Source organism: Deinococcus sp. KSM4-11 (genome assembly GCF_004801415.1).
Lineage (GTDB): Bacteria > Deinococcota > Deinococci > Deinococcales > Deinococcaceae > Deinococcus.
In genome coordinates this window covers 57,672-115,342 of the sequence record NZ_SSNX01000006.1, presented here as the reverse complement: position 1 = coordinate 115,342, position 57,671 = coordinate 57,672, and the positions used below count along the sequence as shown (strand labels likewise).

Annotated in this window: 47 protein-coding genes and 2 pseudogenes (2 of these 49 cut by a window edge); 27 read left to right on the top strand and 22 right to left on the bottom strand. The window is 67.9% G+C overall.

Annotation, left to right across the window (positions count from 1 at the left end; all coding sequences use genetic code 11):
• Positions 1-602, top strand: the 3' portion of a protein-coding gene (locus E7T09_RS16200; RefSeq protein ID WP_168734891.1) for an aminoglycoside adenylyltransferase domain-containing protein. Its footprint begins 163 nt before the window's first position; the window shows 602 of its 765 coding nt (coding positions 164-765); its start codon lies beyond the left edge, outside the window; the stop codon is at positions 600-602.
• 236 nt (positions 603-838) lie between these two features.
• On the opposite strand, the gene E7T09_RS16195 is transcribed toward E7T09_RS16200, so the two are convergent.
• Both E7T09_RS16195 and E7T09_RS22590 read right to left on the bottom strand, forming a co-directional pair.
• Positions 839-1,021, bottom strand: a complete 183-nt coding sequence (locus E7T09_RS16195) for a hypothetical protein (RefSeq protein ID WP_136390233.1) — start codon at positions 1,019-1,021, stop codon at positions 839-841.
• Between the two features lie 155 nt (positions 1,022-1,176).
• Complete coding sequence (locus E7T09_RS22590; RefSeq protein ID WP_370294015.1) at positions 1,177-1,308, bottom strand: hypothetical protein; 132 nt, start codon at positions 1,306-1,308, stop codon at positions 1,177-1,179.
• A 475-nt stretch (positions 1,309-1,783) separates the two neighbouring features.
• On the opposite strand from E7T09_RS22590, the gene E7T09_RS16185 reads away from it, so the two are divergent.
• Positions 1,784-3,019, top strand: coding sequence for an MATE family efflux transporter (locus E7T09_RS16185; protein ID WP_240741838.1), 1,236 nt, complete (start codon positions 1,784-1,786; stop codon positions 3,017-3,019).
• Between the two features lie 482 nt (positions 3,020-3,501).
• Positions 3,502-4,212, top strand: a pseudogene (locus E7T09_RS16175) (IS6 family transposase).
• A 76-nt stretch (positions 4,213-4,288) separates the two neighbouring features.
• Here the strand turns inward: E7T09_RS16175 and E7T09_RS16170 are convergent.
• Positions 4,289-4,654, bottom strand: coding sequence for a hypothetical protein (locus E7T09_RS16170; RefSeq protein WP_136390231.1), 366 nt, complete (start codon positions 4,652-4,654; stop codon positions 4,289-4,291).
• Positions 4,655-4,751: 97 nt separating this feature from the next.
• Between E7T09_RS16170 and E7T09_RS16165 the strand changes: the two genes are divergently transcribed.
• The 5 genes from E7T09_RS16165 to E7T09_RS16145 are packed head-to-tail and all read left to right on the top strand — an operon-like array spanning position 4,752 to position 10,282.
• Positions 4,752-5,378, top strand: a complete 627-nt coding sequence (locus E7T09_RS16165) for a LexA family transcriptional regulator (protein WP_136390230.1) — start codon at positions 4,752-4,754, stop codon at positions 5,376-5,378.
• 2 nt (positions 5,379-5,380) lie between these two features.
• Positions 5,381-6,637 carry a Y-family DNA polymerase gene (locus E7T09_RS16160; RefSeq protein WP_240741848.1) on the top strand — a complete coding sequence of 419 codons (1,257 nt, stop codon included), beginning with the start codon at positions 5,381-5,383 and terminating at the stop codon, positions 6,635-6,637.
• Positions 6,634-6,879: a hypothetical protein gene (locus tag E7T09_RS16155; RefSeq protein ID WP_136390228.1), complete on the top strand. Its 246-nt coding sequence runs from the start codon at positions 6,634-6,636 to the stop codon at positions 6,877-6,879. The genes E7T09_RS16160 and E7T09_RS16155 overlap by 4 nt, the downstream gene beginning before the upstream one ends.
• The gene (dnaE, locus tag E7T09_RS16150) at positions 6,879-10,022 is read left to right on the top strand and encodes a DNA polymerase III subunit alpha (RefSeq protein ID WP_240741837.1); all 3,144 of its coding nucleotides are present in this window, start codon (positions 6,879-6,881) and stop codon (positions 10,020-10,022) included. Before E7T09_RS16155 ends, dnaE begins: the two co-directional genes overlap by 1 nt.
• 53 nt (positions 10,023-10,075) lie before the next feature.
• Complete coding sequence (locus tag E7T09_RS16145; protein WP_136390226.1) at positions 10,076-10,282, top strand: hypothetical protein; 207 nt, start codon at positions 10,076-10,078, stop codon at positions 10,280-10,282.
• A 56-nt stretch (positions 10,283-10,338) separates the two neighbouring features.
• Here E7T09_RS16145 and E7T09_RS16140 read toward each other — a convergent pair whose 3' ends face one another.
• From E7T09_RS16140 to E7T09_RS16110, 7 genes are all read right to left on the bottom strand, one after another.
• Entirely contained in the window at positions 10,339-11,310 is a 972-nt protein-coding gene (locus E7T09_RS16140; RefSeq protein ID WP_136390225.1) for an alpha/beta hydrolase, read from the bottom strand.
• 75 nt (positions 11,311-11,385) lie between these two features.
• Positions 11,386-12,456, bottom strand: coding sequence for an ABC transporter ATP-binding protein (locus tag E7T09_RS16135; protein WP_136390224.1), 1,071 nt, complete (start codon positions 12,454-12,456; stop codon positions 11,386-11,388).
• Positions 12,453-14,426 carry a dipeptide/oligopeptide/nickel ABC transporter permease/ATP-binding protein gene (locus E7T09_RS16130; RefSeq protein ID WP_240741836.1) on the bottom strand — a complete coding sequence of 658 codons (1,974 nt, stop codon included), beginning with the start codon at positions 14,424-14,426 and terminating at the stop codon, positions 12,453-12,455. Before E7T09_RS16130 ends, E7T09_RS16135 begins: the two co-directional genes overlap by 4 nt.
• On the bottom strand, positions 14,426-15,364 hold the full coding sequence (locus E7T09_RS16125; protein WP_136390223.1) for an ABC transporter permease: 939 nt from the start codon (positions 15,362-15,364) through the stop codon (positions 14,426-14,428). The genes E7T09_RS16130 and E7T09_RS16125 overlap by 1 nt, the downstream gene beginning before the upstream one ends.
• Positions 15,365-15,380: 16 nt before the next feature.
• Positions 15,381-16,370 (bottom strand): alpha/beta hydrolase, encoded by a 990-nt coding sequence (locus E7T09_RS16120; protein WP_136390222.1) that lies wholly within the window; start codon positions 16,368-16,370, stop codon positions 15,381-15,383.
• A gap of 60 nt (positions 16,371-16,430) precedes the next feature.
• Positions 16,431-17,978, bottom strand: coding sequence for an ABC transporter substrate-binding protein (locus E7T09_RS16115; protein ID WP_136390221.1), 1,548 nt, complete (start codon positions 17,976-17,978; stop codon positions 16,431-16,433).
• A gap of 110 nt (positions 17,979-18,088) precedes the next feature.
• Complete coding sequence (locus E7T09_RS16110) at positions 18,089-18,895, bottom strand: ChbG/HpnK family deacetylase (RefSeq protein ID WP_136390220.1); 807 nt, start codon at positions 18,893-18,895, stop codon at positions 18,089-18,091.
• Between the two features lie 214 nt (positions 18,896-19,109).
• Here E7T09_RS16110 and E7T09_RS16105 point away from each other — a divergent pair, with 214 nt between their 5' ends.
• Positions 19,110-19,949: a LysR family transcriptional regulator gene (locus E7T09_RS16105; RefSeq protein ID WP_136390219.1), complete on the top strand. Its 840-nt coding sequence runs from the start codon at positions 19,110-19,112 to the stop codon at positions 19,947-19,949.
• A gap of 100 nt (positions 19,950-20,049) precedes the next feature.
• Here the strand turns inward: E7T09_RS16105 and nucS are convergent, their stop codons facing one another.
• Both nucS and E7T09_RS16095 read right to left on the bottom strand, forming a co-directional pair.
• Entirely contained in the window at positions 20,050-20,817 is a 768-nt protein-coding gene (gene nucS, locus E7T09_RS16100) for an endonuclease NucS (RefSeq protein ID WP_136390218.1), read from the bottom strand.
• A 580-nt stretch (positions 20,818-21,397) separates the two neighbouring features.
• A complete protein-coding gene (locus E7T09_RS16095; RefSeq protein WP_136390217.1) occupies positions 21,398-21,940 on the bottom strand; it encodes a TetR/AcrR family transcriptional regulator in 543 nt (180 codons plus the stop codon).
• A gap of 65 nt (positions 21,941-22,005) precedes the next feature.
• Here E7T09_RS16095 and E7T09_RS16090 point away from each other — a divergent pair, with 65 nt between their 5' ends.
• Positions 22,006-22,224, top strand: a complete 219-nt coding sequence (locus tag E7T09_RS16090) for a hypothetical protein (RefSeq protein WP_136390216.1) — start codon at positions 22,006-22,008, stop codon at positions 22,222-22,224.
• A 788-nt stretch (positions 22,225-23,012) separates the two neighbouring features.
• Here the strand turns inward: E7T09_RS16090 and E7T09_RS16085 are convergent.
• From E7T09_RS16085 to E7T09_RS16070, 4 genes are all read right to left on the bottom strand, one after another.
• Positions 23,013-23,816, bottom strand: a complete 804-nt coding sequence (locus tag E7T09_RS16085; protein ID WP_136390215.1) for a histidinol-phosphatase HisJ family protein — start codon at positions 23,814-23,816, stop codon at positions 23,013-23,015.
• Between the two features lie 592 nt (positions 23,817-24,408).
• Entirely contained in the window at positions 24,409-25,179 is a 771-nt protein-coding gene (locus E7T09_RS16080) for a DeoR/GlpR family DNA-binding transcription regulator (RefSeq protein ID WP_205747036.1), read from the bottom strand.
• A gap of 418 nt (positions 25,180-25,597) precedes the next feature.
• Positions 25,598-26,491: a carbohydrate ABC transporter permease gene (locus tag E7T09_RS16075; RefSeq protein WP_136390214.1), complete on the bottom strand. Its 894-nt coding sequence runs from the start codon at positions 26,489-26,491 to the stop codon at positions 25,598-25,600.
• On the bottom strand, positions 26,488-27,390 hold the full coding sequence (locus E7T09_RS16070; protein WP_240741835.1) for a carbohydrate ABC transporter permease: 903 nt from the start codon (positions 27,388-27,390) through the stop codon (positions 26,488-26,490). Before E7T09_RS16070 ends, E7T09_RS16075 begins: the two co-directional genes overlap by 4 nt.
• Positions 27,391-27,629: 239 nt before the next feature.
• Here E7T09_RS16070 and E7T09_RS16065 point away from each other — a divergent pair, with 239 nt between their 5' ends.
• Genes E7T09_RS16065 through E7T09_RS16055 form a run of 3 tightly spaced genes read left to right on the top strand, consistent with a single transcriptional unit; the run spans position 27,630 to position 31,725 of the window.
• Positions 27,630-28,649 (top strand): ROK family protein, encoded by a 1,020-nt coding sequence (locus E7T09_RS16065; RefSeq protein ID WP_168734890.1) that lies wholly within the window; start codon positions 27,630-27,632, stop codon positions 28,647-28,649.
• Positions 28,646-29,251: an SIS domain-containing protein gene (locus E7T09_RS16060; RefSeq protein WP_240741834.1), complete on the top strand. Its 606-nt coding sequence runs from the start codon at positions 28,646-28,648 to the stop codon at positions 29,249-29,251. Before E7T09_RS16065 ends, E7T09_RS16060 begins: the two co-directional genes overlap by 4 nt.
• Positions 29,248-31,725 (top strand): alpha-mannosidase, encoded by a 2,478-nt coding sequence (locus E7T09_RS16055; RefSeq protein WP_136390211.1) that lies wholly within the window; start codon positions 29,248-29,250, stop codon positions 31,723-31,725. Before E7T09_RS16060 ends, E7T09_RS16055 begins: the two co-directional genes overlap by 4 nt.
• Before the next feature lie 112 nt (positions 31,726-31,837).
• Here E7T09_RS16055 and E7T09_RS16050 read toward each other — a convergent pair whose 3' ends face one another.
• Both E7T09_RS16050 and E7T09_RS16045 read right to left on the bottom strand, forming a co-directional pair.
• On the bottom strand, positions 31,838-33,088 hold the full coding sequence (locus E7T09_RS16050; RefSeq protein WP_136390210.1) for an ABC transporter substrate-binding protein: 1,251 nt from the start codon (positions 33,086-33,088) through the stop codon (positions 31,838-31,840).
• Between the two features lie 50 nt (positions 33,089-33,138).
• The gene (locus E7T09_RS16045; protein ID WP_136390209.1) at positions 33,139-34,380 is read right to left on the bottom strand and encodes an ROK family protein; all 1,242 of its coding nucleotides are present in this window, start codon (positions 34,378-34,380) and stop codon (positions 33,139-33,141) included.
• 158 nt (positions 34,381-34,538) lie between these two features.
• On the opposite strand from E7T09_RS16045, the gene E7T09_RS16040 reads away from it, so the two are divergent.
• From E7T09_RS16040 to E7T09_RS16030, 3 genes are read left to right on the top strand one after another with little or no spacing between them, the layout of a single operon-like run.
• Positions 34,539-36,422 (top strand): hypothetical protein, encoded by a 1,884-nt coding sequence (locus E7T09_RS16040; RefSeq protein WP_136390208.1) that lies wholly within the window; start codon positions 34,539-34,541, stop codon positions 36,420-36,422.
• Between the two features lies 1 nt (position 36,423).
• The gene (locus tag E7T09_RS16035; RefSeq protein ID WP_136390207.1) at positions 36,424-37,116 is read left to right on the top strand and encodes a hypothetical protein; all 693 of its coding nucleotides are present in this window, start codon (positions 36,424-36,426) and stop codon (positions 37,114-37,116) included.
• A gap of 8 nt (positions 37,117-37,124) precedes the next feature.
• Entirely contained in the window at positions 37,125-38,015 is an 891-nt protein-coding gene (locus E7T09_RS16030) for a carbohydrate kinase (RefSeq protein WP_255578445.1), read from the top strand.
• Positions 38,016-38,054: 39 nt separating this feature from the next.
• On the opposite strand, the gene E7T09_RS16025 is transcribed toward E7T09_RS16030, so the two are convergent.
• Positions 38,055-39,410: an alpha-glucosidase/alpha-galactosidase gene (locus tag E7T09_RS16025; protein ID WP_136390205.1), complete on the bottom strand. Its 1,356-nt coding sequence runs from the start codon at positions 39,408-39,410 to the stop codon at positions 38,055-38,057.
• Positions 39,407-41,965 (bottom strand): alpha-mannosidase, encoded by a 2,559-nt coding sequence (locus E7T09_RS16020; RefSeq protein WP_136390204.1) that lies wholly within the window; start codon positions 41,963-41,965, stop codon positions 39,407-39,409. The genes E7T09_RS16025 and E7T09_RS16020 overlap by 4 nt, the downstream gene beginning before the upstream one ends.
• A gap of 144 nt (positions 41,966-42,109) precedes the next feature.
• Between E7T09_RS16020 and E7T09_RS16015 the strand changes: the two genes are divergently transcribed.
• From E7T09_RS16015 to E7T09_RS15965, 11 genes are all read left to right on the top strand, one after another.
• Positions 42,110-44,986, top strand: a complete 2,877-nt coding sequence (locus tag E7T09_RS16015; RefSeq protein WP_168734888.1) for a glycoside hydrolase family 38 C-terminal domain-containing protein — start codon at positions 42,110-42,112, stop codon at positions 44,984-44,986.
• Complete coding sequence (locus E7T09_RS16010; protein ID WP_136390202.1) at positions 44,986-45,687, top strand: aspartate/glutamate racemase family protein; 702 nt, start codon at positions 44,986-44,988, stop codon at positions 45,685-45,687. Before E7T09_RS16015 ends, E7T09_RS16010 begins: the two co-directional genes overlap by 1 nt.
• Positions 45,680-46,594, top strand: coding sequence for a class II fructose-bisphosphate aldolase (locus E7T09_RS16005; RefSeq protein WP_240741833.1), 915 nt, complete (start codon positions 45,680-45,682; stop codon positions 46,592-46,594). The genes E7T09_RS16010 and E7T09_RS16005 overlap by 8 nt, the downstream gene beginning before the upstream one ends.
• The gene (locus E7T09_RS16000; protein WP_136390201.1) at positions 46,591-49,098 is read left to right on the top strand and encodes a glycoside hydrolase family 2 protein; all 2,508 of its coding nucleotides are present in this window, start codon (positions 46,591-46,593) and stop codon (positions 49,096-49,098) included. The genes E7T09_RS16005 and E7T09_RS16000 overlap by 4 nt, the downstream gene beginning before the upstream one ends.
• Positions 49,095-50,822, top strand: a complete 1,728-nt coding sequence (locus E7T09_RS15995) for an MBL fold metallo-hydrolase (protein ID WP_136390200.1) — start codon at positions 49,095-49,097, stop codon at positions 50,820-50,822. The genes E7T09_RS16000 and E7T09_RS15995 overlap by 4 nt, the downstream gene beginning before the upstream one ends.
• Positions 50,823-50,838: 16 nt before the next feature.
• On the top strand, positions 50,839-52,215 hold the full coding sequence (locus E7T09_RS15990; RefSeq protein WP_168734887.1) for a beta-N-acetylglucosaminidase domain-containing protein: 1,377 nt from the start codon (positions 50,839-50,841) through the stop codon (positions 52,213-52,215).
• On the top strand, positions 52,212-53,543 hold the full coding sequence (locus E7T09_RS15985) for an amylo-alpha-1,6-glucosidase (protein WP_136390198.1): 1,332 nt from the start codon (positions 52,212-52,214) through the stop codon (positions 53,541-53,543). Before E7T09_RS15990 ends, E7T09_RS15985 begins: the two co-directional genes overlap by 4 nt.
• The gene (locus E7T09_RS15980) at positions 53,540-54,235 is read left to right on the top strand and encodes a class II aldolase/adducin family protein (RefSeq protein WP_136390197.1); all 696 of its coding nucleotides are present in this window, start codon (positions 53,540-53,542) and stop codon (positions 54,233-54,235) included. The genes E7T09_RS15985 and E7T09_RS15980 overlap by 4 nt, the downstream gene beginning before the upstream one ends.
• A complete protein-coding gene (locus E7T09_RS15975) occupies positions 54,232-55,563 on the top strand; it encodes a four-carbon acid sugar kinase family protein (protein ID WP_136390196.1) in 1,332 nt (443 codons plus the stop codon). The genes E7T09_RS15980 and E7T09_RS15975 overlap by 4 nt, the downstream gene beginning before the upstream one ends.
• Positions 55,564-55,740: 177 nt before the next feature.
• On the top strand, positions 55,741-56,322 hold the full coding sequence (locus tag E7T09_RS15970) for a nucleoside deaminase (protein ID WP_136390195.1): 582 nt from the start codon (positions 55,741-55,743) through the stop codon (positions 56,320-56,322).
• Positions 56,323-56,399: 77 nt separating this feature from the next.
• Positions 56,400-57,107 carry an IS6 family transposase gene (locus E7T09_RS15965; protein WP_136390194.1) on the top strand — a complete coding sequence of 236 codons (708 nt, stop codon included), beginning with the start codon at positions 56,400-56,402 and terminating at the stop codon, positions 57,105-57,107.
• A 63-nt stretch (positions 57,108-57,170) separates the two neighbouring features.
• Here E7T09_RS15965 and E7T09_RS22475 read toward each other — a convergent pair.
• Both E7T09_RS22475 and E7T09_RS15955 read right to left on the bottom strand, forming a co-directional pair.
• Positions 57,171-57,323: pseudogene (locus tag E7T09_RS22475) on the bottom strand (aldolase/citrate lyase family protein); the annotation flags it as partial.
• Positions 57,320-57,671, bottom strand: partial view of an FAD-binding oxidoreductase gene (locus E7T09_RS15955; protein ID WP_136390193.1) — the 3' portion only. 779 nt of this gene lie beyond the right edge of the window; 352 of the gene's 1,131 nt are visible here — the last part of the coding sequence; its start codon lies off the right edge, out of view; the stop codon is at positions 57,320-57,322. The pseudogene E7T09_RS22475 and the gene E7T09_RS15955, both read right to left, overlap by 4 nt.

The following is a 57,671-nucleotide window of genomic DNA, read 5'->3' as shown; positions in this document are numbered from 1 at the left end:
TCAGGGTCATGCACCAGCGCCTGGGAACCCTGGATCACCTTCTGGCCCATGACATCGAACTGGCCTACCTGCCTCGGGCCTCCGCGTGGGAATGGCACCCATGGGAGCAGCACCCGACCCTGGCCCGGGGCGAGGCACTGGGATGGAACGAGCACGGCGCGAACTGGCTGCTGGAGCGGTGGGCCGTCCTCCAGGGCAAGCAGGCCCTCTTTGGCCCACCGCCTGACACCTTCTTCGCCCCCATTCAGGCTGCCGCCGTCGGTGCAGCTGTCCGGGCGCGGTTGCGTGACTGGGTCGAGTTCGCCCGGAGGCCGGAGGATCCAGCGTGGCGGGAGCCGCTGCCGCATACGGCGTACGTGATCGAGACGATGTGCCGGATCCTGGCGACGCTGGAGCGCGGTGCGCTGCTCAGCAAGCCGGAGGCGGTTCGCTGGGGGGTGGCTCACTTGCCGGAGCCCTGGGCCGGGTTGGCACGCCGCGTTCCGGCGTGGAAGGCCGACCAGACCGTCGATGCAGATGCCAACGCTCAGGCGCAGGCGTTCATCCTCTGGTGCGCCACCCAGGCCGATCTTGAAGGAGCCTCTGAAACTGAACCTTGCTGAAACCTCTTGTGAAAGCGGGTTCCCGCCGAGCACCGAAATTATCGAAGGGCAACAGCCGAGACCTTTTCGAGGCAGGCAGCGACATGATCGCCCTGGCGAACATCCTGAGCGTGCTCTGACACTCCCTGTCGAACGGCCGACAGCAGGACGTGGCCCGGCACGTTGACGGCCAGCTGGGCCATGTCCGCCCGAGCACGTCCGCAGCCCACACGACGAAAGCGACACGCACGACGACCTCAGGCCATGCCACAGGCCGGGACTGTCAGGCCGCCCACCAGCGGATGCGCGCACGCCACGCCGTCATCGAACAGCGCGGTCGGGTGCTGGGGATCGACGCCTTGCCTGAGCAGGGTGGCCCAGACCTCCGTAGTCACGCCACCGGGATCCAGCAGCGGGGCACGTCCCTGCGTGGAAATCACCCCGACGTCCTGACCGGCCGGGCCGACGCGACCGTGAGGCCGGTCAGGCCAAGAGCAATCAGCAGCACGACGGGGCGCCACCACGGTCGGAGTGAAACGGGGGACGCGTTGAACATGGTCGGTCTCCCTTCACAGCGAGGGGCAGTGGCCAGCGGTCAAGCTGACAGTACCCTCCAGAGCGTGTCGGTGTGCACCGTGAGCGGAACACCATGCTCTCCCACCAGCCGGCTGAAGACGGTCTTGGCCGCCTCTGTGTCACGGTGGCGCCGAAGGAAGACGTCCAGCACCGCGCCATGCTCCAGGGCGGCTCGCCACAACCAGGGGTTGACGCCCCCGACATCCACAAGCCCAAACGTCGAGATGCCACCGGGAACCCCGACGGGGTTCCCGGTGGCGCAGGCCCTGGGCGAACAGGTCACTGCAGGTGATGCACCAGGTGCGGATCGATTCCCGGGTCACGCAGATCCCACGTTCCAGCAGCAGTTCTTCGACATTCCGGTAGCTCAGCGTGAACCGGTGATACAGCCAGACGGCGTAGCCGATGAGCGCGAGGGGGAACCGGTAGCCACGAAGCTTCTGACCGCTCAGCACCGCGTTACCCTACCCCAACAACTTGCCACAACCGCTTGGCTCCACTGATTCCCCACCCATCAAGCGCACCAGGCGTGGCCGGCCCGAGGAACAGAGCGACAAGCGACACAGCGTTGGGGATCAGCAAGATAGCTCATTGCTTCCAGATGCAGCCGCGCCTAGGCTCGCCGTGTGCCTGGTTCTCCTGCCCCCGTCGAAACCGCTCCGTTCGCCACGTTCCCAGCCGAACCCGCACTCCCTCCACCCAGGGCCGCCCAACCGCTGGCCCCGCAAGGCAGTACCCGTGAACTCGCGTCGCTGGCCTGGCCCCTCATCGTGAGCAACCTGGCGTACACCGCCGTAGGCTTTACCGACACCCTGTACATGGGCCGCCTGGGCGTCCTGGAGGTGGGCGCCGTGGGCCTCGCGTCACTGGTGCTGTTCGCGGTGCCCCTGCTGTTTCGCGGCGCCCTCAACACCGCTGCCACTTTCGTGGCGCGCTCGCTGGGGGCGGGCGATCCAGCAGGCATCCGGCGCTGGGCAAGCGTCTTCCTGAGCCTCTCACTGGTCGGCCTGCCGCTCCTCCTCATCGGGCCCTGGCTGCTCGGCGGCGCGCTGCGGCTGCTGAATCCTGGCTCTGAGATTCTGCAGGTGGCGCAGACCTACGTCGGCATTCGCATCCTGGAACTGCCGCTGATGCTGCTCGGCACCGCCAGCCTGTCGGTGATGCTGGGCCTGGGCAACACCCGCACGCCGATGCTGCTGTCCTGGATGCTGGTGGGTGTCAATGCGGCGCTGGCGGGCCTCTTCGTGTTCGGCTTTCACTGGGGCGTCTCGGGGGCAGCCTGGGGCAGCGTGGTCGCGGTCTGCCTTCAGGGCGGGCTGGCGTTCTGGCTGCTCTTGCGGAGGTATTCCCCGCAGTACGGGCGGCTGTGGTTCGTGCGGCCCACCCGGACGGAATTGGGCTCGGTGGCCCGGATCTCGCTGCCGGCTGGACTCACCGATCTGGCGGACGTGGGGGCCTTCACCACCTTTCTGGGCATCATCGCCCGGCTTGGCCCCACCGAACTGGCCGCGTCACAGATCGCCAACCAGTTCGCCTCGTTCGGCTTCCTGCCCGCGTTCGCCCTGAGTGCCAGCACCTCCAGCCTGCTGTCCCGGGCGCTGGGGGCGGGACGTCCTGACCTGGCGGCGCGAATTGGCTGGCGTGGGGCCGCGCTGTCGGCGGGCCTGATGCTGGTTCTCACGCTGGCTTTCCTGCTGATGCCGCGCACGTTGATTGGGCTGTTCAGTCGCGATGCCAAGGTGTTGGATCTGGGGGCGTCGGTGCTCGGGGTCATGGCGGGCTATCAACTGATCGACGGCGTGGGCATCGTGCTGGGGGGGCGCTCAGCGGGGCCGGCGATACCCGCTTCCGGCTGCTCGTGACGCTGGGCGGTGCCTGGCTCGTCATGGTGCCGGGGGCGGCCTGGCTGGCTCCCCGGTATGGGGTGACGGGTGCGTGGGTGGCGGCACTGCTGTACATCGCGCTGCTTTCGACCAGCTACGGCTGGAGGTTCTGGTCTGGGCGATGGCGGAAAGCGACGCTCTGATGGGCTGGGGTTCCGGCACCGGTTGTGGCAAGTTGTCGCCTTCAGGGAGGCCAAGAAACGTTAAGGACGCAGGCGGCCTGAAGGTCAGGCCGCCTGCTGCACCACTTCGCGCCAGAGATGGAACGCCTGTTTCTGGTGCTGACGACGGTGATGAGCGGGAACGGTGCAGCGGGCCGGGTGGTGGAGATTCGTGATGCGGGCGTGTAGGTCAAGGAATGCCTGAGCTCGATGTCGTGACCTGAATCCTCGCTGCTGCCGCTCTTGTCGTCGTGTGGGACGATGGGTTGTGGCAAGTTGTTTTGGTAGGTTGGCACGGTGTTGAGCAGGCAGAAGCTTCCCGGCTACCGGTTCCCGCTTGAGGTCATCGGGTACGCCATCTGGCTTGACCACCGATTCACGTTGAGCTATCGGGACGTCGAGGAACTCTTACTGGAGCGCGGCATTGCCGTCACCCGCGAATCCATTCGCACGTGGTGCATCAAGTTCAGTGATCTGTTTGCCCAGGGACTGCGCCACCGCGAACCCCGGCGGGGTTCACGGTGGCATCTCGACGTTTAGGCGTGTGGAGGTCGGTGGGGTCACACACTGGCTATGGCGAGCCGTCGATGCGCACGGCATTGTCCTGGACGTGTTCTTGCAGCGTCACCGGACACGGAGGCGGCCACAGCCTTCTTCAGCAGGCTGCTGGGCCAGCACGGCGTCGCTGTCTCCCTGCACACCGACAAGCTGTGGAGGTATGGTGCGGCCCTGCGCAAACTTCCCGTGCTCCACGGCGTGGAGCACGTCCAGGTCGTGTCGACGGCACGCTGCAATCACCTCGTAGAGCACTCCCATCGGCCCACACGCCGACAAGAGCGGCAGCAGCGCGGTTTCAGATCACGACGACGAGCTCAGGCATTCCTTGACCTACACGCCCGCATCACGAATCTCCACCACCCGGCCCGCTGCACCGTTCCCGCTCATCACCGTCGTCAGCACCAGAAACAGGCGTTCCATCTCTGGCGCGAAGTGGTGCAGCAGGCGGCCTGACCTTCAGGCCGCCTGCGTCCTTAACGTTTCTTGGCCTCCCTGAAGGCGACAACTTGCCACAACCCCTGACCTGAACTCATCCGTCGAGCTCGCTCAGACCCTCAAACGCCAGGTCGACCCAGCCCTGCACCCGCACCTGGACGGCACTCGCCTTCTCCCCAAAGTTCCCGTCCACCCGGATCCCCGGTGCCCGGGAGGCCGTGATCCGCAGTTCGGTTTCCGCGCCGTGGTGTGCGACGTTCTGGCGCTCCAGGAAGGGCCGGATGGCCGTGATGATCCGCTCCATATCGGGCGCGGGGTCACGCACGGCTTTGCCCTTCTCGTAGTGCACCTGCGGCGCCGGAAGCGCCAGGCGCACCTCGATCCGCCGCGTGAAGGTCGGCTCGGGGGTGTCCTCTGTCTCGGGCGTGTCGACCGTTCTGTTACCTACAGATTCATCCATTCGTGATTCACCTCTCAGTCATCTTGACACGAGTCCGAAAAAAACGCACGCTGGAACAGATCTTCGTACCCAGTTCAGACTCCACCCCGAGGACGCCATGCCCCCAGACCTCACCCCCACCCGCAAAACCATCCTCAGCGCCGTCCTCCGCCTCGGCACCGACGCCAGCGCCACCCGCGTTGCCCACACCGCCGGCCTCTCCAAACAGGCCCTCACCTACCAGGCCCAGCGCCTCCGCGAGCTCGGCTACCTCGCCCCCAGCGCCGGACGCTACGGCGTCCTCGTCCCCACCGACCGCACCCGCGCTCTCCTCGGCCCCGGCGGCTACCCCCTGGTCGGCGACATCGCCGCCGGCATCCCCGACCTCGCCGAACAGGAAGACGGCCAGTACGTCACCCGGCTCGACGAGGTCATCGACATGCGCGAGGGCGACTACCTGCTGCGTGTCCGCGGCGAGTCCATGACCGGCATCGGGGTCTTCCCCGGCGACCTCGTGATCGTCCGGCCCTGCGACCGGCTCCAGAACGGCGAGGTGGGCGTGGTGCTCATCCCCGGCGAGGGCGTGGCCACGCTCAAGCGCTTCTTCCTGAACGGCAAGGCGGTCACACTCCGGAGCGAGAACCCAGAGTATCCGGAAATGGTCTTTCCGAGCGCTGACGTGCGCATCCAGGGGCAGCTGGTCGCCCACATCGGTCAGTCGATCGCCCGGCCGCGGAGGAGTTGACCGTGCCGCCCGCCGCCCACGTCGCCTGTGTCCTGCTCGCGCCGTGGAGCCTCACCCTCCTCGAGCGCGGGCATGTGGGGCTGCCCGTGGCGGTGCTGAACGAGGCGGGGCGGGTGCTGCACGTGAACGTGCTGGCCAGACTGGGCGGGGTGGACGTCGGGATGAAGGAGGCGGCGGCCCTGTCGCGGTGCCCGGAGTTGCACGCCGAGGTGGTGAGTGCTCCGACGGCTCAGGCGGCATGGAACGAACTGCTGGAGACGCTCTACGCGCGGTATTCGGATCGGGTCGAGGGTCGGGAGCCCGGGATCGCGTATGTGGCGCTGAGTGTGTCTGGAGCACGGGAGCTTGCGGCAGCCCTGCACGCGCCGGTCGGGTATGCGGCCAGCCTGGAAGTCGCGCACCTCGCTGCCTTACGGGCCAAGCCCGGCGAGGTGCGGGAGATGAGCAGTGCTGCGGGCGGGAAAGCCGAGGACGCCTTCCTGGCCCTGACGCCCTTGGATCACTTGAACATCCTTGGACTCAGCCCAGGGCACCTTGAGCGGCTGCGCTTCCTGGGGCTCAGGGGGCTGGCCGACCTCCTGAAGTGGAGCGCCGCCCAGCGCGAGGCCTTCCTCGGCGTGGACGCGGCGAGAACCCTCCAGCGCTTCCTGAAGGGCCAGCGCACCACGACCGTCGCCAGGTATGTTCCTGGACAGGTCATCGAAACGAGCCTAAGCACCGATCAGCCGCTGGTAGAACCGGGCGAGACCGCAGCTGTTCTGGCGGAACTCATTCCCGTGGTGTGGGCCGAACTGCGTGGCCGCACCTGCGCCTACCTCACCCTGCACGCCGACACCGTGGGTGGGCGGCTGAGCATCAGTCGACGGCTGAAGTGGCCGGTCGATGGCGCCGGCTTGGAGCGGCTGGCCGTACAGGGTCTGGAGACCACCGATGCGCTCGCACTCGGCATCGAGCGCATCACCGTGCAGCTCAGCGGCCTCGCGCTGCCGGCGCGGATGGTGGGCCTGTGGGCTGGAGTGGCAGAACTGCAGGTCACAACGGACGTCCTGAAGCGCTTCCCCGACGCGCTGGTGAAGGTGCACTGGCTCGATCCGTGGGCGTACGTCGCGGATGCCCGGTATGAGTGGGTGGACTGGCTCACGGGAGAGGTACGGCCCACGCCGCTGACGCCGCCGAGACCGGCGCCAATGAGCCTGGCACGCCGTCACGAGAACGCCGTCAACCGCGTGATCGCCTTCTTCGAGGGGGCCTCACCGTGAAGGCGACGCAGCAGGAAGTGCAGGTCACGCTGACCGGGACGGGCCAGCCCCACATGCTCCTACTGGACGGCCGCGCGCTCCCCATCCGGGAGGTCATCGACCGCTGGAGGTACGGCGGCCGCTGGTGGCTGGGTGAGGTTCCCCGCGAGTGCTTCCTGATCCAGGCCGGTTCCCTGACAGCCGAGCTCCATCACGCCGCACCACCGGACGGGCGCTGGTGGCTGGCCCGCGTGCAGGACTGATGGAGGGTCTCGGCCCCCTCCTCGCGTGCCAGTCGTTCTTCAGCGAGGGCCGCGCGACCGTCAGCCCTGGCCGGCTGATCCGGCAGGCCAGGGCCGCCGGTTTCACGGCGGTCGGTCTGGTGGACTGGTGCAGCGTCGCCGGTGCCGTCGAACTCTGCGCGACCGCTCAAGACGCTGGCGTGCGGGCCATCCTCGGCGCGACGCTGCCTGTTGTGTTCCCTGGCCATGGGAACAACAGTCCGGAGGTCTTCCCGCTGGTGATGCTCGCCACGAACCGGGACGGGTATGCGGCGCTGTGCACCCTCATCACCGAGGCCCGGCAGGTCGACCCTGCCGCTGTTCCCCTGGAGCGACTCGAAGCGGTCGCGCTGGCCTATCCCGAAAGTCTCGTGTGCCTGACGGGCGGGCGGATGGGGTTTCCAACCGTGCTGGGTGAGCGCCGGGAACTGGCCTGGGCGGGGGCGCTCCTCCGGCGGTTGCGTCAGACGTTCCGGTTCCGGCTGTACGTGCAGCTGTTCCACGGTCAGGCCCCGCAGGAGCGCCGCCGGCTCGCGTACCTGCGGGGCCTGGCCAGAGACCTGGAGTTGCCCGTGGTGGCCGCGCCCGAGGTCTGCATGGCCGCAGCAGAGGACTACCCGTTGCTGGACGCCCTGACGTGTGCCCGGCTGGGCATTGATGTCGACACGCCGCATGTCGAGCGGCCCCGGAACGAGGCGCGCGCGATCGGGACACCAGGGGGCTGGGTGGAGCTCCTCCCCTTCCCCGACGCACTGGAGAATGCGGGGAAGGTGGCCCAAGAGTGCACCTTCGATCTGCTGCCGGAGAGACTGCAGAGTCCGGCTCCGCTGCTTCGTCCGTTCCGGACTGCCCAGGACGCGCTGGAGGAGCGTGCGTACGCTGCCCTGGAGTCGTACGCACCGGATCGGCGCGTGGACGCCACGGCACGCCTCCGACACGAGCTGGACACTGTGGCCCAATTGGACATGGCGGGCTTCTTCCTGACCGCGGCGGAGGTCACCGACTACTGCCGGCAACACGGCATCCTGGCCGCGGGCCGGGGATCAGCGGCTGGAAGCGTGCTGTGCCACCTGTTGGGTATTACGCTCTCGGATCCCCTGAAGCACAACCTGCTGTTCGAACGCTTCCTGCACACCGGACGCACCTCCATGCCGGACGTGGACATCGACATCGCGAGCTCGCGGCGCGATCAGGTACTGGGCTGGGTGGAGGAGCGCTGGGGGGCCGAAGGCGCCTGGGAGGCGATGGTCGCCAACCGCATCACCTACCGCCTGCCGAGTGCGGTGCAAGATCTGGGCCGCGCCCTGGGACTGCCCCCGGAACTTAGAGACCGACTCAGCCGCGCCCTGGGCCGCGACTTCCGGCACCACCGGCCGCACCGGGCCCGGCTGGCACAGGTGGTCTTCGATGAGGTGCTCGGCGACGCCCCAGTGAAGGAGGCGCTACTCAGGCTGCTGGAGCGCATCGAGGCGGGCTTCGTGCGCCACCTCGCGCCGCATTCGGGCGGGGTCGTGCTGGGCGGAGAGGCGCTGACCCGGTACAGCCCGCTCACTCGCTCGTCGGGCGGTATCCGCATGCTCACCTTCGACAAGGATGACGTCGAGGCACTCGGCCTAATCAAGCTGGATTTGCTGGGCTTGCGTATGCTCGCCGCGCTCGAGCGCGCCCGGGAGGAAGTCCTGCGCCTGAACGGAACATGGCTGCCCTTCGGCGACTTGCCGGACGATCCCGGCGTCTGGAACGAGATCTCGTCGGGCGACACCATGGGGTTGTTCCAGATCGAAAGCCCGGCTCAGGTGCAGATGACGGCCCGGCTGCAACCCAGGGACATGACCCAGCTCGCCCACCAGATCGCACTGGTGCGCCCGGGCCCGATCCAGTCCGGCACTGTGCATCCCTACGTCCGGAGAGCGTGGGGCGAAGAACCTGTTCCTGACCAGCCTGAACCCTTGAAATCCATCCTGGCGTCCACGTACGGCACGCTGATGTTCCAGGAGCAGATCCTGCGCATCGCGGTGCACTACGCCGGGTACGACTGGCCGGACGCCGACCGGTTCCGCAGTCGCCTGAGCAAGGTCGAGGACGCGCAGGAACTGGAGGAGCTGAAGGCCATCTTCGTCGTAGGTGCCGCGTTGACGACGGGGGCCTTTCCCTGGGAAGCGGAGGAGGTCTTCACCATGTGCGCGGCCTTCCGTGGGTACGGCTTCGCGGAGTCGCATGCGCACGCCTTCGCCCAGCACGCTTATAGCTCGGCCTATCTCAGACATCACCATCCCGCGGCGTTTCTGGCGGGTCTGCTGACCGAGGCCCCTGGCATGTGGCCGGCCAGCACCATCAGCCAGGACTTCCGACGGCGCGGCGTGTCGCTCCTGCCCACCTGCGTGAACCGCTCGGGGGTGTCGTACCGGGCGGAAACGGCGCATGCTGTCCGTGTGCCGCTGACGGCGGTGGAGGGGATCAGTGCCGACACGGCGCGCGGCATCGTGCAGGAACGCCTGACCGGCGGAAAGTTCTTGTCCGTCGAGGACTTCTACGACCGGGTGGCGCTCAAGCGCGACGCGCTTGAGCTGCTGGTCAAGGCGGGGGCCTTCGATCGCATCGACGCCTTGAAGAACCGGCGGGAAGCGTTCTACGTGCTGCACACCATCGCGAACGCCCGGCCGCCCGGCACACGGGCCCTGCTTGCGCCGACGACTCCTCTTCCTGATCTACCCGAGCTGCAGCCGGACGAGACGGTGCGACTCGACCTGCAGACCAAGGGGCTAAGTGAAACCGGCCGGCACCTGCTGGACGCCCACCGGGCACGGCTGCGGGATCTGGGCTGCATGGCCCTGGCTGGTCTGAAGCACGGGGCGGAGGTCTGGACGGCGGGCGTGATCGTGGCGAAGCAGCGGCCGCCGACGGCGAAAGGCTTCGCGTTCTACGTGCTGGAGGACGCCACTGGCAGGGTGCAGGCGATCATCAGCCCGGATCTGTGGGAGGCCCATCGGATCCTGTTACGAGATGCGCGGGCACTGATCGTGCAGGGGCAGGTGACCCGGATGGGGCGCGCGGTGACCGTTCGGGTGGGCCGGCTGGCAGAACTGCCCCTCGGGGCGCAGCGCGTTGAACAAGCAGCAGATTGAGGCGTGAGCGGGGAGTGAAGGCGGCGCGTGGATAGCCCTGCCATCCTGAGGGCATGCAGGACGGGGAAATGGAGATCGTCACGGTGCTGTCGGTTGAGGATCACGCGGCCGAGGTGGAACTGCCGGACACGAGTGTCGAGGTGTGGCAGCTGGCCAGTCTGCCGCCGGAGGTGCAGCCGGGTGACCAAGTGGGGATCACGGTCACAGCAGGCGACATGGAAATGGTGATACTAGGGCGACTGGGCGGGCTGCAGGCCTGAATCCTCATTGCGCCAAACCGCCGCCGACCGGCCGCGCACCCTGGGCATCAGAAGCCTCAGGATCCAATAGGAACCTGCACCACCTGGCAACCCTGATGGACGGCCAGGAGGGCCGCGATGACCTGCCCCTGCCACGCATGCGCGGACGCAATGACTTTGGTGAAGGCGCTCGAACCGTGGATGTGCCCTTCGTACATGGCGTAGGTCACAGGCACGCCCTCCGCCTTCAGACGCGTCGCGTATGCTTCCCCGTCGTCTCGGAGGATGTCGTACTCGGAAGTGAGAATCAGGGCGGGCGGTAGGCCAGACAGGTCAGGGGCCAGCAAGGGCGACGCATACGGGTTGCTTGCATCTTCCGGCGACCGGAGGTACGCGCCCACGCAGAGTTCGGCATCCTTCAGGGACAGGCCGTAGCCTGAAGCGCACTCGTAGCGCAGGTGCCCCTTTGTCAGGTCTGTCGGGGGAACTTCCAGAACCTGGAACGCCAGGCGAGGGCCACCTTCATCCCTGGTCTTCAGGGTGAGCGCTGCCGCGAGGTTCGCTCCGGCAGACTGACCGCTGATGGTGATGCAGCTCGAATTGATGTTCAGTTCACTCGCGTTCGCCACCACCCAGTCCAGCGCGGCAGCGCAGTCGTTCAGCGGAATGGGGAACTTGTGCTCCGGTGCCTTCCGGTAATTCACGGCCACCACCACACAGTCCGCACCGACGCACCGTTCCCGGCAGACGGCGTCAATGAATTTCTGATGGATGGTTCCGGCCATCCAGCCCCCGCCGTGCAGGAACAGATGGGCCGCATGCGGCCCAAGCGTGAACGGAACATAGACGAGTAGGTCGATCGTCCCGCCAGCCACGGGAAGGGACACTGCGCGGCGGCTCATGACCTCCGGGCCAGGGTTGATCACCTGATCGGCGAGAACCTCGGCACCAGCTTCACTTGCCGCGCGGTACGCGTCGTAGTCCTCGATGACTTCTGGCGAAGGCGGGAAGGTGGACAAAAAGGCTTGTAGAAAGGGATCAACAGGCACAGGACGCTCCTTCGTAAGGCAAGGGATCCGAAGCGGGGAGACGTGGGGGCCTGGATTGGATGGAAAAGATGGCGTTCATACGGTGGCTCCCCCACCCTGAGCGTGCAGGGTCTGCCATTCCGGGTAGCGGTGGCAGGCGGTCAGGCCACCGGCATCGGTGGCCACGAGCGGCGGGCTCTCGGCCCGGCAGACCTCGATGGCATACGTGCAGCGCGGCGCAAAGGGGCACCCCCCCGTGGGGTGCGTGACAGCCGTGGTACTCGCCACGGGCCGCAGGGCCTTGCGGGCGGCCTCTGCAGCGTTGCGGCGCCGCTGCACCCGGGGGTCGGCGACCGGCGCGGAGTCCAGGAGTTCCTGCGTGTACGGATGCGCAGGCCGCCCCGTCACGGCGCTCGCCGCGCCGGTCTCCATCACCTGACCGAGGTACATCACGTAGATCCGGTCGGAGATGTACCGCACAACCTCGATGTCGTGGCTGATGAACAGGTAACTGAGCTGCCGGCCGCGTTGCTGCTCGACGAGCAGGTTGAGGATCTGCGCCTGGATGGACAGGTCGAGGGCGCTGACGGCCTCGTCACAGATCACGAGCTGCGGATCGACGATCAGGGCGCGGGCGATGGCGAGGCGCTGCTTCTGCCCGCCGGAGAACTGGGCGGGAAAGCGCCCCGCCGCTTCAGGCGACAGGCCGACCCGTTCGAGCGCGTCCGCGACGCGCTGGCGCAGCTCCGGGCCGGGCCGCACGCCGTGCACCTCCAGGGGCTCGGCGAGGGATCGCCCGACGGTGAGGTAAGGATTGAGCGAGGCGTTGGGATCCTGGAAGACCACCTGCATGATCCGACTGAGGTCACGTCGGCCCCGTGGGCCGAGTCGCGTGATGTCCCGGCCGGCGAGGTGAATCTGCCCCGCGTGAACGGGTGCGAGGCCCAGGGCGGCCTTGGCGACCGTGGACTTGCCGGAGCCGGATTCCCCGACCACGCCGACGGTCTCACCGGAGGACACCTCGAGGCTGACGCGGTCGGAGGCCCGGAGGACGGGATCACCGCGGCGACGGCGGTAGTGCACCTCGAGATCGCGGATGTCCAGCAGCGGCGCCGCCGGGCGTGAAGCGGGCAGCAAAGGCGCACCCTTGGATTCGGACAACGTCATGACGCCTCCTGCTGCCCCGCGCCCGCGGCGGTCGACGTGAACTGGGGAGGATGCTGTGGGTTCAGGAACAGGTCGTCGATGCGGACACAGCGGCTGTAATGCGCGTCTACTGGTTCAGCAAGAGCAATGGGGCTGGTGAGGCATTCGGGCGCGGCGAAGGCGCAGCGTGGCGCGAAGCGGCAGTGGGTGGGCCAGGATCCCGGTGGCGGGACGCGTCCGGGAATGACGGTGAGGGGCTGTCCCGGTTGGGCGTGCGCCGGGTTCGCACCGAGCAAGCCCAGGGTATAGGGGTTCAGTGGCCGGTCGAACAGCTCGTACACCCCCGCGTCCTCGAAGACCTGCCCGGCATACAGCACGATCACGCGGTCGCAGAGGTCGGCCACCACGCCCAAGTTGTGCGTGACGATCAAGACGGCCATGCCGGTGTCCCGCTGGAGGTCGCGCAGCAGCGTGAGGATTTCCTTCTGGACGGTCACGTCGAGCGCGGTGGTGGGTTCGTCCGCGATGAGGAGGCGGGGCCGGCCGGCGAGTGCCAGGGCGATCGCCACGCGCTGCGCCATGCCACCGGACAGTTCGTGCGGGTAGGACTGCAGCACGCGTTCAGGCTGGCGCAGCTGTACCTGACGCAGCAGTTCCAGGCAGCGCTCACGGTTCTTTGCGCCACCGACTCTGTCGTGGAACTGCACGAGTTCGCCGAGCTGGCTGCCGATGGTGAAGGCCGGATCGAGGCTGGAGAGGGGCTCCTGGGAGATCAGGCCGAGCGCACGCCCCCGCAGGGTGTCGAACGTACGGTCGTCGAGGCGGGTGATGTCCTGACCCTCGAAGACGACTTGACCGCCCGTGATGCGGCCATCCCTGGCCAGCAGGCGCAGCACCGCAAGGGCAGTGACGCTCTTGCCGGCGCCGGATTCCCCGACGAGGCCCACCGTCTCTCCAGCATGAACATCGAAACTGACCCGGTCGACGATGACCGTGTCTGCCCCACGGCCCCCGAACACCACCGTGAGATCCCGGACGGACAGCAACGTCTCCGGTTGAATTGGGCGGGCCGGCTCCACCGTGTCGGTGGCGAGCGTGATGGACGCGTCGGTGGCTGGACGTGCCGGTGCTGCGTCGCCCCCAATGTCCGCCGTGGCGTCCCGCAACGCGTTGCCGAGCAGCATCAGTGCCAACGCCATCAACGCAATCAGGCCGCCGGACGGCACCAGCAGCCAGGGCTGTGTGCTGATCTGCTGCGCCGCCGCCGCGACGATCTGGCCCCACTCGGCTTCCCCGGGCGTGGCCGTCAGCCCCAGGAAGCCCAGCGCCACCGCGAACAGCAGGGCGTTGGCGGCAACGAAGGAGGCCTGCACGATCGCCGTGCGGGTCACGCCGGGCAGGATATGGCGCACCATGATCGTTCCCTCGGACACGCCCGCGACCCGGGCGGCGGCCACGAAGTCCGCCTCCTTAAGGGGCAACGTGATGCCGCGGATGATGCGGGCGAAGCCCGGCGCGACGAGCACACCAAGGGCAATCATGGCCGCGTGCAGATTGGCGGGGAACACGGTGAGGACGACGAGAACCAGGATAATGGCGGGAATAGCGAGGATGAGGTCGGTCACGAAGGACACGGCGCGGTCAAACGCGCCTCCTACGTACCCTGCGAGGATGCCGATGGGCACTGCGATCAGCACCGCTGTCAAGACCGCCTCGATGATCCCGACCAGGGCTTTGGTGCCGCCGTACAGCAGGCGGCTGAGCATGTCCCGGCCGAGTTCGTCGGCGCCGAGCAGGTGCCGGGCGGTAGGCCCGCTGAGGCGCGCCGGAAGGTCGAAGTCGTCCGGAGTGTATGGGGCGAGCTGCCGCGCGAAGAGCGACGCGAGGATGATCAGGGCGAGAAACGCAAGGGTGACGACGGCGGCCGGTTGCCGGAGCAGGGCGCGCAACAGGGGCCACCGGGGCGGGCGGACGGTCATGGCGGCGGTCATCACACACGGATCCTTGGATTGAGCCAGGCGTAGAGCAGGTCGACGAGCAGGTTGACCGCAACGACGATGACGGTGAAGTACAGGACGATGCCCTGAATCACCGGAAGGTCGTGCCGGCCGGTGGCCTCGACCGCGAGTCCGCCCAGGCCGGGCAGGGCGAACACATTCTCGGCGATGATGGTGCCGCCCAGCAGGCCAATGAAGACCAGGCCGATCACCGTGAGGATAGGGATGCCGGCGTTGCGCAGCGCGTGCCGGTAGATCAGCGACAGGGGCTGGACGCCGCCAGCCCGCAGGGTGCGGATGAAGGGCCGCTCCAGGACGTCGAGCATGGCGTTGCGGGTCTGCTGGGCGATCAGGCCGATGGCTGGGCCGGCGAGCACCGCTACAGGCAACACCAGGCTGCGCAGCCAGCCGCCGGGCGAGGTTGTGGGATGGACATACCCGATGGCGGGCAGCCAGCGCAGGCGCACGGCGAAGACGGCGACGAGGATCAGGGCGATCCAGAAACTCGGCAGCACGATGCCGAGCATGGAGATCACGTCCACGGTGCGTGCGAGTACGCCGCGACGGAGGGCGCTCGCGATGCCAAGGGCGACGCCAAGCACACTCGCCACCAGGGCCGTGATGGTCACCAGAGACAGGGTGACGCCGAGCCGCGAGTTGAGTTTCGCCACGACAGACTCACTGTTGAAGATCGACACGCCCAGGCTGCCGTGGGCGAGCGTGGTGACCCACCTGGCGTACTGAACAGGAACGGGTTCGAGCAGCCCGAGCTGTTCACGCAAGCGCTGGTACTCCTCGGGCGCGCGGTTCTGTCCCAGGATCACGACGGCCGGGTCACCGGGCGTCAGGGACACCAGGAAGAACGTCAAGGCCGTCACGAACAGCAGCAGTGGCACAGACAGCAGCAGACGGTGGCCGAGGATTCTCAGCATGATCCTTCCTTTGGACTCAGGGCTGAAGCAGCGCTGTGACGCGCGTGGCAGCGACAGCCGTGTCGGGAATGCCGTGGGCGGCGCGTAGGGTAGCGATCAGCTCCTCCCGCCACGCACGCGCCGAAGCCATGGCCTGGGTGAACGCGGACGACCCATGGATGTGCCCCTCGCCCAGCGTCAGGGTGACCGGCACACCGGCCTGCGCGAGGCGTTCGGCGTACACGGCGCCATCATCGCGGAGTGGATCGAACTCAGAGATCATGATGTGCGCCGGAGGAAGCCCGGACAGATCAGCGGCCTTGAGGGGTGAGACGTAGGGCTCGCCGGCTTGATCCAGGTGCTCGAGGTAGGCGCGGCGGCACAGTTCCATTTCGGGGCGGGTCAGACCGTACCCCTGGTCGAGCTCGGGATGCGTCGAGGTCGTCAGGGTCAGGTCGAGGGCTGGAACTTCCAGAACCTGGAAGGCCACGCGGGGGCCACCCTCATCCCGGAGCTTGAGGGTGAGCGCCGCTGCGAGGTTCGCGCCGGCGGACGATCCACCAATGGTGATGAGATCCGGGTTGATGCCCAGTTTTTCGGCGTGCGCAACCGCCCAGAGCAGCGCGGCGTGGCAGTCGTTCAGGCCAGTGGGATACTTGTGCTCGGGCGCCTTGCGGTACTCCACAGCGACGACGACGCACTGCGCGCCAGCGCAGCGTTCCCGGCACGTTGCATCGTTGAACTGGCCGTGGATGGTACCGAGCATCCACCCACCGCCGTGCAGGAACAGATGCATGGGGTGCGGGCCAGCTTCGAGCGGCTGATAGACGTAGACCTCAATGGTTCCCCCGTCGACAGGAACCGTGAAGGCCTGACGTTCACGGATGGCTGGGCCGGGTTCTCCCAGGGTCGTGAACAGCACATCACCCTGGTGGTTCGACGCGGCGCGCCAGGCGGCAAAGTCCGTGGGTTCCGTGTTGACGGGCAGGTGTTCGAGAAGGGGTTGAAGGAAAGGATCGACAGGCATGAACACTCCTTGGTCAGGGTTGGATAGGCGGCAATCCGGGCAGGCGCTCAGCGGTGACAGTTACTGGACGGGTTTGATGTCGACCAGGTTGACGACGGGTTGCGCTCCCGAGGGTGTGGGCATGATGACCTTCTTCGGGTCGTACACGTAGTTCAGGTTGTTGCTGTAGACGGGCACATACCAGGCATTCTTCGTCAGGTAGCTGTTGATCTGCTTCGCCACCGGTGCCGTCTTGGTCGGGTCGGTCGCGCGAAGTTTGCGGATCAGCGCTTCCAGTTCGGGAACGGCTGTCTTGTCCGGCGTCCAGACTGCGCCTGGGCGGAAGCAACAGTTCCAGGCAACCAGGGTTGGGGTCGTCGCGCCGAGCCCCGCGACCGAGACGGGGTACTTGCCAGAGGTCAGACCGGCAAAAAAGTCCGCCACGGCAGGCTTGGTGTCGAGTTTGGCCTTCACGCCGATGGCCTGCCAGTACCCGGCCACCGCCTGGGCCATGGTGTCGAGGCCAGCGAGTGGTGTGGACAGGATCGTGAGTTCGAACCCTTGCGGGTAACCTGCATCCGCAAGCAGTTGCTTGGCCTTGGCGACGTCGTAGGTGTAATAGGAATTGAGAGACGCGTCGAAGCCGTCGGAACCCTGAAGGAACTGTGTCGACACCGGACCACCCTGGCCCCCACCCAGCGCCGCCGAGAGCGCCTGGCGATCCACCGCGTAGTTGAGGGCCTGGCGAACCCGGACGTCCTTGAGGGCGGGAACGAGGGTACCCCCCTTGTCGAGGACATCGAGGCTGGCGACGTTGAGCGGAACACCGACGCTTTTGAGACCGGCCGCGAGCGCCGACGGGAGCAGGGACGGTTGGGCGGGGCCGGTCACCTGTACCTGGCCGGCGCGGACAGCATCGAGGGCAGCTTGCGGGTTGGCGATGACCTTCAGGATCACCTTCCGCCACTGCACCCGGGCAGGATTCCAGTAGTTCGGATTGGCCACGTAGGTGTACGTGTCACCCGTCACCGTCTGCTTGGGATCAAGGACGTACGGACCGGCACCACAGGTCGCGGTTTTGAGGAGTGCAGGGTTGGCGGCAGCCTTCGGACAGGGAATGACTCCGGACAGCCAGGAACGGGACAGGAACAGCAGGGCCAGTGGGTTGGCGTCCGCCATGGTGAGCCGGACGGTATACGGACTGGTGACCTGCACAGCCTTCGTACCAAGGTTGTTGGCGACTGGCGATTTGTTCTTCATTTGCAGGTCGAGCCAGCCCTTGACAGCTTTGGCGTCGAAGGAGGAGCCGTCGCTGAACTTCACGCCTTTGCGCAGCTGGAACTCAATGGTCTTGAAGTCGCTGCCGATCCACTTCCATGACGTGGCGAGCCCGGGCTGGTACGTGCCGTCGGGGCCAAACGAGATCAGGGAGTCGTAGGCAATGGTGAAGAAGGCTTCGTTGGCTGCCTCCCCAGTGGACGGATCGAGCGTGGTGGGCCCGCTGCCCACGGCGATGGTGAGGGTGCCGCCGGGAGGGGTGGCGGCTACGGCCGGGGAACCGCTGAGCAGCAGTGAGACACAGAGTGCCGACGATGCCAGAACGCGGGTGGTGCCCTTGGGTGACGTCATGTGATCCTCCATGGAGTGCGTCGTGAGTGTGGAGCGGCGTAAAACGTGAGTACTGGATTGGCTGGATCGGGGCGCCCTGAGCAAGGGGGTGACGCGCCGGACGCCCGGATTCATCCGCGTGTCCCCGTAGGTGCTGCCTGGAGGGTTGTGGTCGGCCGAAGTTGAATACCGAGTTGCTCGATGGCGCCTTTGACGTCCGCGTCGAGAAACAACTGCCGGACGCCGGTACGATCCAGCGCCACCCAGTCGTAGCCGATGTGGGCGATGGCACCGAGCTCGTCCGAGGCCTGGTCGGGGTGATCGATAAAGAGGCTGGTCTGCCCTGGGGCTAGGCAGCGCAGCATGTCGATGAAGCCCAGCCGCTTCTCCTCGGCGGTACGGTGCGCGCCGCTGTACGACACGATCTGCAGGTCGCGTTCGTGTTCTGGAATCGCCAGCCCATACTCGCGGCCGAGTATCGTCGTCAGCGCTTCGACCCGTGGGTCGAGTTGTTGGCACAACATGTGAAAGGACAGGTGTGACGCCTGGGGAATGAGGCTGAGGCCCCACTCGATCTGGGCGCGGAATTCCGCCTCGATGTCATCGAGCTGCCAGGCCCGTTCTTTGAGGGACTGTCCCGGGTAGGCGGAGTGGGGCGTGATGAACTGGGGCAGTTCCCCGTGCAGTCCACGAAGGCTGGAGCAACTGGTGAGGGGACGCCACCGGAGGGTGTCCCATTCACAGGTCAGCGCGAGGTGCAGACCGACATCGAGCTGAGGGTGAACCTGGAGGGCCATCGCGGCCTCTACGAACCAGGGGCCCAGGACGAGCACTTCCGTACAGGTCTGGATTCCGAACTGCATGCACTCCAGCGCTGCGGCCGTACTTGAGTGGGTGAGTCCCATATCGTCACCGCGGACGATGAGGTGCGGCGTCACCGGGTCGTACTCTGGGAATGAAGGCGACAGGAGATCGGCATTGAATGGCTCCTTTGGGAAGACAACGGAGTACCAGGCGCCGGTTGCGCCAGGTCGCCTGGGTGTGGGGAATGAACTCGGGTGAAGTCAGTGTGGGAGATTGCAGCCCACTGTGTCCAATGCCTAAAATGCGATTGATGCGCAGAGTGCATAGATCCTTGAAACAGGCCACCTGATGCGTCTACCAGAGTTGCGAGACCTGCAGGTCTTTGCTGCCCTGGCAGAAGAACTGCACTTCGGGCAGGCGGCCAAACGATGCCACATCACCCAACCCGCCCTATCGCGCACCATCCAGCGATTGGAACGCGAGCTTGGCGTCACCCTGTTCGAACGCACCAGCCGACAGGTGCACCTCACGACCGCCGGACACGCGCTGTATCCAGGTGCGCTTCAAGTCCTGAGTTCAGCCGAGCGGGCCGTGCACGATGCCCGGGCAGCTGGAAAACCGCGGCAGACCCTCCGGGTGTCCTCAGTTCTGCCAGCCCAGGCCCGCTTTGGTCACCGGACGCTACTCGATGTGCTGCAAAGCCACGCGCCAGAAGCCCGGCTCGACTTTCGGCACACGCCAGCCGTCACGGGACAAGTCGCTGCCATTCGTACTGGCCACGATGACTGGGCCGTGACCTTCTCACCCTTGGATAGCACCAAGGGCCTGGCGGTGACGCCGCTCTCGCAGGAACGGTTGATGCTGGCTGTGCCGGAGAATATGCCCGTCCCGCCGCACGGCATGGCCTTGAACGAGCTCTCGCTCCCCATCATGCTTTTTCCGCGGGAGTTGTCGCCATTCCACTACGACCAGCTCCTGGCATTCTTCGCACAGGCCGCGGTACGTCCCCCACTCATCGCTTCGGCTCCAAACATGGAACTCAACCTGAAGCGCATTGCTGCCGGAGAATGCGTCTCTCTGCTGTTCGAATGTCTGGAAACGCAGCATCAGTTCGCTGGCGTGAAGACGTGTCAGGTCACCACCCCCGTCTTCCACTTCATGGTCGTCCTTGTGCAGCGGCAAGCCTGACAGCAGGACTCACAGCTGCTGCCTGACGTTTGCAGGACGATTGACCAAACGATAAGTGCCCCCGCTCCCGGCACTGGCCAGAGCGGTAAGGCATGAGACATCACTCGAACAGGGACGGCTGCACCTGTGCCGCTTCGGCAGGTACCGACGGCCACGCCGAGATCTCCTTGAACTCCAACCCCCGACTCTCCAGCTCCAACCGTGCTGGCGCCGTGATCGAGGGCGCTGCTAGGATCCCCCGCACCACCGCTCCCGCTGGCACCTTCCCCTCCACCGAGCGCACATACCGCCCCAGCTGCGAGACCGCATGCTGCGTGGCTCGCCCCCGCTTGAGTTCCACCACCACATACCGCCCCTGCGCGTCCTGTGCGTACAAGTCGATGCCGCCAGACTCAACCAGCAGTTCCCGGTTCAGCACTTTCAGGCCGGGCTCGATCAGTTCCGGCGACCTCGCGAGGGTCTCCTGCATCTGCGCCTCGGAGCCCGACAGGAAGAATCCACCGGCGGCCTTCAATTCCAGCGCGAGCGCTACCTGCGGCTGGAGGAAGATCACTTGCACGAGCTCGACGGGGCTGCGCCGGGAGGCCAACAACATGCACACATCCTCGTCCACCCGCGCCACGAGCTCGTCGGTTTTGGGTTGCCAGTTCATGGGTTTGATGCCGGTGGGATGGTGGATCTGCAGGCTGCCGTCCTGTTTGATCAGGACAAGGTAGGTACCGGTTTCAGCGGTGCTCGCGGCGCGGCCGCGGTAACTGACCTCCGCGAGCCCGGCAACCTGAACGAGGCAATCCCGGGTGCGCGTGTGGCGGTTCAGGAATGCGGCCAGAGCGGATGGCGTGGGATCAAGCAGTTGCTCGCGGATCACGATCGGCCCCTGGCCGGCTGGCTCGCCTGAGCAGGCATGGGGTGAGTATGGCGCGAAGAATCACTCAGAGCAGTGTGGCGTGACCACGAGGCGTTCCGGGAGTCATGCGCGCTGCCCTTGCGGTGCAGATGTCCACCCATCACTACTGACCTGCCCCCTCCAGTGAAGGTTCGATCTCTTCCACCGCTGGCACGAGCAGTGCACACTGCAGGAACCCGCTTCCGAGCCCCGGGCCGCTGCCGGCTGGGCCACGCCGGGAAGCCGCCCCTCGACAAGCCGGGAAGGGGGGCCTGGGCCTGGGCGGCCCCAGTGGGCCCGTAGAACCCGATGTGGGCTGCCCCCCGCACCAAGCATCAACGAACCAATGGAGCTCGGCTGGTGGGCTCCTCGAGCCTACGTCTTGGCACCCGTGAGCCCAACACGATCCTCGAAGACGTGCACTGGGATCGCCGAAGCCTCTGCGCGCTGTACGACAAGGGGAAGTCCGAGGCCATCACCAGCAGCCCTCCTGCCAAGCCGCGCTAAGCACGTTCCGCCGGAGCGATCACGTGACGAGCGCGTCCGACGTCCGGTGTTCAGGTCACGCCAGCGCGGCCGTGACCACCAGGGCAATGGCTGGACACGCGTCTGACGTGTCATGCCGGGTGATGCGGTGCAGGATGATCCCCTCCGCGCACGCCATCATTGTCGCGGCCGCTGTGCCCGGTTCCTTCGCCCCCAGGTGCGCAAACGCCCCTCGGATCGAGCCTTCCATGGCTTCCCGCGCCTGCACCACGGGCGCGCGCAGGGCCGCGTTGTGGCTGGCCTCCATGAACAGGATCAGCCGCGCCGTCGTCAGCGGCCAGCCGGGCCCGGTGCTCACGTCGATCAGGCCGCACAGGACGTCGATGAGTCCTGCGGCGGACGTGGGCGTGAACATCGGCGTCACCAGTTGCAGGTCATGCTCTGCGATAAAGGCAACCACGCCGTGCAGCAGGGCAGCGCGGGTGCGGAAGGCGTTGGAGGTGGAGCCGCGGGGGAGGCCGGCATGGTCGTCGACCTTGTGGTGGGTCAGGGCGCGGAGGCCACCCTTACCCACGAGGTCGATGCCAGCCTGCAGGGCGCGCATGCGGGTCGAGATCACGGGATCACTATCTGAACATGCATCATGACCACAGTGATTCTCATGCTGCCTCTGGACACCCCACGATGACCCGCCGCATCCAACCCAGCCCCCGCCCCCGCTACCAGCAGACGTATCCCTCGACCCTCGCGACCGTCGAGGAGTTGCGGGCCCTCGGCCTGCACCCCAGCACCAGCGAGCCGGACGGCATCCTCGAGTACACGCAGAAGGATCGCAGCGGCATCTGTGCCCTGTACGCGCGGGACACGGCCGTGCCCATCACCGCCCCACGCGAGCCAGCCTGAGGACGCGATCGTCACCGCAACAAAAGAAGGCGACCTCTCGGCCGCCTTGATTTCTTCACTCTAACTCGGTATACAGGCAAAAGCAACTCGACCAGCCTGCTCAGAAATCAGCTGTCCCAGATAAGCATTCTCCGATACCGTCCATCCACGGCATGCATACCCATTGCCCGCCACGGAGGTCAGCAGCGATTCCAGGAGCAAGCAGGGCGCCCTACCCTGTTGCCCGCCGGGCGGCGCCTGGCTCTTGTCGCGCACCGACGGATGAGCCCTCGCCTTCCGTTACTCGTTGGCAGCTTGAAACTGTGCATCTACCAAAATAGTTGTGCCAGACGAATTACTTATTACAGAAGAAACCGTGCTCTCCATCTGGTGTCATGACTGGGCTCCCGCTGTCATGGTAGGTCTAAGGCACGCCCAAGGCACGTTCGTTGCGCTTCCAGCATCTGATCAGGCTCAACGTAGCCGGCACTTGCCACGAACCCGTAAGAGTTTACGCAGACTTGACTGCCCCATCGCGGCCTCAAGCAGGTTGGTCTGGCCATCCTTCCAAGGTTCTGTTTCTTGATCCGCTTGAAGCCGCTGCTCGGTGAGCGGCGAATTCACGCGTTCCCGTGGGCTTCCGAAAGCGATCGGATCACCGGAATTTCATGAAACGTAGCCAGCAAAGAACGGGAACTGACCGTCACTCTTTGACGCCAGCGTCTGATCTCAAGCTTTGCCAGCCGCACGCCGCAGCGCGACCAATTTATGCAAGTTCACTTGCGCGGTGATGAACCCTCTCCCACCTCCTACTTCAGGGGTACCGCGTATTTCTTCCGGTTCTCGAAGCGCACGAGAGATGCGTAGCCCACCCTTTCGAGCAACGCCACAGCTTGCGGAAAGCCTGCCGCCACGTCCTCCGGACGGTGGGCGTCGGAGCCCAGCGTCACGGGTACTCCGTAATGCCTGCACACCGCCAACAGCTCCTCACGTGGATACGGCTCACCAAGCCCTTTGCGCCACCCACTGGTGTTCAGCTCAATCGCAACGCCGCTCTGCGCAATCGCCCGCACCGTTTCCTCCAGCAGGGGTGTGATGCTCAGATCCGGGATGTGACCCCTCGTCTTGAGGCAATCCAGATGGCCGATGATGTCGTATACCCCACTGCGTGCGGCGGCCTGGGTGGTTCGCAGGTACTCCTCGTAAATGTCTTCAGCGGAACGTCCGGCAGGCAGCTCACTAGAGAAGATGTTCCAGGTTCCCAGCCAGTGAACGCTGCCAATAACGTAATCCAGCGAAGTGGAGTGCCACAGCTTCCGGTAGTGCTCGTCCCAGCCCATCACGTAATCACTCTCTACACCCAGCCGTACTGCGATGCGGCCTCTGAATCGCTCTCGAACCTCATGCATTTCCCGAACGTAGGAAGGGAACTCGTGATGTGACATGGCCGTTCCGGGGAGGATATGAGGGTCTTCACCCAAATGGTAGATGGGGCTGTGATCGCTTAACCCTATTTCGGAGAGCCCAGCGCGAAGAGCGGACTCGACGTAATCGATCAGGTTGCCCTCTGCGTGGCCGCAGCGGTAGTGATGGGTGTGGTAGTCGACGAGCATAAATCTCCTTTTCCAAAACGGCAGATGTTGCGGGGTCGTGAGCCAGGTGATCGTCGCCTGTCAGGAGATGTGACTTGGAGTGGACTCCAGGGAAAGTATCCCGCGCTGAGTCGCTGTTGGGAGAAGAACAGTACGGGCTTGAACGCGCCAGTTGTCCCTTAGTCGGCACGCTCTAGATGAACTGAACGGGAACCATCTACTCGCTAGTTTCCGGAATGACATTGGGGGCGGCGTCCGCACCTGGAGATCAACGGCACGCTGACGTGATTGCCGTCTTCGCGTCTCCAGATGAAAGCGTGAATTCGCCACCGCTGAAGAGTTGCGCCAGCTCGGTCTGGGCCCGGGCACCACCGAATCCGATGCCATCCTCGAGTACACGCAGAAGGATCGCAGGGGGATGTGCGGCCTGTTCGACCGCGAGAAGGCCATGCCCGTGGTAAAAATTCATAGTCCCCCGGCTGACAACTGAACCGGCGATTCAGTTCCAACTCGTTCACACCGTTCAGAATGACCTCGCTTGTAAGTCTCACCGGCCCTATGACCTGTTGCATCCAGGATCTGACCATAATTGGGGAACGCACAGCGGTTCGAATCAGCTCAGTGGCACGATGGTCGCGGCCACGTTGAGCTCGGCGAGCCGCGTGCGCCACGCGGCGTCGAGACGGTCGTCGGTGATCAGGGTGTGCGCGGACACGACGGGCGCCACGGCATACGGAGCGCTGCCGCCGAACTTACTGGAGTCGGCCAGTACGATGGACTGCGAGGTGCGCCCGATCATGACGCGGTTCAGGCTGGCTTCGGCCGGGTGCAGGGTGTACATGCGCCCGTCGGAGTGGACGGCGCTGGTGCCCAGGTACAGCTGGTCGAACCACAGTTCCCCCAGCATCTGCTCGGCGTAGGGGCCGACCATCGAGAGGTTCTCGTTGCGGAGCTGACCGCCCAGCAGGTTCACGCTGAGGTTCTCGACGTTCACGAGTTCCTGCGCGACCGCCAGCCCGTTCGTGAACACGGTCAGCGGCAGGGGGTCGAGCCGCAGCCGCCGCGCGAGGTGCAGTACGGTGGTTCTGGCGTCCAGGAACACGGTGGTGTGTGGCCGCAGCAGCGAGAAGGCCGCCTCGCCAATGGCGCGTTTGGCCTCCACCTGCTCCTGCACGCGCGACTGGAAGGCGACCTTGAGCATGGCCGCCTCTGCCAAGCGGGCGCCGCCATGTGTGCGAATCACGATGCCCTTCTCTTCAAGGAGTTGCAGATCACGGCGAATCGTCATGCTCGAGGCGCCGGTGGCCTCAACCAGTTCTTCGACGAGGGCGAATCCGGCGCTGTACAGCCGGTGCTGGATAATCCTGAGACGCTCTGAAAGCACTGAATTCCTCCACTCAAGGCGGTTGGGCTCTGTGTTATCCTCGCTGACCGCAGAGGTGAAGATCGATATGATTATTAGTTCAACGGAGCAACATGATACTGGCCAGATTTTCAATCATTTCTGGCCAGTGCATGGGAGTGCTCGTGAGTGGAGGAACAGGCGGTGTGCGGTATGCATGAGAACACCTGCCCAGCTCAACTCAGAGCTGGTGGTCTGGCATGAAGGACAACCTCGTGCCATCTCCGGCGGTTAGCGAGGGGCAGTGCGATCAAGGCGATGCTATGTGTACTGCTCGCCATCAGCGAACCACTGGTGATGCCGAGGGCAGTGGAGACAACTCTCGCGCAAGGTTCCAGGTGCTGCCGTCACCCATAGGCGGCTGGCGGTGAGGCGCGCAGGGCGGCCCTGAGGAGGCGGCTCACCCTTTCAGGCCGCCAGCAATTGACGAGCCCTCCACGAAATGCCGCTGGAACACGAAAAACAGAATGACGACCGGCAGCATGACCATCAGTGCAGCCGCCATCAGGTACTGCCACTGCACCACCGTGGCCGTACGGAAAAACTGTAGGCCAATCTGGAGCGTGTAGAGCCGTTCATCGTTGAGGTAGAGGAGCGGTCCAACATAACTGTCCCACGCCCCTTCAAAGGTAAAAATTGCGACGGTCGCGAGGGCCGGCGTCGAGAGCGGCATGATGACCCGCCACCAGATCCACAGTTCGCCGGCACCGTCCACGCGCGCGGCTTCCGACAGTTCTTCGGGGATGCTCAGGAAGAACTGCCGCAACAGAAAGGTGAAAAACGCTCCGGCGAAGAAGCTCGGTACCACTAGGGGCAGGTAGCCGCCGACCCAGTGCAGCTTTGAGAACAGGATGTATTGCGGAATTAAGGTGACCATTCCTGGAATCATCATGGTGGCCAGCAAGATGCTGAACAGGAAATTCCGTCCCGGGAAGCGCAGTTTTGCGAAGCCGTAGGCTGCCAAAGACGATGACAGCACAGTACCGAAGACGACCGCCGCCGCGTAGAGCGCCGTGTTCAAGGCGTAACGCGCAAAGGGTGCGAGCCGCCACGCCTCCGAGAAGTTTGCCCAGCGCAGCGGATTCGGAATCCAGACCGGTGGGTTGGCATACACCTGGGTATCGACCTTGAGCGAGGTCGAGAGCATCCACAGGGCCGGAAACAGGATTGCTGCGCTGATGATGCACAGCAGCGCGAAGGCCACTACCTTCCAGAACTTGGTCATGACCCTGCCTGCGGGTCGGTTCAGCGTGGTGGCCGGCGGCTGAAGCTGCATCTCAGGCTGGACGGTCATTTCACTTCCCCCTCGTAGTAGACCCAGCGGCGCGAGATGTAGAACTGCAGGGCCGTGATGACCAGGATGATGACCAGGAGAATCCAGGCCATCGCGCTGGCATAGCCCATCTGGTAATCGGTAAAGGCCTTTTGCCACATGTACAACCCGTAGAACAGCGTCGAATACGACGGCCCACCTTTGCCGCCCTCGGACACGATCAAGGCCGACTCCCAGAATTGGAAGGCTGCCGAGATGCCTGTGATCAATTTGAAGAAAATGGTCGGCGACATCATGGGCACGGTGATACTCAGAAATTGGCGCATGGGCGAGGCGCCGTCAAGATTGGCCGCCTCGTAGAGATGGCGCGGGACGCCCTGGAGGCCGGCAAGGTAGATGATGTAGCCGCCTGCCGCGCCCCACATGCTCATGATGATCAACGCCGGCTTGGCCCAGGTGGGGTCGGAGAACCACAGGGGCGGGTTGTGGACGCCCAGGAAGCGCAAGAAGGTGTTGATGGGCCCAAATTCTGGATTGAAGACCCACAGCCACAGCAGCAACACTGCCACGCCGGTGAGCACCTTGGGCAGGAAGAAGATCGTGCGGAAGATCCGCTGGCCGGGAATTCGCTGGTTGAGCAGCACGGCAATCAGCAGTCCCGTCACGATGCCCAGTGGCACAGCGAACAACACATAGAAGCCAGTGTTGTACAGCGACTTCCAGAACAGGTCATCGGCGGTGAAGAGCCGCACGTAGTTGTCGAGCCCCACCCACTTCATCCGTGAGGTCACGTCGTAGTTGGTGAAACTGGCATACAGCGAGAACAGCATCGGCCCGGCGACGAACACCAGGAAGCCGATCAACCACGGCAGGATGAACAGGTAGCCGCTGATGGCCTCGCGGCGGCGGGCGGCGCTCATGCGGGCCATGGTGTCCTCCGGGGGAGTAGGCAGCGGCGGATCACGGTGCGGAAGTGAACAGTCGACAGGGCAGCGACGTCATGGTGGATCATGGAGCCTCCTGGGAACGGACAGGGCGGCGGGGAACAGGGCTTCGGCTGATTTACTTAAATATATAAAAAAAGTCGACCGCTTGATATATGCTGACCTTCATCCGTGCGCTGACCGCCCAGTTCCACGCCCCCATCCCCGGAGACGATATGTCTGAGCCCCTGCCCGACACCGACGCTACCCTGCTGGCCCTAGATGTGGGCGGCACCAAGCTCGCCGCCGGCCTGATCACGTCGCGGGGCGAATTGCTCGCCAGCCTGCGTGAGCCGACGCGGCTCGACACCGGGCCAGAAGGCGTGGTGGGCCGGCTCGTAGCGATGGGCCGGGAGCTGCTCGCAGGCTATGCCGGGCCCGTGTCGTGGGTGGGTGTGGGCTGCGGCGGGCCCCTCGACCGCGAGCGGGGCATCATCCAGAACCCGCCAAACCTGCCGGGGTGGCACGATGTACCGCTCAAGCAGTGGCTGGAAGACGCGCTGGATCTGCCCGTATGGGTGGACAACGATGCCAATGCGGCCGCCCTGGCCGAGTGGCGCTTTGGCAGTGGGCGGGGCTGCCAGCACCTCGTGTACCTCACGCTCTCGACCGGCATAGGCGGCGGCGTGATCCTCGATGGTCAGCTCTACACCGGCAAGGCCGGCAACGCGGGGGAACTCGGGCACCTTCAGGTGGACGTCCGCGGCGAGCCCTGCACCTGCGGCGGCCGGGGGTGTCTGGAGCGGTACGCCTCCGGTACCGGCATCGGACACCGCGCCCGCGAGTGGGCGCGACTCCATCCCGACTCCCTGCTCGCCCGGCTCGAAACCTTCCCCGAGCACATCACGGCCCACACCGTCCGGCGGGCTCTGGAGTCCGGCGACCCCCTGACAGCTGCCTTCTGGGACGACACTCTGGACTACCTCGCGGCGGGCGTGGCGAGCATCGTTCACGCCTTCGACCCGCAACGGGTGGTGATCGGGGGCGGCGTCGCCAACTTCGGCGACCTGCTGTTCCCGCCGCTGCGCGCCAAGGTCGCGGCGCGCACCTACCCAGCGCTGTGGCAGGACGTGTCGCTGCGCCGCGCCGAACTCGCCGATCACGTCGGCATTTACGGCGCGGCTGCGGTCGCGCTGAGCCGCGGCATGCCTACAGCTTTGTTCCCCTCACGCCCCCTTCAGGAGACAAACCTGTGACGACCCACCGACCCACCGCCGATCTTCTCGGCCAGCAGTTCGCCGGCGCCCTGCGCCGCCACCGCGACGTGCTGGAACTGCTGCCCCCCCTGGAAGCGGACCTTGCCCGTGCGGCAGAGCGCTGCGTCGCGGCCCTGCGCAGCGGCGGCAAGATGCTGATCTGCGGCAACGGGGGGAGCGCCGCCGATGCCCAGCACTTCGCCGCTGAACTCACCGGCCGGTTCCGGAGGGAGCGGGCGCCGCTCGCTGCGCTGGCACTCACGACGGACAGCAGCGCCCTGACCTGCATCGGCAATGACTACGAGTTTGCCGAGGTCTTCGCGCGCCAAGTGCGGGCGCTGGCCCGTCCGGGTGACGTGCTGGTCGGTCTCAGTACCAGCGGGAGCAGCCCCAACGTGCGCCGGGCGCTGAGCGCCGCGCGCGAGATCGGCGCGGACACCGTGCTGTTCAGCGGCGACCGCCTGGCAGAGCGGCCCGCTGAAGTGGACGTTCTGCTGGCCGTGCCGGCCGCGCGCACCGCCCAGATCCAGGAGATGCACATTCTGCTGATCCACGTGCTGTGTGAGACCATTGACGACGCCCTGCTGGGAGAGGAGGCGTGAGCGCCCCGCAGGTCGAGGGGCGCCGGCCTGCCCCCGCCCGCCCGGGCACCCTGCACATGATCGGCAACGCGCACATCGACCCGGTGTGGCTGTGGACGTGGGAGGAGGGCTTTCAGGAAATCAAGGCGACGTACCGCTCGGCGCTCGACCGCCTGAGCGAAGACCCAGCCTTCATCTTCACGTGCTCCTCGGCGGCGCACCTCGCGTGGATCGAGGCGAACGAGCCTGAGATGTTCGCCGAGATTCGGGGGCGGGTCGCGGAGGGGCGCTGGGCCCTGGTCGGCGGGTGGTGGGTGCAGCCCGACTGCCACCTGCCCGGCGGCGAGGGCTTCGCCCGGCAGGCACTGTACGGCCAGCGCTTCTTCCACAGCCGCTTCGGCCGCACGGCCACCGTCGGCTACAACCCGGATTCATTCGGGCACGCGGCGACCCTGCCGCAACTGCTGCTCGCCAGCGGCCTGACGCGGTACACCTTCATGCGCCCGGGTCCGCACGAGCAGGCGCTGCCGGGCCGGCTGTTCTGGTGGGCCGCGCTCGACGGCTCGCGCGTGCTGACGTTCCGCATCCCCTACGAGTACTGCACGTGGGGCAAGGATCTGGAGCCGCACATCCGCAAAGTGGCGAACGACCTCACGTCACCGGACGACCGCCTGATGTGCTTTTACGGCGTCGGCAACCATGGCGGCGGCCCCACCCGCGAGAACCTCGCGTCCATCCACCGCCTAGATGCGGAGCCAGAGCTGCCGAACCTGGTGCTGAGCACCCCAGACGCCTTCTTCGAGGCCGCCGATGCCGAGCGGGCCGGCGTGTGGCACGGCGAACTCGTGCACCACGCGGTCGGCTGCTACTCGGCGCATTCGGGCGTCAAGCGTCTCAACCGTCAGGCCGAACTCGCACTGGTGCGGGCAGAGAAGTTGGCGACCCTGGCCACCACCCTGGTGGGCCTCCCCTACCCGCAGGCCGACCTCGACCGGGCGTGGCAGCGCGTGCTGTTCAACCAGTTCCACGACATCCTGGCGGGCACCAGCGTAGAGAGGGCGTATGACGACGCCCAGCACGAGTACGGCGAGGCACTGTCGATCGCACAACACGTCACCAACGCGGCCGTGCAGCGCCTGAGCTGGCGGGTGACGGTGCCGCCGGAAGAGGGCACCCGCAGCTTCGTGGTATGGAACCCGCACCCGTGGCCCGCGCGCGTGCCCGTCGAGCACGAGGTCGGTGGAGTGCGCGACGGCTTCACCCTGTCCGACGAGAGCGGGGCAGCAGTCCCTGCCCAGTTCACCCGCTCAGGGGCGACCGTCAGTGGGTGGCGGCGACGCCTGGCGTGGCTGGCCGAGCTACCCGCCTTCGGCCACCGCGTGTTCACCGTGCGGCCGGGCGGTGAGACCGCGCCTGGCGCGAACGCTGACGTCGCCGGGCCGGACGACCTCGTTCTGGAGAACGCCGCGCTGCTCATGGAATTCGACACCGAAAGCGGAGGCATCGCGCGTCTGGTGGATCTTCGCGCGGACTGCGAGGTCTTCTCCGCGCCCGCCGCTGTCGGCGTGGTGCTGGACGACGACACCGACACGTGGAGCCACGGCCGGGTGCGCTTCGACCGTGTCGCCGGGCACTTCGGGAACGCCCGGCTGAGCTGGCTGGAGCGCGGCCCGCTGCGCGGCGCCATCAGGAGTGTGTCCACCTACGGACGCAGCACACTGACGCAGGATTACTTCCTCTACAGCGACCCCGCGCTGCCGGTCGAGGTGCGTGTGCGGGTGGACTGGCATGAGGCGCGGCGGATGCTTAAGCTGCGCTTCCCGCTCCACCTCCAGTTTCCGCAGGTGACCTACGAGGCGCCATATGGGCAGGTCTCCCGGCCGGGCAATGGCGAAGAGTACCCGGGCGGGCGCTGGGTGGATCTCAGCGGCGTCCACCGGCCCACCGGTGAAGTGCGCGGCCTGGGCCTCGTGAATGACGCCAAGTCCAGCTACAGCGTTACAGAATCGGCGCTGCACCTCACTGTGCTGCGCTCGCCCATTTACGCCCACCACGATCCCTACGTTCCCACGGCGGCTGGTGATTACCGCTACATGGATCAGGGCGAACAGACCTTCACGTACTGGCTGTCGCCGCACGCTGGAACGTGGCGGGACGCTGGTCTGCCCCGGCTGTGCGCGGCCCTGACGGAAGGGCCGGTGGCCCTGCCTGAGACTTTCCACGAGGGCCCCCTGCCGGCCGCCCAGGCCCACGGCACCGTCACGCCCGAGCACGTGATGCTGAGCGTAATCAAGCGCGCCCAGGACGACAGCGGCGTGGTGGTGCGCCTGCATGAGACGCACGGCCGCCCGGCCACGGCGCAGCTCTCGCTGCCCTTCCTGAACCGCGAGTTGGACGTCACCCTCGGCGCGCACGAACTCGTCACGCTGCTCCTGCCCGATGACGGAAGTGCGGCGCGGCGCGTCCTGCTGACCGAACTGGAACCGGGCGCCTGAGAGGAGGTCTCACGCGGCACGCCGCCTTGCCCCCTGCGAACGACCACACGCCCTGAAGCTTCACCACGACAAACCCCGGACGGCGCCGTCCGGGGTTGGAGCGCGCTTCGGTTTACTTGGCGTCTTTCTTGTTCTCGTCCACCATTTTCGCCACCGCTGCCTGGGCTTCTTCCAGCGCCGCCTGTGGGTCGCGTCCGCGCAGCAGCACGTCGTCCACCGCCTTGTTCACGGCGGTGTCGTAGCTGGGGGCGTACAGCGGGGCGGGCGACAGGTACGTGATCGGCAGGAAGCTCACCAGCTTGATGAACTGGGGGTTCTTGTTGGCGGTCTGGGCGGCCTTGTACGCGGGCAGGTCGTTCTGCTCGGCCGCCCAGATCTTGGCCCCCTCAGTCGACAGGAATTTGGCGAAGGCGAAGGCCTCCTTGGGATGTTTGCTGCCGCGCGGAATCTCGATGTTGAAGCCGCCGCCCCACGTGGTGGTGTCGCTCGTCTTGCCGTCCATGGTGGGCACGCTGACCATGCCGAACTGGAGATCCGGGGCGCTGCGGGTCAGGGTCGAGAGGTAGTTGCCGTTGCGCACGACCATCGGCACCTTCCCCGACATGAATTCGTCCTGGGTGCCGCCGCCAAAGCTGGCCTTGAACGCGGCGACACTGTTCGCGCCGTACTTGTCATTCCACTTCTTGAACCACGCCAGCGTCTGGACGGCCGCGGCACTCGTCATGGTCGGGTTCTCATTGTTCTTGTCAAACAGGTAGCCGCCCGCGTTGTTCACCCAGCCCTGGTAGCCAAAGTCCCCGAAATTGGGGTGGAAGCCCATGCGCGTCCAGCGGTCGCCGTCTTTCTTGTCGAGCTTGGCCGCGTAGGCCCACAGGTCGTCCCAGGTCTTGGGCGGCTTGTTCGGGTCGAGGCCCGCTTCCTTGAAGGCAGCCTTGTTGTAAAAGAGCACGCGGGTGTCAGTGACGAATGGCAGGGCGTACTGCTTGCCGTTGTAGCGCCCGGTCGCCCACAGCTGCGGGAAGTATGAGCCGCCCAGCTTGTCCGCACCGAACTGGCTCATGTCGGTGTTCTGGTTGCGGGCCGCGCGCTGCGTGCTGGTGCGAATGTCGATGACCACCACGTCGGGCGCGTTGCCAGCGGCTACGCCGGCGAGCGTCTTGGTGATGAGCTGGTCGAACGGCACCCCGGTGTACTGCACCTGCACGTTGGGATTGCGCTGGTTCCACAGCCCGATGATCTTGTTGATGGTCGGCCGGCGCTGCTCGCTCAACCAGTGGGCCGTGAAATTGAGGGTGACTTTCTGGGCCTGGGCTCCAGAGAGCCCGAGCAGCAGTGATGTAACCAGCAGTGCCTTCTTATGCATGCGATCCTCCGGACGAACAGCTGGGCTGAGTATTTGGTTATTTTATATTATTAAGTAATGGCGGACGTGTCAAGCGCGGCGCCGAGCCGGGCCGGCTGGCGGTTGAGGCTGGCAGGCCGAGGATCTCCCCCGTGCAGCAGTTCACCGATAGCCAGCGCCGCCGCGCCGAGCGACGTCGCGTTCTCGCCCAGCAGGCTCTGCACGATGCGCACATCCTTAGACAGAAAGCCGAAGGAGCGGCCCTTGACCTTGTGGGCCACGTCCTCGGTCAGTTCCGGCCACGCCCGCACCAGACTGCCGCCCAGCACGATCAGGGCCGGGTCGTAGTGGTTCACGGCGTTGACCAGCGTGGCGGCGAGGTATACCGAGACGCGCTCCTTGATCGTCAGGGCGCCCACCTCGCCCGCCTCGGCCAGCTGATGAAGTCCTTGGAGATCGTGCACCGCCAGCCCCTCACGGCGCGCGTCTGCCAGGATGGCCGGCACACTGACCAGCGTCTCTACGCAGCCGCGGTTGCCGCACTCACACAGCGGCCCATTGATGTCGATGGTGGTGTGCCCGATTTCGCCGGCCAGCTCGTGGGCGCCACGGTACACCCGGTCGCCCACAATCAAGCCGGCTCCCACGCCCGAGCGCAGGGACAGAAAGAGCAGTGTGCCCACCTGCTGGCCCGCGCCGTACCACCGCTCCCCGAGCGCCGCGGCCTTGGCGTCGTCGTCGAGCCAGCACGGCGCCGCGAAGTGGCTCTGGAGGAATTCGGCCAGCGGCACGTGGCGCCAGCCACCAAAGTTGGGCGGCTCCAGCACCAGGCCGCGCGTGCTATCCACGGGGCCCGGCACCCCCACGCCGATCCCCAGCAGCGGCAGCTCGGGATCGATCACGAAGCGCACCACGTCGGTCAGGCGGCGCAGGTTGTCGTCCAGCGGCAGCTGCGGCCGGAACGCCTGGGCCGCGACCGCCAGCACCTCGCCGCCGAAGTTCGTGCGGATGGCCCGCACCTCCGAGCGCGAGATCTCCAGCCCCACGATCTGCCCCCGGGCGTTGTTCAGGCGCAACAGGGTGGGGCGCCGTCCCACCTGCCGGGCGTCCGACGGCGACTCGATCAGCAGGTCGGAGGCGTGCAGCTCATCGACCATGTGGGTGATGGTCGCGGCGGTCAGGTCGGTGGCGGCGGCCAGCCCGCTGCGCGACACCGGCTGGAGCTTGCGCAGCGCCTCGAGCACCACGCTGAGGTTCTCGGCCCGCGTATCGGGCAGGCTGCGCCCCTTGCGCACGCTGCGGCTTCTGGTCACGAACGCTCCTTCCCGCCGCCCTCGCGCCGGACCTGCATGATAGGGCGCGCTCCGGTGGGCATGCGGAGACGTCTGCGCCCCGTTTGCTCCGCTGAGCGCAATAGCTTAAAATTATCAAGAAACCTCGATGACAGTACCGTCCAACGCACAGGGGAGCCATGCCTGACACCCGATCCGCCCCAGACACCGCGCCCGACCTCCACCTGCAGATGCGGCCAGACGGCCTGGATCTTCATACGCCGCACTACCGCCTCACGCTGGACGCGTCCCGTCCCTTCATCCGCCTGAGTGGCGCAGCAGGCCAGCCCTATGCCGACCTCTTCCTGTGTTGCAGCGTCCACACAGCGGCCGGCCTCGACCGAACCGCCCGCCTGGACGACGTGCAGGTGACCCAGGCCCGCGGGACTGCCCAACTCCGCTTCCCGCTGCGCGGCGGCGTGTGGCTGGACAAAGCGCTGGTACTCACCTGCGACGCACGCGGCATCGACGCCCACGTCGAAGTGCAGGGCGAGGGCGAGCTCACAGACGTGCTGGTGTTCGCCGGCTACCACTCCGGCCACCTGCGGTGGGGCAGCGGCCTGTTCGAGAGCGGCGCGCACTTCAGCGAGGTGTTCAACCCTGAACCGTGGGGGCGCGAGCGGCGTACACATAGCGCGGGTGAGTCGAGCAGCGTCGACGTGATGGGCACCAGCCTGCCGGGGAAGGCCCACTGGTTCTTCACGCCCGCGCCGCTGCTCTACGCCTTTCGCCGCGAGCCCGACGGCCCAGCCTCCGGCGGGTCGCTCGGCGCCGACCAGGGTGGGGCGCCGGTGGAGGAAGACGCAGCGCCGGAGGCCATCCCGTCCAGTCCTGCTCCGTGGCTCGCCGCGTCCATCGTCGCGCCGGTACGCGACCTGACCTTCACGGGCTTCCACTACGACGCCCACGAGGGCGCCTTCGCCCTGCGCCTGAGCTACGAGGGCCAGACCCACGTGTCCGGTACCTTCCGCACGCCCACCCTGCGCCTGGAATTCGCGGCCGATCCCTACGCGGCCATCGCCCGGAACGCCGAGCTGCACCGTGAACGCAGCATGGTGCCGGCTGCCCCGGCTGCCCCCGCGCCCGCGTGGTGGTCGAGCCCGATCCAGTGCGGCTGGGGGGCGCAGTGCCACCTCGCGGGCGTACGCGGCGGCCGCGCCCCGGATCACTGCACCCAGGCGAACTACGACGCCTTCCTGAGCGCCCTGGACGGGCATGATCTGCACCCCGGCATCCTGGTGCTGGATGACAAGTGGAGCGCCACCTACGGCCACAGCGAGGTGGACGAGATGAAGTGGCCCGACCTGCGCGGCTGGATCGACCGGGCACACGCCCGCGGCCAGAAGGTGCTGCTGTGGTGGAAGGCCTGGGATCCCGAGGGCCTGCCCCCCGAAGCGTGCGTGACCGACGATCTGGGCGGAGTGGTGGCCGCCGATCCGACCAGCCCAGCGTACCGTGAGATCCTGGCCAGCAGCGTCAGGCGCATGCTGCTGGACTACGGCGCCGACGGCTTCAAGGTGGATTTCAGCGCCCGCACGCCGTCGGGCCCGGGGCTGCGCCGGCACGGCCACGCGTGGGGTATTGCGCTGCTGCACGAGTTGCTCGGACTGCTGCGTCAGGAGGCCAAGCGCGTCAAGCCCGACGCCCTGGTGATGACCCACACCCCCCACCCGGCCTTCGGCGACGTGAGCGACATGATCCGCCTGAACGACGTGAACACCGGCGCAGACGTGCGCGCGCAGATGCTCCACCGCGCCCGGGTGGCGCGCGCCGCCCTGCCCACGCACCTGATCGACACCGACAACTGGCCCATGCCGAACATCGCGGCGTGGCGCGAGTACGTGGCCCTCCAACCTGACCTGGGCGTGCCCAGCCTCTACTTCGCCACCCACGTCGACGGCGATGGCGCGGCGCTCACTGACGCGGACGCCGCGCTGGTGCAGCGCACGTGGCAGCGCTGGGACGAGCAGCGGCGGGTCAACCCGCTGGTCATGCCGCCGGGCCTGGAACCCGATGGTGGTTGAGGTGACCGGGCCGCCGCAGACGCCCGCCGGGATACCGCGCGTCCTGCGTGAGGGCGGCTGGCTGGCGTGGACGAACCTGCCCACCCTGGTCGGCCTGAACGTGCTGTGGATCGCCGGGGCAGTCACGGTCGTGCTGCTCGGCCCGATGACCGTCACCGTATTCGGCCACCTCGCCGCGCTGCGCGACGACCGGCACCCGACATGGCGCACCCTGGGCACCCGACTGCGGGCTGTCCTGTGGACAGGAACGCTGTGGAGCGTGTCAGTGGGCGTCTTCGCGTACCTCGCGTGGGCCAACCTGACGTTCTGGCCCCGCGTGCTGGGCCATCAGGGCGCCGCGCAGCTCGGAGTGTATGCCGTGTGGCTGTTGTGGGCGTACCTCACGTGGCTGTTCATCGCGCTGCAGCCCTTCCTGCTGGATGCACTGGCCGTGCGCGGCCTGACGTTCGGGCGGGCCTTGCGGGCAGCCGCCGTGGTCGTGATCCGCCGGCCTGTGGCCGCCCACGCCTTCGTCGTGATTCCGCTGGCGCTGTACCTCGTCGGCCGCTCGTTCCGCACGCCAGGCGTGCTGGTGCTCATCAGTCTGCTGCTGACCCTTGCCGCCGTGCAGGTGCGCCCAGTGACCGTGCGTCCGCCGCCGGACGAGGAGTCTGGAGCTGAGGACGAGTCCGTCCGCGGGAAGGCCGCGCGGTGAGCCACACCATGGTCTTCGGTGGTGTTCTGATGGACTTCGTGCCGGCTGGCGACGCGTGGCAGGCTCGGCCAGGTGGCAGCGCGTGGAACGTCGCGCTGGGGCTGGCGGCGCTGGGCGAGGGCGTGGCCTTTGCGGGCAGCCTGGGCAGTGATCCATTCGCCGAGCGCCTGAGCGCGCTGGGCGAGGCGGCTGGGCTGGACATGACCTCCGCTTCCCGCGTGGACGCGCCCACGGCCCTTTCGGTGGTTCACAAGGGCGTCGACGACCAGCCGAGCCGCTACGCTTTCTACGCGCAGGGCGGAGCGGACAGCGCCTTCGCGGGCGTGTCGACGAACGCGTGGGTCGACGCGCACGCCGCGTATTTCGGCGGGGTAACGCTGCTGCGTGAGCCAGCCGCGCCCGCCTTTCTCGACTGCGCGCAGGAGGCCGCGTGGCGTGGATTGACCGTCCTCTACGACCCCAACTTCCGCCCGACCTACGCCGAGGAGGGCCGGCGCGCCCTATGGGCCTACCTGCCCCACACCACCCACCTGAAGGTCTCACATGAGGACATCCTGGGCCTGCTGCCCGGACAGACGGTCGAGGACGGCGTGACCGCGCTGCGCCGTGCCCATCCACGCATGCACGTGCTGCTCACCCTGGGCGCGGCGGGCGCGCGGCTGTTCACGCCGCAGGGCGAGTGGCACCACCCTGGCTACGCTGTGACCGTTGCGGACACGGTGGGTGCCGGCGACGCCTGCGCGGCCGGCTGGCTGGCGGGCACGCTGGCCGGGCCAGACGTTGCACCGGCACAGGCCCTCCAATTCGCGCTGGCGTGCGGAGCGCTCGCATGCACTCGGCCGGGCGCCCACGCCCCGACGATGGATGAGGTGGAGCAGTTCCTGCACGCCCAATCCTGAGAATGGCCGACGTCAGGGACGGGCCGCCTGGCCGGGCGCTCAGACCGTGCCGTCCGCCCACGCAGGCAACCATGGCCGCTGCGCTCCGATGAGATCCCGGGTCATGCGGCGGATGTCGCGCAGGTCAAGGACACTGGCAGTCAGGGGATCGAGCGCGACGGCGGCCTCGATCAGGGTGGGATCGCGCTGCACGGCGGCCTCGACGGCGCAGAGCTGCACCGCGACGTTCGTGAGGTTCAGACCGGCGCACGCCGCGGGCAGGCGGCCCACCGGCTGCGGCGTCACGCCCGCCGTGTCGGCCACGGCGGGCACCTCCACGCACGCGTCGGCCGGCAGGTTGGCGATCAGGCCCGCGTTGATGACGTTGACGTAGACGTCCTGCGGAGCGCCGCCCACCGTCGCCGCCACGATCCGCATGCCGTACTCGGCCGACGGCTCCAGGCGCGGGTGGCGGGCGGCCACGGCCGCGTCCAGCGTGGCCTGCTCGTGGCCGAGTCCTGCCTCGACGGATCGCAGATAGTCCCAGCGGCGCGGCAAGACGGCCCGGACAGCCTCCGGCGTGCGGCGGAAGTACGGCACGTATTCCGAGACGTGGTGGCTCGACTCGCTCAGGAAGTGCCCGAAGGTCTCCATCAGCTCAGCGCGCACGCGTTCCTGGCCCCCCACATAGGTGGCGTGGCCCTCGGTCCACGGGGTGTGCCCGCCGTGCTCCGGCAGGAAGCGCCGCCGCAGTGTGTCCCGCAATCGGTCGTGCAGGTCGTGGCCGCGGTACCCCAGCGTGAGGAACCATGCCTGATGGTTGATGCCGGCCGCGCGGTACGTCAGCTCGCCGCTCGGCACGTCCAGCACGTCTTCCAGCAGCGCCGCCGTGTGCGGAATGGAGTGGCACAGACCCAGGGCCCGCACGCCCAGCGCGTGCAGATACAAGACGTTCATCGCCATGGGGTTGGTGTAGTTCAGCACCAGGGCGTCCGGGCACACGTCCCGCACGTCGGCGGCGAGCGCGTCGAAGGCTGACGTGCTGCGCAGGAAGCGGAAGATGCCGCCGGGGCCGAGCGTGTCGCCCGCCGGGCAGTCCACCCCATAGCGGCGCGGGATGCCGATGTCCATGCGGTAGGCGTCCAGGCCACCCACCTGGAAGGTGAGCAGCACGTGGGTGGCCCCGCGCAGGGCCTCGCGCCGGACGGCCGTGACACTCAGGCGCAGGGCGCGGCCGTGGTGATCGGCCAGCCCGCGCACGGCGGTGGCGGTGCGTGCGGCGCGTTCCACATCCGGATCGTGCAGCACGAGTTCAGCCCCGAGCGGCGCCAGCAGCGCCAGGAAGTCCGCCGCCAGGGTCAGGGGGAAGACCATGCCCCCCGCCCCCGAGATCACCACGCGGGCCACCGGCCTCACGGCGCTCCACCCAGCGGTTCCTCCAGGAAGTTCACCGCCTGCACGCGGCCGTCCGCCTCCACGCGCAGGCTGAGGATCTGGTGCGCGCGCACCCCGACGGGGACGGCCGCCCCGCCCCAGTACAACATGCCCTCCGCGCCGCGCCCGGCCCACTCGTGCACGCGGATGATCAGGGCGTCCCCGTCCTCGGCGCGTTTCACGGCGGTCACGGTCGCGCCGTCCAGGCCGTCGAGCCGCAGCAGGCTGTGCCGGGGCGGCAGGTCGCCTGCGTGGACATACTCTCGGGTGAGCGGCAGCGGGAGGCCCACGTGCTCGGCCCTTTCGGGAATGCCCGCCGCGCGCCAGTCTCCGCCATGCGGACACAGCACCCAGCGCGTCTCCAGCCGGCCCTGGTCGATGTGATCATGGTCGCGCTCCGGATCGGGCCGGGCCGGATCGTGGTGCGCGTAGATCGGTGAGCGGGCCAGCGTCAGCCGCAGGTCGCCGCCCAGCACGCTCGCGGACGCCTTGGAGTCGCTCAGCAGCGCCGCGCCGGCGGGGTAGGCGCGGCCACGCGCGTTCCTCACCACGCCGCTGACGTCCAGCCAGCGGCCGACCGGCTCCTCCTGGCCGTCAGCGGGGCGCTCCACGTGGCCGTAGGGCACCTCAAAGGTGGCCTTCACGCCGCCCAGCGCCAGCGGAAAGCTGAGCTGGGCGGCGTGGTGCGGCTCCTGCCAGTCCAGCACCAGCCGGCCACGCACCTCGGCGCTGTGGGCCTCCAGGGTGTAGTCCTGCACGGATCTGGATGCGCCCCAGCGGGTGGTCACGCGCACCGTGGCGCGCAGCGGTCCGCGCTCTACCACGCGCAGCTCGGCGCCGCCAAAGACGCCCACCAGTCCGCGCAGCGAGGTCATGCCGTGGCCCCATGTGTCGCTGCCGTCGTACACGACCTGCACCGCCCCGCCTGGGCCGGCGAGCAGTTCCAGGTCGCGGGCCCTGTCCACCACGCGGCTGAGGGCGCCGCTGCGGGCCGAGATCTCCACGCGCAGGAGGGCGTTTTCCAGCGTGATGGTTCCGGAGGCATACTCGGTGACGCTCAGGCCGGCGTCCACGACTGGCGCGGACGGCTCGGCCGAGATCCGGTAGAGCCGGTAGCCACCAGCGGGTATATCGGCCAGGAAGGCCACGCGCGGGCGCCCGCCACTCACGCTCTCGGGGTCAAGCCGCTGGTACGCGACCTCCTGGCCGGTGTCGTCCGTGACCGTCAGGTCATCGGTGTGCCAGTCGTTGACCTCAACTTCGGCCAGTTCCTTCCAGGGCCTCGCGCCGGGGTTGAACACCACGACCGGCACGCCGTCGCCGTAGTCGCTTACCCACGTGGGGCCGTCCCAACGCACCGACCGGATCACCTCGTCCACGTCCGCGCCGCCCCGGCGGGTGTCGATCCGCGCGGCGATGGCCTGCATGGCGAAGAATTCCGCCTCGTCGGCCACCGCGAGCGCCTCACCGAGCTGAGCGCGCGCCGCGTCGTAGGCCCGCGTGATGGAACTGCCCGCCAGGACGTCATGGAACTGGTTGAACAGCACGCGTTCCCACGCGCGGGTCAGCGCGGCCTGTGGATACGCGTGCCCGACCTGCCCCGCCAGAACCGCCATGCGCTCGGCGGCAATGAGGCGGCGCTCAGCCTCGCGGTTAAGCCACTTGATCTCGCTGACGGCGGCGTAACAGCCGCGCGCATGGTGCTGCAGTTCGCCGGTGTACACCGGCAGCACCCCGCCTGGCTGGACTTCCTCCTGGCGCACGAGGTCGAAGAAGTGCTCGAAGGAGTCCATCGTCAGCGCCGGCCACGCGGGATCGGCGTGCAGGGCGCGCAGGTTGGCGATGGCGCGCTTGGTGGGGCCGCCGCCGTGGTTGCCCACCCCGTACAGGCCCAGCCAGTGGCGCGCGCCCGGCGGGTGCCAGCGCAGGTTGCGCTCCAGGCTGCTCTGGACGTGCTGTGGGTTAGAGGAGTACGCCTCGATGCGCACGCATGGCAGCGACGTGCCGTCGGGGCCGACCCAGCGGAACAGGTTCTGCGGCAATTCCAGTTCGTTCGCCGAGGGCCGCATGAACACGAACGATGTGAGCCCCGACAGGGCGAGCAGTTGCGGCAGCGTGGCGGGATGGCCGAAGGAGTCCGGCAGGAAGCCGACCGTCGCCCGCCGCCCCACCAGCCGTTCCAGGGTGCGCTGGCCGTACAGCGCCTGCCGGGCAAAGGACTCGCCGTGCGGCAGGTTGGCATCGGGCTCGACCCACCACCCGCCAACCGGTTCCCACTGGCCGCGCGCCACCGCCGCGCGCACCTCGGCCAGGAGATCCGGGAAGCGCTCCAGCCACGCGTACTGCGCGGCGCTGGAGTGGGCGAACACCATATCGGGGTTCTCGGTCAGGCGATCCAGGGCGCTGCGGACGGTCGCGCGAACTGTCTCGACGCCCTCGCGCCAGTCCCACAGCCACACCGGGTCGATGTGGGCGTGGCCCACCAGATGGATGGTGAGCGGGGCGGCGGGGGTGGAATCATCTTTGGGCTGGGTCACCGTGAGTCCTCCGTTCCCGGCGAGCCAATGAGGGTCACCGGGTTATTTAAAAGATTTAAGAAATAGGGTAAGCTCGGCCCGAAGTCCGAACAAGTGGGGGCTGCCCGCGCCGGCCCCTCCCCTCTGCCCCGCAGGAGACCGACCTTGACCCGAACCTCCGCAGACCCGGCCGCGCCCGGCCCGGCTCCCCTCCGGCCGCTCAGCGTCCACGTGTACCACCACACCCACTGGGACCGCGAATGGTGGGGCACCCGCGAGCGCTTCCGCTTCCGGCTGGTGCATACCATCGACGCCGTGCTCGGTGCCCTGGAGGCCGACCCAGAGCTGACGTGCTTTGTGCTCGACGGCCAGACCATCATCCTGACCGACTACCTGGAGGTGCGGCCCTCAGAGCGTGCCCGCCTGACCGGCCTGATCCGCGCGGGGCGGCTGTTCGTGGGCCCGTGGCACATCCTGCCCGACGAGTTCCTGGTGAGCGGTGAGGCCACCATCCGCAACCTCTGGCTCGGGCGCCGGGTGGGCGCCGCGCTGGACGTGCCCCTGAGCGGCGTGGGCTACCTGCCGGATCAGTTCGGCCACATCGCCCAGATGCCGCAGGTGCTGAGCGGTTTCGGCATCGGGAGCGCCGTCGTATGGCGCGGCTTCGGCGCGCCGCCACTGGGTGGCGACGAGGGCGATGGCGAGGTGGGGCACGACATCTACCGCTACGCACGCTCGCGCGATCCGCGCTTCCCCGCCCGTACCCAGAACGAATTCTGGTGGGAAGCGCCCGACGGCACGCGCGTGCTGGGAATCTCGCTGCCGCTGGAGTACTACCGCAGCCACCACAAAGAGCGTGCGGACGATCCCGAATTCACCCGCGACCAGACGCACGGCCGCGCCCGCCGCACCCTGGCACACCTGGGCGCGTATTCCGCGACCGGGGTGGTGCTCGAACCGCTGGGCGGCGACCACCTGCCGGTCGATCCCCGCCTGCCCCGGCTGCTCCGGGAGATCGGCGCGGAACTGGAAGGTGAGGGCGTCACGTACCGCCTCAGTTCTCTCGACGCCTACGTGGCGGCCGTGCGCGAGCACGAAGAGCGGATCAGCGTGGTGTGGCCGGGCGAGGGCCGTGCGTTCGGGCGCAAGGCACACCTGCTGCCCGGCGTGCTCAGCGCCCGCATGCACCTCAAGCAGCGCAACGCCCGCGCCCAGAGTGAACTGGAGCGCTACGCCGAGCCGCTCCAGGCCGTCGCGGCTGCGCTGGGCGAACGTCACGAGAGCGAGTACCTGTGGCGCGCGTGGGACACGCTGATCCAGAACCATCCCCACGACTCGATCTGTGGATGTTCCACCGACCAGGTACACCGCGAGATGATCACCCGCTTCGACGGAGCCGAGCAGGCGGCGGCGCTCCTCGCCGAGGACGGTCTGGGCAGCGTGCTGGCGCGGGTGGACACGGCGTGGGCCGGCGGGGGCCACGTGATCGGCGTGTTCAATCCGCTGAACTGGCCGCGCGCGGAGCTGACGACCGCTCTGCTGAGCCCATACCTGGAGATCTCCCCGGAGGGCTGGATGCTGGCCGACGAGCACGGCACGGAACTTCCGTTCCAGGTGCAGCCCTATCGTCATCTCACCGATAAGTCCGAGCCGTGGAGCTGGCTGCCGCGCGCCGGCCACCGCAGCCACGACAACGACGTGTTCACCGCCGTGTCCTTCGTGGCCCCAGATGTGCCGGGCATGGGCTACCGCACCTTCGCCCTGCGCCCGCGCGATGTCTCCGCTTCGCAGGAGCGCGTGCGGCCGTATTCGGTGGTTGGGAACGTCGCGCTGGACAAGGGCCACCACGCGGCCGGGTTACAGGTCGGCCCCGGCACCCTGGAGAACGCGCACCTGAAGGTCACGGTGGAGGCTGATGGCAGTGTTACCCTGCTCGACAAGGCCAGCGGGCAGGCGTACGCCGGCCTGAACACCTTCGACGACGGCGGCGACAATGGCGATACCTACAACTACGCGTGGCCGCTGGGCGACCAGCTCCTGAGCAGCGCCGGGGCCACCGTGCGCGTGGGCTGGGTCGAGGTCGGCCCCGCCCGCGCGACCCTCCGCGTGACGCGGCGCTGGGCGCTGCCCGCCGGTCTCAGCCCGGATCGGCAGAGCCGCAGCGCCGACGACGTGCCCTTCGTGCTGCACAGCGACCTGACCCTGACACCCGGCGCGCGGCGGCTCGACATCCGCACGCACGGCGAGAACACGGCCATGGATCACCGCCTGCGGGCGCTGTTCCCGCTGGGCGGCCCGGTCACTGTGTCCAGCGCGGAGACGCCGTTCGCGGTGGTCGATCGGCCGACCTCCCTGCCTGAAGACCAGCGCGGCAGCAGCGAGCCGGCGGTGCACGAGCACCCCCAGCAGACCTTCGTGAGCGTGCACGACGGCGTGCGTGGCCTGACGATCGCCAACCGGGGCCTGCCGGAGTTCAGCGCCGGCGAGGACGGCACGCTGCGGCTCACGCTGCTGCGCTGCGTGGGGTACCTGTCGCGCGAAGACCTGCTGACCCGCGTGGGCGGCGCCGGACCGACCCTCCCCACCCCGGAGGCCCAGATGCTGGGGTACTTCGAGGCCGAGTACAGCGTGATTCCGCATGCGGGCCTATGGGACAGCGAACGGGTCTGGCAGGAGGCGCACGCGTTCAACGCGCCGCTGCGGGCCCAGGCGCGCACCACTCAGGTGCTGCCGCTCAGGAACGCCCACCGTGATGAGCCCGCCACCCTGCCCGCCACCAACCAGTTCGTTTCCCTGGACGGCGGCGTCCTGCTGAGCGCGCTGAAGCGGGCAGAGGATGGGAACGCGTTGATCGTGCGTTTCGTGAACCTGAGCGCCTCAGCCCGCAACGCCACGCTGCGCCCCCACTGGACGCCACGCCGGGCCGCCCGCGTGGATCTGCGCGAACGGGAGCTGGCCGACCTGCCAGTGGTGGACGGCGCCGTGACTATCCCAGCGCGACCGTGGGAGATCGTGACGGTCGCGCTGGATCTGGAGACCTGATGATCCATCCGACCCGAGACCCAGGGGCACCACCGCAGGAAACGCTCGCGCTGCTGCACACCACGCCCGTCACGCTGACCGACCTCCCGGTACGGGTGACGGCGCAGGCCCCACACGTGCGCGTGATCAACATCCTCGACGACAGCCTGCTGGCCGACGTCATGGCCGCCGGGGAGGTCACGCTGGCCGTGCACGCCCGACTGCGCGCATACCTGCACGCGGCGCGGGACGCCGGCGCCACGGCGGTCATGACCTGCTGCTCGTCGGTGGGGGCGGCCGTGGACGCCCTGGCGGGGGAGCTGTCCATCCCCGTGCTGCGGATCGACCGGCCGATGGCCGCGCAGGCCTCCACCCTTGGTCGGCGCGTGGGTGTGCTGGCGACCGTACCCACCACCCTGGAGCCCACGGCGGCGCTGATCGAGCGCGAGGCCACGGCAGCCAGCCGGGAGGTGCAGGTCGTCCGGCGCGTGGTGGAGGGGGCCTATGCCGCCCGAGTTGCCGGTGACGGCGAGGAGCACGACCGGCTGGTGATCGCGGCACTGCGGGAGCTTCTGGGCGGCGTGGACGTCATCGTGCTGGCGCAGGCGAGTATGGCGAGGCTGTTGCCGGCCCTAGGCGATACCGGTGGCGTACCGGTGCTGAGCAGCCCCGACAGCGGCGTGGCCGCCGCGCTGCACGCCGTGGAGGACTCACATGTCTGAACTGATGCCCGGCACCCAGCCGCTGACCGAGCTGCTGCGGCCCGCCCAGCAGGCCGGCTACGCGGTGGCCGCCCTCAGCGCCCGCTACCGCGCGTGCGTGCGGCCCGCCCTGGAGGCCGCCCTGGAACTGCGCAGTCCGGTCATCGTGGAGATCAGCCAGCGAGAACTCGGCTGGTTCGGCCTGTCGCCACGCGACTTCCGGGACGCGCTGGAAGCGGCCGTGCGCGACCTGGACTTCCGGTATCCGCTGGCGCTGCACCTCGACCACAGCTGGGAGCCGGCGGTCCTCCACGCCGCCATTGATGCCGGCTTCTCCAGCGTCATGATCGACGCCTCCGCGCAGCCCTTCCAAGAGAACGTGCGCCAGACGCGCGACATCGTCACGTACGCCCACGCGCGTGGCGTGAGCGTCGAGGCTGAGCTCGGCAAACTGACCACCACGGATCAGCTGGAAACCGAGGGGGACGAGGCACTCTATACCGTGCCCGAGGAGGCCCTGGAGTTCGTGGAGCGCACCGGCTGCGACGCGCTGGCGGTCTCCATCGGTACGGCGCACGGCGTCTACCCAGTCAAGGATCCAAAGATTGACTTTGAGCGGCTGGAGGCCATCCGCGCCCTGCTGCCGGACGTGCCGCTGGTGCTGCATGGCGGGAGCGGTCTGCCGGCCACGACGGTGCACCGCGCCATTGCGCTGCCGGGCGGCGGCATCTCCAAGATGAACGTCGCCACGGATCTTGAGAACGCCCTGCTGGCCGCGATGGGGGGGCTGCCGCGCATGACCAGCGCCGAGCTGGACGCCCTGGAGCCGGCGCTGCGGGCCAGAGGGCTCGCGGCTGTCAAGGCCGAGGCGCGCGACAAGATCGAGCACTTCGTTCGCTCGGCGGGCCGGGCCGACTGCGCGCCGTGACCAGCCCGCCGCCAGATGACCGATTCCGGCAGGATCTGGGCGATGGGTGGGAAGTCACGGCGTCCATCGACGAGGGGTGGCGCTTCCGGGGCCTGGAGCGCGGGACGCCGCAGCCGGTGGGGGCCTTCGCGCGCACACGCTGGTACCCGGCGCGGGTGCCGGGCAGCGTGCACGCCGATCTCCTGCATGCCGGAGTGATTCCTGACTTCCGCCAGGGCACGAACAGCCTCGCGGCCGAGTGGGTCAGCGCCCGGCAGTGGGTATACCGCCGCACCTTCCGGGTGGCGTTGCCTCCAGGTGGTCGGCTGTGGCTGCGGCTGGACGGTGTGGACTGGGCCGCGTCCATCTACGTGAATGGCGAACGGCTGGGGTGTGTGGAGGGCGCGTACACCGTGACCCGCCTGCTCCTCCCAGACCTCGACCGCGCCGCCGAGCACCTGCTGGTCGTGGTGCTCGACGCGCCGCCGGACGAGCTGGGCCAGCTCGGCCGCACCAGCGAGACCCGGACACTCAAGGCGCGGTACGGATATTGGTGGGATTTCGGCACGCGGCTGATCCAGGTGGGCCTGTGGCAGCCGGTGGCCCTGGAGCGGGACGAGGGCCAGACCCTCCTGGACGTCGTCCCGCAGGCGACGCTGTCCGCCGACTTCACGCGGGCGCAGGTGCGGGCGGAGATCGCGCACGACGGTGCGGCGGGCGCGCCGCTGCGGATCACGCTGACACACCCAGACGGCCGGGAGGACACCCAGACGGCCCCTGTCGAGGACGTGGTGTTCGACCTCGACGGGCCGCAGCTGTGGTGGCCGTGGCTGCTGGGCGACCAGCCGCTGTACCGCCTGCGCGCCGAGCTGGAGGGCAGCGCGCCGGTGACCTGCCGCTTCGGGCTGCGCGACGTGCAGCTCGTGCACAACGCGGCCTCCTCCGCCAGGGGGGCGCTGCCATACACGCTTCAGGTCAATGGCGTGCCCATCTACGCGCGGGGCTTCAACGTCCTTCCGGTGGACATGACCGCCGGGCTGCCGCACGAGGAATCCCGGCAGCGGGCCGTGATTGAGCTGGCCCGGCGCGCCCACGCGACCGTGCTGCGCTTTAACGGCGTGGCTCCTCTGGCGCCGAAATCCATGCTGGACGCCTGCGACGACCTGGGCCTCCTCGTGTGGCAGGAACTACCGCTGAGTTCCAGCACCGCCGACAGCGTGCCGCCCGCGCTCGACACCGTCCGGGCAGCGCTGGACGCGGGCCTGCCGCCCCTGCTGCGCCGCCTGCGCGCCCACCCGTGCGTGGCCCTGGTGGACGCCGGCAACGAGCTGACGGACGGACAGCGCCGGCCCGTGTCGCTGGAGAACCCGACCGTGGCCCACATGCTGGCGCACGTGCGGCGTGCAGGCCTCACCCAGCCGGTACTGCCGACGTCACCGTCCGGCCCCACGTACGACCTCGACGAGACGGTGGCCCTCACGCGGCCCGAGAACCAGCACGACGTCCACGGCCCGTGGCACTACCGGGGCGCCGCCGACTCCTACCGCCCGCATGCCCTCAGCCGCGCCCTGCTGCACAGCGAGTTCGGCTGCCAGGCCCCGCCCCGCGAGCGCACCCTGCGCCGCGCACTCCCAGACAGTCCGCTGTGGCCGATGGACGACACGCGGCCCGAGGTCGTCCACCATGGCGAGTGGTGGCTGATGCGCCACCGCGTGGAGGAGGTCTTCGGATCACTCGCCGGCCTGAGACCTTACCTCCTGCTGGCCCAGGCCGTGCAGGGTGACGTGCTGCGGCACGCTCTGGCGTGGAACCGCTCGCGCAGCGGCGAGTGCAGCGGCGCGCTGGTGTGGCAGCTGAACGAACCGTGGCCAGGCGCTCACAACACCAGCGTGCTCGACCACGACCTCGCGCCCAAATTGGCGTACTACCGCTGCCGCGAGACGAACGCGCCCACAGCGCTCCACTGGGGCATGGAGGCGCCGGTGGCCGCAGACACTCTGATTCTGCGGCCCCACGTGCTTGCCGACACGCCGGGAGCGGGACGGGTGGAGGTTGCGGCCTTCGACCTGCAGGGAGAGCGCTTCTGGACCACGGCCCTGGACGCCGCGTGGCCCGGCTCCCTGCCGGACATAGCCGTACCGCTGCCGCCGGAACCGGCTCTGCTGCGCGGGCGCGTCCTGGACGCGGCGGGCACCGTGCTGGCGAACAGCGAGGTGTGGGTCGCGCGGGAGCAGCCCACACCGTTCGCAGCGCTCGTGCAGCTGCCCCTTGGCCAGTTGACGCTGATGGCCGGCGCCGGCCGCGTCATCCTGACCAACATCGGCCCCTCTCCCCTGCCCTGGCTGAGCCTGGAAGCGGAGGAGGAGGGCGTGGAGACGTTCGAAGACAACGGCTTCACGCTGCTGCCTGGCGAGTCCCGCCGCGTGACGGTGGCGCTGCACTCCCTGAGCGGCAAGCCCATCTCCCTGACCCTCACGGCCCAGGCGGTCAACCTGCTTCCGGTGAGCGTGGTGGTGGAGCCGTGACGCTCTACGAAGTTCATCCCGGCGTGTGGCGGCACACCAGCACCGCCCACACCTACGTGCTGCGCGCCGGCGACTCGGCCGTGCTGGTGAACGTTGGGGATGGCACAGTGCTGGATGAGATGGGCGACATGCGGATTCTGGCAGCCGTTCTGACCCACGCAGGCGCGGACGTGGCGGCGGGCGCGGCGCGGCTGAACGCGGCGGGCATTCCCGTCTACGCGCCGGACTCCGAGCGGCCTCTGCTCGAACACCCCCAGCCCTTCCTGGGCGCGTGGGCCGGCGACAACCACTACGACGGCCGGCCGCTGCACCTGAGTGTGGCCCAACCGGTGCAGACCCGGTCGCTGCCCGACTACCGCCCGCTCGTGCTGGGGGGAATCACCCTCACCGCCCGGCCCGCCCCCGGGCCCTCGTCAGGTCACAGCGTGCTCCTGGCCGATATCGGCGGCACGCGGATCGCCTTCACCGGCGCTCTTCTCTCGGGAGCGGGTCAGGTACCACGGCTGGCGGCCACCATGTGGAGTTACAACGGCGGCGAGGGTCTCGCGGGCAGCGTCCTATCGCTGCTCGACCTGCACGACCAGACGCCGGACGTGCTGCTGGGCGCCTTCGGGCCGCCGCTGGAGCGCGGCGCCCTGAAGACCACCGCCCAGGCCCTGCTGGAGCTGCTACAGCTGCGGCGGCACAATCCCCGCCTGCTGGATCTGCGTGCCCGGCCATACGAGGCGCTGCGGCCGTGGCTGCTGCTGAACCGCACCAGCGTCGCGCAGACTTACGTGCTGCGCTCGGTGGACAGCCGGGCCTTGCTGATCGACTTCGGGTACGACTTCTGCTTCGGCATGGCCCCGACCACCGGGCGCGAGTCGCGGCGGCCGTGGCTGTACACGCTGCCGACCTTGTTGACCGACTACGGCGTCCAGCACATCGACGCTGTGATCCCCACCCACGCCCACGACGACCACGTGGCGGGCATCGGGCTACTGCGGAAGGTCTACGGAACGCCGCTGTGGGCACCGGAACCGCTGGCTGACGTGCTGGCGCGCCCCGCCGCATACCGCTTGCCCTGCCGCTGGTTCGCGCCGCTGCTGCCCGACCGCACGCTGCCGCTGGGTGAAAGCGTGGAATGGAAGGAGTTCCGCATCACCCCGCACGCTCTACCCGGCCACGCCCGTCACGCGGTCGCCCTGCTCGTCGAGGGCCACGGCGAGCGCGTCCTGTTCACCGGCGACCAGTACGCTGATGCCGACGGCCTAGGCCTGAACTACACCTACCAGAACGACTTTCTGGAGGACGACTATGGAGCCAGCGCCGCCCTGGTGGAGCGGCTGCGTCCGTCACTGCTGCTCAGCGGCCATTGGCCGCCGGTGGTGCCCGACGAGTTGTGGCTGGCCCAAGCCAGAGAGCGAGGCGAGGCGCTGCGCCGCCTCCATGCCGACTCTCAGCCCCACGCTGCGCGCCTGGGACTCACCACGCGCATGGCTGAGAACACGCTCCAGATCGTAATTGCCAATCCCGCAGAGCTGGCCTTCCAGGGCGAGCTGGCGGTGGACGGACATGGAACCCAGCCCCTCACCGTCCCAGCCGGCACCGAGGTGCTCATCGAGTTTCCGCTCAGCGAACCGTCTCGGCCCATCCCCATCGTGCTGCGCGGCACGCCAGGCGAGCCGCCGGTGATGACGTATGCCCTGCCAGTCGAGTTCAGCCATTCCATTCCTGTTTCCTGAAGATGTGAGGAGAGTCATGCTGGCCAAGCGTGGTGTGATCGAAGGGTTTTACGGCCCACCCTGGACGTGGGCCGAGCGGCACGACATGCTCGATTTCCTGGCCGCCCAGGGGCTGGGCGCCTACCTCTACGCACCCAAGAACGACCCTATTCACCGCAACCGCTGGCGAGAGCCGTACACACCTGGGGAGTGGCAGGCCTTCGGGCAGCTCGCCGCGCGGGCCCGCGGTCATGGCACCGAGTTCATCTTCGGCCTGAGCGCCCTAGGCTTCGGGTACACCCGGCCCGACGACCTGGAGACGCTGCGCCGCAAGATGGCTGGCGCGCGTGACCAGGGCATCGGGTCGTTCGTTCTGCTGCTCGACGATCTGCCGGATCGCTTCGACCACTCGGAGGACGCCGCCGCTTTCGGCACGCTGGATCGCGCCCAGGCGTGGCTCGCCAACACCCTCGCCGCCGACGCGCCCGGGGACTTCTCCTTTGTGCCCACCGAATACCACGGCGCCGGCGACAGCGCGTACCTGCGCGGGCTGGGAGAGCACCTCGACCCGGCCATCGGCGTGTTCTGGACGGGTCATGACATCTGCTCGCCCACCCTGAACGCGGACGATCTGCGCGCGGTGACGGCTGCCCTGCGCCGCGCGCCGCTGGTATGGGACAACGTGCCGGTCAACGACTTGGAGATGCGCTTCGATCCGCACCTGGGGCCCCTGACGGGCCGCTCGTCAGACCTCGTGGCGCACGCGGCTGGCTACTTCGCGAATGCCGGGGAGCGGCCCGAGATGAGCAAGCTGACCCTGCATACGGTTGCTGCCTTCCTGCGGGAGCCCGGCACGTACGATCCAGAGGTGGCGGCCCGTGAAGCCGCACTGGCCCTGACGGCCACCCGGGCGGAGGCAGAGGCGCTGCTGCTCCTCGCGGACCTGGCGCGGCGCGGCCCGCTGAACCCCGGCCAGGGGCTTCACCACGCGCTGTGGCCGGCAATCGACGCGTTCTGGGCCGCGCGCGGCGGTCCTCCGGCCGGAGTGGGCACGGATCTCGCGGATCGCCCGGAGCGCCGCCCGGTCACGCCTGACGAGGCCCCCCTGCGCCGCGCCGCCGTGGAGCTGGAGCTGGCCGGGGAGACGCTGATCCACCTGTCCAACCTGAACCTGCGCCGGGAGCTGGCCCCGTGGGCGCACAAGCTTGCGGGCTGGGCACGGGTGTTGAAGTACGCCCTGGCGGCCCTCGACCACCCGCACGACACGCGGGCACGCGGATACGTGCTCGAGGAACTGTTCCTCGTGCGGGCGAACATGCACTGGGTGGCGGGCGACACCTTCGACCACTTCGCCCGGCGCTGCGTGTGGGCCGCCGAGGCGCTGGCCACGCTCCAAACCGTGGAGCGCGCGTGAGCCCGCCGCTCGCCGCGCAGGCCCGCCCGCGGGCGGAGGACATCGTGGTGCGGAACGGCAGCCCCCTGGGCCTGCTGGGTTCCAGCACCGCCTACAAGCAGGTCTGGGCCCGGGACTCAATGGTCTGCACGCTGGGGCTGCTGTTGTGCGCCGACCGGGTCGGCGCCCAAATTGCCCGCCAGTCGGTGCGCACGCTCGCGGCGTACCAGTCGCGCCTAGGCAACATTCCGCACAACGTGGGCTTCAGCGGCCTGCCGGATCCGGCGCTGATCGCCCATGGCGGCGCGCTTCACGGCGCCGGGGCAGCTGGCGGGAACGTGGAGGTGGTGGTCGACACGGCTCACTCCGGCTGCATCGACAACAGCCTGTGGTTCATCCTGGGGAACTATGCCATCTGGCGTGCCGACGGCGACTTGATGCGACTGCGCAAGGTCTGGCCCCACCTCACGCGCGCGTACACGTGGCTGGAGTATCAGGACTCTAACGAGTGCGGCCTGCTGGAAGTTCACGAGGCGATGGACTGGGCCGACCTGTTCGCCAACCGCTACAACTCGCTGTGGCCGAACGTCCTGTGGTATGCCGCTCACCGCGCCATGGCCGAGCTGCGTGCCGCCCAGGGTGAGGACGCCGCCCCAGACCTCGCCCGTGCCGAGGATATCCGGGTCAAGATCAACACCCTGCTGTGGGTCGGGGCGGAGGTCAGGAAGGACATGGACTGGGTGGCCGCTCACCGCAAGGAGTGGCTGTACCCCATCTCGCTGACCACGACGGTGCTGCAGGAGCGGCCATACTACCTGCCGTACATGGCATTCCGGGGGTACGCCGACCGCTTCGATACCTTCGGGAACCTGCTGGCGATCGTGTTCGGGGTAGCGGCGCCCGTGCAGGCCGCGAAGATCCTGGACTACATCGAATCGGCGGGCGTGAACCACCCGTGGCCGGTGCGGGCCATCCACCCGCCTGTGCATCCCGGCGACGCCGACTGGCGCGAGTACTACCGCCTGCGTAACCTCAACCTGCCGGATCAGTACCACAACGGCGGCGTGTGGCCGATGATCGGCGGCTTCTATGTCGCCGCCCTGGTCGCGGCCGGACGCATGGAGGAGGCGCAGCGGCAGCTGGAACGCCTGGCCGAACTCAACCACCTGTCGAGAACGCCGGGCCAGGCGTGGGAGTTCAACGAGTGGGCGCACGGCGTGAGCGGCCGCCCAAGCGGCTTCGCGGGCCAGAGCTGGTCGGCAGCGATGTACGTGTACGCCCACGAGGCCGTGAGCCGCGGCGTGGTGCCGTTCTTCGAGGGCTGGGCTCAGGGTGGGGAACCCACATGACGCCGGACACGCTACCGGCCGTCCTCGCCCGGGTCGCCCGCGACCTGTACGCCCGCCACTTCAGCACGTCCAGCGGGGGCAACGTCAGCCACCGCCACTCCGGCGGCTTCCTGGTGAGCGGCACCGGCCGGGCGGGCGCGCGCCAGACGGTGGACGACTTCGCGCTGTGCAGCCTGGACGGCGTGCACCTGAGCGGCCCCAGGCCCAGCAAGGAGGCGGCCTTCCACGCAGCGCTGTACCGCCAGCGGCCTGACATCCACGCCGCGCTGCACGTCCACGCCGACGCGTCGCTGGCGCTGTCCTGCATGGCCGAGCCGACGGCCGACAACGTCCTCCCCATTCTCAGCTCGTACGCGGTAACCACGGTGGGCCGCGTGCCGCTGCTGCCGTACCACCCGCCGGGATCGCCGGAACTCGCCGCAGCGGTGGAGTCGGCCTGCGTGGTCGCGAACGCGCTGCTGCTCCAGAACCACGGCGCGCTGGTATACGCCGCGAGCGTGGAGCTGGCCATCGACCGCCTGGAGGAGCTGGAGCAGCAGGCCCGCGTGTGGCTGCTCACTCACGGTCAGGCCCGCGTCCTGTCGGACGCTGAGCTGGCCACGGCGAACCGCGCCGCCACCCATGGGTTCCACGTTGCCGCCGGTGAGACGCGGCCGCGTCTGCGACCTGGCGTGCCGGGCTGGGCACCGTGAGCGCGCCGGCGGGGCCACTACCACTCGGCGTCGTAGCCGACGACATCACCGGGGCAGGCGATATCGGTGGCCTGCTCGCCAAGCACGGGTATGCCGTGCGCATCGTGGCTGCCGAGGCCGACTGGGAAGTGGTCGCGTCCCGCTTGATGGAGGAGCGCACCGACGCCCTGATCATCGACACCGACTCACGGCTGCTGGCTCCCCACGAGGCAGCCGCGCGGGTGCGCAGGGCCACTGGGGCCCTGCGCGAGGCAGGCATCCATACCTTCTGGAAGAAAACCTGTTCAGTGTTCCGGGGCAATGTGGGCGCCGAGTTCGACGCATTACTGGATGAGCTCAGCGAGATAAGGGCGGTCGCGGTGGCAGCCTTTCCCCGCAATGGTCGTACGACCGTTCACGGTCAGCACTTCGTGCGCGGCTTGGCCCTGCCGCAGACCGAATTCGCGCACGACCCCTTTCATCCACGTCTTGACGCCGATCTCGTAAGGGATCTGGGCCGCCAGACGCCACATGGAGTGGTGGGCCTGGCCCTGGAGGCGATACGCGCCGGGCCCGAGGCGCTGACCGCCGAACTCGCGCGGCTGCGGGATCAGGGTTGCCGATACATACTGGCCGACGCCGAAACGCAGAGTGACTTGCAGGCGCTGGCCAGGGCGCTGGCCGGGGCTCGGGTCTTCCTGGGCTCGAGCGCCCTGGCCGAGGAGTTGCCGCCCCTCTGGCCGCCTGTGGCACCATTGAATCCGCCGGATGTTTCAAAGGTGCGCCATCCCCGCCGGGCTGTGCTGGTGGCGGGCTCGGTGATGCCCCAGACGCGCGCCCAGATTGCCGCCTTCCGGGCAAGCAACGGCATTGAGTTCGTGCTGGATCCGGAGCAAGCGCTGTTGGCTCCCGCCGCCGCAGTAAATACGCTTGTCAGGCAGGCCTGCGCTGTACTCCTTTCCGACCGGCCGGTGCTCATCCGCACGCCCAATGAATCCTCCGATGTCGTGGCCGTCCGTGCGCACGGACGCGCCCTCGGGTTGGATGCTGGTGAGGTTAGCCGCCGGCTGTCTGGCGTCCTGGCCGAGGCCGGCGCCGAAGCGGCCCGGCGAGGAGCCTCGGGCCGCCTGATCGCCCTGGGCGGCGACACCAGCGCCGCGCTCACCCGCGCCCTGGGCATCGCGCACACCCAGGTGCTCCGGGAACTCGAACCCGGGCTGCCCCTCACCTATGCTCCGGATCAGCGGCTCTTGCTGGTATTGAAGTCCGGTTCATTCGGCAGCCCGGACTTTCTGGCGCTCGCCCTGCAAGCTCTTCAACAGCCGATATCTGAGCATGCCGATCAATGAAAGTGCAGGAATCAGGCATGCAGTTGCCTCGACTTTGGGCTCGTAGGCGGCTTTTCAGGTCAAACCTGGGGTGCCAATCCATACGATAAGCCGCCCGCGTTCCCCTTCTCTGCCTCAAGCTGAGGCAAAGGACGAACGCCCACCGAACCCCACGCCGGTCGTCCGTAGAGTGCCGGCATGCCTGACACCCCCGCCGCCCGCGCGCCACTCGACCACGCCCGTTACCTGCGCGACACCCTGGCCCTGGCCCGCGAGGCCCAGGCCGCCGGGAGCGCTCCCGTTGGCGCCGTGCTGGTCGATGCCGACGGGCAGATCGTCGGCCGGGGACGCAACCGCCACAAGGAACCCCAGACGGCCGAGCACGTCGGCCGCGCCGGTATCGCGCACGCCGAGATGGATCTGTACTTCCAGCTGGGCAATCCCGAGCAGCCCGAGACGTTGACCCTGTACACCAGCCTGGAACCCTGCCTGATGTGCGGCGGGGCCAGCGCCCTGATCGGGATCGGGCGGATCGTGTGGGCCACCGCCGATCCCTGGGGCGGTTCCGGCCGCGTGATCGAATGGTCGGATCACCCCGCCATGCAGGACACCGAGGTTATCCCCTGCCCGGACGCGGCCCTGGAGCATGAGGGTGCGGCCCTCTTCGCCCCGGAAGCGAAACGCGCCTTTCCGGACGAGGGGTGGGCGCTGTGGCGCCGGAAATACCCGCAGGAAACGGGGGAGGTCGGGGCAGCGGCCGACCGGGACTCTTCGAAATGAGTTGAAGCGTACCAGCAGGATCCACGTTCTACCAGAGAGAGGGTTGTGGCAAGTTGGTTTGGTAGGTTGGCGCGGTGTTGAGTGGTCACAAGCTCCCCGGCTACCGGTTCCCGCTTGAGGTCATCGGGTATGCCGTGTGGCTCTACCACCGATTTACGCTGAGTTATCGGGACGTCGAAGAACTCTTGCTGGAACGAGGAATTGCCATCACCCGCGAATCCATTCGCACGTGGTGCATCAAGTTCAGCGATCTGTTTGCCCAGGGACTGCGCCACCGGGAACCCCGTCGGGGTTCCCGGTGGTATCTCGACGAAATGTACATGGACGTCGGGGGCGTTACACACTGGTTGTGGCGAGCCGTCGATGAACACGGTGCAGTGCTGGACGTGTTCCTTCAGCGCCACCGGGACACTGAAGCGGCCAAGTCCTTCTTCGTCCGGCTGCTGGGTGAATATGGCGTCCCCGTCACGGTGCACACCGACAAGCTGTGGAGTTACGGTGCCGCTCTTCGCGAGCTTCCTGTGCTCCACGCTGTGGAGCACGTCCAGGTTGTCACGGCCCGTTGCAACAACCTGATTGAGCAGTCCCATCGTCCCACACGCCGACAGGAGCGTCAGCAATGCGGGTTCAGGTCACGACCACGAGCACAAGGGTTCCTCAACCTGCACGCTCACATCACGAATCTGCACCATCCGGCCAGTTGCACCGTTCCCGCTCATCATCGTCGTTTCCAGCAGAAACAGGCGTTCGACATCTGGCGCACAGTGGTACAGGAAGCGGCCTGAAGTTCAGGCCGCCTGCGTTTCTGACGCTTCTCTGCAGTCTTGAAGCCAACAACTTGCCACAACCGTTCGCCGGGCTGCTGGCTTCATGCGTGCCGGCACGGCGTCTTCCAGATCGAGAATCACCGCGTCGGGCGCGCTGCGCGGCAGCTTGGCAATCAGGTCTGCGCGGTTTGCAGGCGCGAACAAGGCGCTGCGTGGACACCACTCGGCGCTCACAGCTGGATGTCCGAAGACACCACGGCGCCGGCCAAAAAGCGTTCGTATCGGAGAGCGTCAATGTTGATGAAGGGCGCGTCTTCACATGCTTCCTGCGCGAGGACGCGCGCCGCAGCGGCAGCCTGCATCACCCCGTGTCCGGAGAACCCGCAGGCATTGAGCCAGCCATGGACGCCAGGCATCCTGCCCAGGATTGGCTGGTGATCAGGGGTGATCTCGTAATACCCCCACCAACTCGCGCGGCGATCCAGACCAGCTGTTTCCAGCCACGGGAAGCGGTTCAGGGCGGCCTCCAGGGTAGGGTCGAGCCAGGCCCAGTCCAGCCCCTCACGCCACCCCACATCGGCC

What these genes read in the sequence shown, in the direction of transcription:
- E7T09_RS16170 (WP_136390231.1), bottom strand. Translation starts at nt 4,654, where the DNA reads ATGGATGAATCTGTAGGTAACAGAACGGTCGACACGCCCGAGACAGAG.
- E7T09_RS16165 (WP_136390230.1), top strand. Translation starts at nt 4,752, where the DNA reads ATGCCCCCAGACCTCACCCCCACCCGCAAAACCATCCTCAGCGCCGTC.
- dnaE (WP_240741837.1), top strand. Translation starts at nt 6,879, where the DNA reads ATGGAGGGTCTCGGCCCCCTCCTCGCGTGCCAGTCGTTCTTCAGCGAG.
- E7T09_RS16145 (WP_136390226.1), top strand. Translation starts at nt 10,076, where the DNA reads ATGCAGGACGGGGAAATGGAGATCGTCACGGTGCTGTCGGTTGAGGAT.
- E7T09_RS16135 (WP_136390224.1), bottom strand. Translation starts at nt 12,456, where the DNA reads ATGACGTTGTCCGAATCCAAGGGTGCGCCTTTGCTGCCCGCTTCACGC.
- E7T09_RS16130 (WP_240741836.1), bottom strand. Translation starts at nt 14,426, where the DNA reads ATGACCGCCGCCATGACCGTCCGCCCGCCCCGGTGGCCCCTGTTGCGC.
- E7T09_RS16125 (WP_136390223.1), bottom strand. Translation starts at nt 15,364, where the DNA reads ATGCTGAGAATCCTCGGCCACCGTCTGCTGCTGTCTGTGCCACTGCTG.
- E7T09_RS16120 (WP_136390222.1), bottom strand. Translation starts at nt 16,370, where the DNA reads ATGCCTGTCGATCCTTTCCTTCAACCCCTTCTCGAACACCTGCCCGTC.
- E7T09_RS16115 (WP_136390221.1), bottom strand. Translation starts at nt 17,978, where the DNA reads ATGACGTCACCCAAGGGCACCACCCGCGTTCTGGCATCGTCGGCACTC.
- E7T09_RS16105 (WP_136390219.1), top strand. Translation starts at nt 19,110, where the DNA reads ATGCGTCTACCAGAGTTGCGAGACCTGCAGGTCTTTGCTGCCCTGGCA.
- E7T09_RS16090 (WP_136390216.1), top strand. Translation starts at nt 22,006, where the DNA reads ATGACCCGCCGCATCCAACCCAGCCCCCGCCCCCGCTACCAGCAGACG.
- E7T09_RS16085 (WP_136390215.1), bottom strand. Translation starts at nt 23,816, where the DNA reads ATGCTCGTCGACTACCACACCCATCACTACCGCTGCGGCCACGCAGAG.
- E7T09_RS16075 (WP_136390214.1), bottom strand. Translation starts at nt 26,491, where the DNA reads ATGACCGTCCAGCCTGAGATGCAGCTTCAGCCGCCGGCCACCACGCTG.
- E7T09_RS16070 (WP_240741835.1), bottom strand. Translation starts at nt 27,390, where the DNA reads ATGAGCGCCGCCCGCCGCCGCGAGGCCATCAGCGGCTACCTGTTCATC.
- E7T09_RS16065 (WP_168734890.1), top strand. Translation starts at nt 27,630, where the DNA reads ATGTCTGAGCCCCTGCCCGACACCGACGCTACCCTGCTGGCCCTAGAT.
- E7T09_RS16050 (WP_136390210.1), bottom strand. Translation starts at nt 33,088, where the DNA reads ATGCATAAGAAGGCACTGCTGGTTACATCACTGCTGCTCGGGCTCTCT.
- E7T09_RS16040 (WP_136390208.1), top strand. Translation starts at nt 34,539, where the DNA reads ATGCCTGACACCCGATCCGCCCCAGACACCGCGCCCGACCTCCACCTG.
- E7T09_RS16030 (WP_255578445.1), top strand. Translation starts at nt 37,125, where the DNA reads ATGGTCTTCGGTGGTGTTCTGATGGACTTCGTGCCGGCTGGCGACGCG.
- E7T09_RS16010 (WP_136390202.1), top strand. Translation starts at nt 44,986, where the DNA reads ATGATCCATCCGACCCGAGACCCAGGGGCACCACCGCAGGAAACGCTC.
- E7T09_RS16005 (WP_240741833.1), top strand. Translation starts at nt 45,680, where the DNA reads ATGTCTGAACTGATGCCCGGCACCCAGCCGCTGACCGAGCTGCTGCGG.
- E7T09_RS15990 (WP_168734887.1), top strand. Translation starts at nt 50,839, where the DNA reads ATGCTGGCCAAGCGTGGTGTGATCGAAGGGTTTTACGGCCCACCCTGG.
- E7T09_RS15980 (WP_136390197.1), top strand. Translation starts at nt 53,540, where the DNA reads ATGACGCCGGACACGCTACCGGCCGTCCTCGCCCGGGTCGCCCGCGAC.
- E7T09_RS15970 (WP_136390195.1), top strand. Translation starts at nt 55,741, where the DNA reads ATGCCTGACACCCCCGCCGCCCGCGCGCCACTCGACCACGCCCGTTAC.